This is a genomic window from Methanoregula sp. (assembly GCF_049518935.1).
In the GTDB taxonomy this organism is placed as follows: Archaea; Halobacteriota; Methanomicrobia; order Methanomicrobiales; family Methanospirillaceae; genus Methanoregula.
In genome coordinates this window covers 114638-172308 of the sequence record NZ_JBEKRH010000003.1, presented here as the reverse complement: position 1 = coordinate 172308, position 57671 = coordinate 114638, and the positions used below count along the sequence as shown (strand labels likewise).

Here is a 57671-nt window from a genome sequence, read left to right as displayed (position 1 = left end):
CTCCCAGCATGCCGGTACAGGGTCCCCGCCGGGTTGAAGCGATATCAAACGCGATGCCGGCATTCTGCAGTGCAGCAACAGGCGCGGCAAGTTCCTCATCCCGGAATTTCTCCGGGGCGATTGCAATCAGTACTTTCATAATCTCAGGACTACCCGTTTGTCTGTACAGGATTATGGATATTGCGAAAAGTCCACAGGGCAAAAAAGCGGCTGATATGTTCTTTTCACGAAGATGACAGGGATGGCGGAGTCTTAATCAGTTCCTCCAGCCGGGCCTCGACTTTCTGGAGGGTTGCAACCTCAAGGAAGATAAGAATATTTCCAGCTATGTTATGCTCTTCCGACGTGAGCTTCACCCGGAACAGGATTACGTCATCCACTTCCACGGTCATCTGGGCAATAAGGGAAGTGATAGCGGCATGTGCCATGTCCACCACGAGAACGGGAGGGGACGGCAGCATCATGAAACCGAGAAGGTCAGAGGTGGCACTCAGGAAAGACGAGATCATAATATTCCCGACTTCGAGGATAGTGCTCTGGTCCATCTCGCTCAGCGGGTGGTCCGCATCCCGTGAGCCCTGCATGATGGTTGCGGTCCGGATCGCAGAATCACGGGGGAAATGGAGTACTAAAAAACCCCCGTGCGGGATATCCCCCTGGAGCTCAAAAAAGACCATCGTTGTCATTTCATCGGTCAGGAAGTCCCCGACCCGGGAGATATCCACGACATTGATCTCCGGAACGTTCATCCCTACCTGGGTATCCAGCATCTGGGAAAGCGTTGTGGCCGAATGGGCAGCCCCGATATTTGCCAGTTCCTTGAGCGCGTCCATCTGCTCCGGAGTAAATTCCATGTACGACAATCCCCTGCCACCGGGACGGGATGCACAGGATAGCTTTGCTGCTCCCACGTTCACGTGGCAGTTGCGTTACCCGAAGCGATGACTCAGATGGTGAGATGATAGGTATCGTATCATTTATATTTTTGTATCGTGCCCCGGGGAATCACCGGCGGGAGAATCTGGAGAGAGAATAGCCGCCACCCTGCCGACACGACCATCGGATAACCGGACCTTGATCCCGTGAGGATGGAATGCAGAACCGGTGAGGATTTCCTGTACGGTTCCCCGCGTCAGCTTCCCGCTCCGCTGGTCACTCTTCTGGATGATATCCACGGTGAGGCCTTGTCGTATGTTTGCCCGCTGCCGGGAAGATTTGTCCGGAGTCATGATCACTAATCGCTACGGGAAATGATACCTGTTCTCCGGTTATTCCGGAGAATGGTTTTTGATGATGTGCCGGATCGCGTATCCGGCTACAGGGCAGGATCATCAGATCCGATGCCCTTCTCAAGATATCCCTTGGCAGGTGCCCACCCGTGGTTTTCCCCCAGCATCAGGAGATAGATGTCCGTGTGGTATTCATTCTCCTGAGGACCCAGCAGATCCCAGGTATTTGTTCCACGGAGAGTCGAAGTAATACTCACTGCTGCGTTCGGATCTGACCGGTAATCCGCATACACGGATGTCAGGTACGCATAACATTGCGGATGACCTGAGGGGGAAGTGGTATCTCTGCAATCCGTCTGGGTGAGATCCGTTACCGGGCGGAACATTGGGCTGTTCCCGACGGGGTTCCGGGTGTCGATCATCTTTTGCGAGCTGATGTTTGTGGACAAAGTAACTGCATACGGGTGGTCGTGGCTGGTCCCGGCCGGGGGGATAAGCGAGGGAATCGTGATCTTGACCAGGGTCGACTTACCGGTATCATACAGGGTGGCCGTCCAAGCACCCGGCACACCGGTGATTTCCTGTGCGCTGAACTGAGCGATGATGGGGGAATTGTCATTCATGTCCCCGGGAACCGGGATGAAGAGCGTTACGTTGCTGAGCGGCGAATCCGTGGCAATGGTGCAGGTATAGGAATAGGAACTTGCAAGGGAAGTCCGGTATGCATTCCCTGTATATGCGGAATACCCGACCAGTGCAATAAACGTTACGAGAACTATGATGAATATTGAAAGGGCAATTTTAATGATCCTGTCCATGACCAATCACAACCCCCGGCACCGGCACGACCGCCCTGTTACAGGGCTCTGCCGGAGTTCCGGTTTGATAATCATGAATACAGCTGAACCGGATTGAATACCTGTCGATATACACACGGATGGGCGGAATCCGCATAAAAGGGATCCGACACCCCCGGGGGCGCAGCTGCGCTGTCGGCAGCAGATTCACCCATCACCATGCATTTATGGTTGCGAGGAGGAAACGTTGTACTATGGAGGCTTCCCCGAGTCTTGTCCTGCGGAATGTGACCGTCCCGGGCGGACGCTGTGCGGACATCACCATCAGTGAGGGGAAGGTAATACATGCAGGCGCTGCCACACCGGCAGACCATGAAGTAGACTGCACCGGCCTGTTCGCGCTCCCGGCAGCAGTGGACATGCACGTGCATATGCGGGGCGGTTCCCAGTCAGCAAAGGAGGACTGGGCAAGCGGGAGCCGAAGCGCCCTTGCCGGGGGAGTGACCATAATCGTTGATCAGCCCAACACCATTCCGCCGATCACGACCCCCGACGCGCTCAGGGCCCGGGTGCTTGAGGCAAGGGCGCACTCGCTCTGCAGCTTCGCCATCAACAGCGGCGTGACATTCGATACTCCGGTGAAATCAATGTGGAGCTCGGGTGCAATGGCCTTTGGCGAGACGTTCTTTGCCCCCTCAAGTTACGGGGATGCGATCACGAAGGATGAGCTTGCGGCTGCACTGCGGGAGATCCATGCCTGCGGGGCACTGGCAACTATTCATGCCGAGGAGATCGGCAGCGGTACCGATGAGGACCTGCCTGCCCATGAACAGGTGCGGTCCGTGGCAGGTGAACTGCGGGCGGTGCGGGCGGTGCAGCAGTGCAACAAGACCGGGTGCCGGCTCCACTTCTGCCACCTGAGTTCCCGGGACTCCATTGCAGAGGCCACGGGATCGGTGGAAGTGACACCCCATCACCTTTTCCTCTCCGTTGAGAAATTCAGGCCGGAGGATACCCTTGGGAAGGTGAACCCCCCGTTGCGGAACGAGCGGGAGCGCAAAGGACTTTGGACCGCATGGCACCAGATCGATGTAGTCGCATCGGATCATGCCCCGCACACCCTGTCAGAGAAACAGACGCCATTCCCGGAGGCACCCTCCGGGATTCCCGGGGTGGAGACAATGGTGCCGCTCCTGCTTGCTGAAGTACTTGAGAAACGGATCAGCCTGCAGGACGTCATTGCAAAAACATCAGTAACTCCCGCGGTCCTGCTCGGGATCCCACAGGCCGGATTTTCACCCGGTGACCGGGCGGATTTTGCCCTGTACCCGAAAAAAGCGGTCCCCGTGGACCCTGACCTGCTGCACAGCCGGTGCGGATTCTCCCCCTTCGCCGGGCTCCCTGCAGTTTTCCCATCCCGGGTCATCCAGGGTGGCACGGTCGTCTATGAAAACGACGAGTTCACCTGCGGCCAGCCGCTCTGGTTCGCAGGGAAGGGGTACTATCCTCAGTGAACCGGGGCCGTCGATCCGTGCCGAGCATCCGGTGTACCCTTCCGAAATCCTCAATATCCCGGACGCCGAATATGATGGTGCCGATAACTGCGTACCCATAGGTCCCCGGGTGATCGATTGACAAGTGTCTGGAAGTGATCCATGGGACAACCCGGGTGCGCGACAGGCATTTGCCCGGCATGGGTTAAAACACAGGTGAAGGACGGCAGCAGCCACTGGTGATCCATGTGCGTTAATGCCGGGCTACATTTCCTTAATTACGGAATGGTAACGGATGCCGGATATCACGGACGCTCTTTTCGAGGACCGGCATGGGGTTGTTATTGCTATTGAGGTAACTGCGGGTGCAAAGACCAGCGCATTTCCCGCGGGATACAACGAGTGGCGGAAGATGATCGGCTGCCGGGTCGCAGCGCCGGCAGTAGAGGGAAAGGCAAACAGGGCCGTGATCGCACTGGTAGCACAGCGGCTTGACGTACCTGCCGCTTCCGTGAGTATTCTTTCGGGGTCAACCGCATCCCAGAAACGGATTCTCATTACCGGCATAACGAGGAGCGAACTGCTCGGACGGCTCTCTGTCCCTGGTGAATGACACCCGCTGATAACAGAGGGACGAACTGGTTACAGGTTAACGTATTCTGAATTGTTCTTCATCATATCGCACGGTTTACGGTACGGGAAAAACAGGGATGCGATGTTTGGAAATGATCCTGTACTTTAAGTAATTCCAGACAATATATATATTTTATACCTATGATCAGGCCTTACAACCATTGCATGATACATGGGGGTGCGTTTACTTGTATTCACCGGATACTACCAAGTACCTTATTCACATCAGCGTCACCGCAGAGGGGGTGGTCGAGAAACCTGACGTAGTCGGTGCCATATTCGGGCAGACTGAAGGGTTACTCGGCGAAGATCTTGACCTGCGGGACCTCCAGAGAACGGGACGTGTCGGACGGATAGACGTCCAGATCACGAGCAAAAAAGGCGAGACAAGGGGCGAGATCCTGATCTCGTCCTCCCTTGACCGGGCCGAGACGGCGATCCTTGCCGCCTCGCTCGAGACGATCGACCGCGTAGGTCCCTGCGTTGCGCATGTGACCGTGGAATCGATCGAGGATATCCGGGTCAGCAAGCGGAAGAAGATCGTTGAACGGGCAAAAGAGATCCTGATCGAACGGTTCGAGGACGGGACGATCGACAGTGACGAACTGCTGGACGATGTCCGCCAGACCCTCCGTATTGAGAAGATCGGGTCCATTGGCGAGGAACGGTCACCGGCAGGGCCGAACGTGCTGGAATCGGACGCGATCATCATCGTCGAGGGACGGGCCGACGTCCTAAACCTGTTGCGGTACGGCATCAAGAACGCCGTAGCCGTGGAAGGGACAAATATCCCCAAGAGCGTGGTGGAGTTGTGCGAGAAGAAGACCACCACCGCTTTCTTCGACGGGGACCGGGGCGGTGAACTGATCCTCCGCGAACTCCTGCAGGTAGCAGACATCGATTTCGTTGCCTTCTCCCCCAAGGGAAAGAGCGTCGAGGACATGACGAGGAAAGAGGTGATCAAGACCCTCCGGAACAAGGTACCCGTGGAATATGTGCGGGACCAGTACTTCGAGACCTCGGCAGAACTCCCGGCCGACCTGCGGTTCAACCGTGCTTCACCTGAAACAGAAGAAGCACCTGAACGGAAAGGCAGGCACCACGCTCCGGCAAAACGCCCGCGGGATACGACAGGCGGACCCTTAAGCCTCCGGGAGCATATCGAGGATGTCAAGGGGCAGAACCTTGCCCGTTTCCTGGACGAGGACCTGACCGTTGTCAAGGAGCTGCGATCGGATGAGGTCGAGAAGGCCATCGAGACGATCGATACCACCGCGACCGGGCTCGTCCTGGACCGCCCCGTGGACCAGAAACTCCTTGACCGGCTCGTCCAGAAAGGCATGTCCTATGTTGCGGCCCGGGATTTCAAGGGAATCATCAAGCGGCCCCTGACGATACGGCTGCTGAAAATGGGATCATAATCCCCTCACACAAATTTATTTATCCTGTATGAATCCATGTTACTGTCTGGAGTGGTGACATGCACAAAGACGAACTTATCAATCTTCACAAGATGCTCGCGGAGGTCAAGGATTATTTTGAAGAGATCAATCCCGAGTTGAAGTTCTCCCAGTATCATTCCCTGAAGATCACCCCCTCCCAGCAGCACAAGAGCAAGATGGAGCACAAATACGCGATCTTTGTACTCGGCACCGAGATTGCGAATGCCATGAAGGAAGTGGACTACAGTTCATCCAGCAGGATCTCGGCCAGAATGAAAGAACTGGCTGACAAGACCTTCAAAGAGATGGAATACGCGTAACTGCTCATATCCAGCAATCTTTTTTTAATCCGGCCCGGCGCGGAATTCCTGCAATGTGCGCATCTGCCTCGACAACAATATTGAAATCCCAATACTGACGATTCCCGGTCATGCAGTACTTCACCGACACGGACATGGGACTGGACATAGGTCTCGTAAATGCAGCCGTTGAATCGGCTTTCGCCGATCACGGGAGAGGGCTCGTCCAGATGCCGCCCAAAATATACGTAACACTTCCGGCCGGTGATTTCCGGACCATGCCCGCGTACCTCCCGTCACTTGACATTGCGGGGGTGAAAATCGTGAACGTACATCCCGATAACCCGGCAAAGGGCCTCCCGACTGTGATGGCCCTGACCGTGATCCTCGATACCGGGACAGGAAAACCCGTTGCCATCCTTAATGCCACGCGTCTGACGGATATGCGGACCGGGGCGGCGGGAGCAGTGGCCTGCAAGTACCTGTCGCCAAAGAAGGAGATCGTCCTTGGTGTCATCGGGACCGGGAAGCAGGCGGAGGCGCAGGTCCTGGCTATCTCCCGGGAACTGAAGATACAGCACATAAAGGTCTGGAGCCGGGATATATCGCATGTCAGGAGATTCGCAGACCGGTTCATGGAGTTTCCCTGTAGTGCAGGCCCGCTGGAGCAGGTGTGCGACTGCGATGTGCTGGTTACGACAACCCCGTCGAGAAGCCCGATCGTCCGGGACGAATGGATCCACGAGGGCACGCATATCAACGCGATCGGGGCCGACGCCCCGGGCAAGGAGGAGCTCGATCCTGCTATCCTCCAGCGGGCACAGGTCTTCGTGGACGACCCGGCCCAGGCCGTGCATTCCGGGGAGATCAACGTGCCGATCAGCACGGGGCTCTTCCGCGAGGTGGATATCGCCGGCACCATTGGCGAGGTGGTGATCGGGAAGAAGCAGCGAAGGGATCCGGATGCGATCACGGTCTTCGACTCAACCGGGCTTGCCATCCAGGATCTTGCGATCGCGAAGATTGCTATGCAGCACGGGAAGACGTTTGAGCTGCCGTTTCCGTGAGATAGTGAGAGTCTGAACCGGGGCAGGGGGGGTTACCGGGCAACCCTCCCTTCAATTTATTTTTGATTCGTGCCAACCCCCCCCACCTGTATGGGAGGGGGGTTGGCCGGGAACCCCTCCCCCCCTTTGGCCCGGGCGGACCCCCCTGATCAATTTTGAGTAGGCTTCCGGATTGCGTGCTTCGTCTGAAGGCTCATGCGATGAACGGATCCGGGAGGCATGCAATAGTGCACGATTCTCAAAAATGAGGGGAGGGTTGGCGGTGAACCCCCCTCCTCATTTATTTTTGGGAGGGGGGATCCCCCCTGCCTTGCCGGAATGTGGTGGGGGGGTACCCACCCCAGGTGCTGAGGGAGGGGGAGCTACCCCCCTGTCTGACATGGACCGTAAATCCGGGCCTTCCAACGTGGCTCCATGAGAAGCAGAGGCCGGTTTGATGGAAGCAAGGGAGGGGTGGGTACCCCTCTTGTACCCGGAGGGGTACCCACCCCCTCCCCCCAGGTCCGGAGGAGGGGGGGCCCCCTACCCACCCCTCACTCAGTGGGTGGGTACCCCTGCTTGGTGAAAGGAACACTCTCCAATGAAAATTGCGATGAATGGCCGCTGCTCCGAAGGGCGCCCCGCGGCGGATCAATGACGGTATTGGGGAACCTTAACATCGGTGACCGCCAGCTACCCTGCGAACCCATCCCTGACAGCGGTCCTGTCAGATATTCATTATTTTTTTGATATAGACGAGAGCCAGGCACGGGGTCCTTCGGCCCGGGTGCGGCTTTCGAAGACCGCCGGCCTGATGTAATTGATGGACCACCCGTCCCGGAAGGAATCCTCTATCTCTCTCTTTGTTATCCTCCTCGGACCGTATCCGCCGGGCTCCAGTTCGCTGAAGCAGAGCATGAAGTATTTCCCGGCGGGAGGCAGGATGGTTGCAAGGTTATCCACGAAGACCGGACGGTCTTCATTGGACAAGGTATGGAAGAGCCCTGAATCGGTGGCAGTATCGAACTTCCTGTTGAGCCTGGAGAGTTCCAGCGCGTTCAGGACAAGAAAATGCACCTGGAGTCCTCTTCCGGCAGCCTTTTCCCCCGCCTTCTGGATCGCCATGGGGGCGGAATCGATCCCCCACACTTCATACCCTTCCCCTGCAAAGAAAAGGGCATGCTCGCCTGTCCCGCACCCTATGTCGAGGACAGATCCTGTTATCTCTCCCCTCCGGACCAGCTCAACGAATTCCTTCTGGGGCCGGCCGATGTCCCAGGGAGGTGTGCCCCTGTATGCCGAGTCAAAGAAATCCATATCTCACCATAGATTCTGATATGCTTATCATTATTCCTTCATGATATTGCAGCACACCGGGGCAGTGCTATCCGAACATTTTATGAGATATACGATGGACGCCGCCGCCCCAGACGGGGCACCCCCGCGGCGGATCAATTACTTTCATTTCCGGGTACAGGTAATGAGTGGCGCAAAACCCGACGAGGCGTTTTGCGCGTAGGGCATCGCAACAATATTCACAAAATACTACTTCAAAAAATTGGTGAGGGGGACCGGCCCCTCCTCTACTCTTCCTTCTTCTTCGCAAACTTCTTCCACACCTGCTCCCGGTACACCGGCCCGCTGTTGTAAGTGCAGAACGGGATCAGTTTCCCGTCAGGGGTCGCGTAATGGATGCAGCACCGCTGAACCCGCTCGATATCGTAGTTGTACTTGTCCATGAAGTGCATGGTGCCGATGAAAAGGGCGTTCCAGTGGAATTCACGCAAGGCATCGAAGTTCTGGCCGATCAGGGTCTTCCCTATCATCTTCCAGAACTCCGCGGTATTGCCCTGCTCGCCTTTCTTCACGGAGCCGTGCATCTCCTTGACCCCTTCAAGGAGTGCCTTGTACTTGTTGATGGTGCCGCCTTTCCGGATCGTCTCGGCCATGTGCTCGATCGATTCGAAGAAACTCTCCACGTCGACCATGCGGTTGACGGGAACGACGCCCTCGGGCTGGACGAAGACATAGGTTGCAGCCCCGCAGTGCTGGTGGGCGGTGAACCGGACCTGGGGCCTGCCGGTGTAGGCTTCCACGAGATCCGAGAAGGGGAGGACGCACGGCACCGGGTAGAAGTCGTCCTTCTTGAGGATTCCGCCCATCTGTTCCTCGATCCGGTCGAGAACATCGGGGATGGTGATCCGGGCTTTCTGGAGGTCTTCCTCGCTCGCAGCACCGGTAAATGCAACCGGCTGGAAGTTCACGCCCCGCACGACCGCGATATTTTCGATGGCGAACCGGATGATGCCCCCGAGCTCCTTGTCGTTCCGGCCCCGGATGACGGTGGGGACGAGTACCGTACCAAGCCCGACTTTCTTGAGGTTCTCAAGCGCCTTTTTATGGATCGCGAGGAAAGGGTTTGTCTCCGGGCTCACACCGTCGAAGTGGAGGTAGACCGTGTTGAGGCCGGCGTCTTTTAGTTCCTGGGCAAGATTAGGCTCTTTTGCGAGCTTGACACCGTTTGTTGCGATCTGTACCTGGGGGAACCCCATCGCCTTGGCCTTCCGGATGATGTCTACCAGGTCATCCCTCATCGTGGGTTCGCCACCGGAGAACTGTACCGCAGGGGCCGGGATCGGTTTCTCATCCCGAAGCACCTGCAACATCCCCACAACCTGGTCAAAGGAGGGTTCGTAGACGAAACCGCAGGCCCGGGCATTGGCAAAGCAGAAGTCGCAATCGAGGTTGCAACGGTTGGTCAGGTCGATATTTGCAAGGAGCGTCTGGGAATGATGGTTGTTGCACAGCCCGCAGGCTGTCGGGCAGCTGTTGGCGGGAGCACCGGGGTTCTGGGGGTTGGCGATTCCGTTCCCGACGGCATCATACTCCTCGAACCGGTGATAGGTGCGGGCGTCCGACCAGTACAGGTACCGGAAATCCCCGTGTGCCGGACATGTCCGCTTCAGCCAGATCTGCTCGTCTTCCTCGACAATTTCCGCGTCCACAACGGAGTTGCAGGTAGGGCAAAGACTGCGTGTCTTTTTTATCAGCATGTATGTCCACTCGGTTCAGATTATTCCTACAGGCTGTAGAAGGATACCCGTTATGGCAACCTTAATGTTTCTATCTGTTCTTTACTACAGGTATTGGAGTGCTACATTATTAGTACTGATTTCTTCATAATACCATTGTTTTCTGCAGTCTGGATCATGCTGCCGGCATACCTCCCGAACCCGGTAGCCGCATTGTCCGGTGGCGGAACTCCCGTGGACTTTGGCAGGAATTATGCCGATGGCCGCAGGATCTTTGGCGATGGTAAGACCTGGCGGGGGCTTATCTTCGGTATCCTTGCCGGCGTCGGGATCGGTATTATCCAGATCCAGGCTGCAGGTGCCTTCGGGCTGGGGTTCATTCCCGGCCTGACGCTCCTGTCAGTCATCCTGCTTGCAACAGGCGCACTCCTTGGCGATCTCATCAAGAGTTTTTTCAAGCGCAGGTTCGGGAAGGAGCGGGGTGCGAAGTGGCCGATTGCCGACCAGTATGATCTGGTGGCCGGCGCATTTCTTCTCCTCCTCGTCTTCGACACCGGCTGGCTCTTCGGGGAGGTTACACTTCCCGCATTCATCATCATCCTCATCCTTACGCCTATCCTTCACCGGGCAGTGAATATCATCGGATATGTGATCAAAGTCAAGGAGGTACCATGGTAAGGAACGCACTTGCAGAGATGCTCATAAGGTACAGGGCAATCGAATTCGGGGACTTCACGCTCGCATCAGGAGCAAAGAGCCCATATTATATCGATGTGAAATCCGCGGTGACTCATCCGGATCTTCTTATGGTAATTGCTGATGCCGTCGTTGCCGCGCATGAATTCGACGTGATTGCCGGCGTAGCAGTCGGAGGAGTCCCGCTTGCTGTTGCTGTCGCGCTCGCAGCAAAGAAGCCCTACGCCATTATCCGGGCATCGGAAAAGAGCCATGGCAAGAAAGATGTGATCATCGGCAACGTAAAGGACAAGGATGTCCTGCTGATCGAAGACGTAACAACATCCGGTGGTTCGGCCCTGTATGGTATCAACGCACTCCGGGCAGCGGGTGCCCGGGCCGACCGGGTCGTAACGGTTGTGGACCGCGAACAGGGAGCGGAAGCAGCGCTGAAGAGCGAAGGTGTCCGGATCATCCCCCTGGTACGCTTACGGGAACTCTTAAAAGAGTAAGGACTTTTTATTCCCAGCGTACACTAGGATGGTATGAAGATTCTCGTTGTGGGCGGGGGAGGAAGGGAACATGCGATAGCCTCTGCCCTTTCCCGCAACACACACACTACCGTACTCTCCGTGATGGCAAAACGCAATCCTGGCATTGACGGGATCGCCGGCAGGGTTCTCCTTGCAAAAGAGACCGACGTACCCCGTATCGTCTCGTTCGCCCGGGAGAACGGTGTGGATTATGCATTCATCGGCCCCGAAGCCCCGCTCGAGGCAGGCATCGTTGATGCACTCGGGGCTGCGGGGATTCCATCGATAGGTCCGGTCAAAGCCGCTGCACGGATCGAGACCGACAAGGCATTCTGCCGGGACATGATGGAGCAGCACGCGATTGAAGGACGCCCGAAATACCGGGTCTTCCATTCCCTCCCTGAAGCCGAAGAATTTATCGCGAACCATGACGGGGACCTCGTAGTCAAGCCGATCGGGCTGACCGGGGGCAAAGGCGTCCGGATCATGGGCGAACAGGTGGACCGGGCAGGGGCGATCGCATACGTCAGGACCCTGCATGGTGAAGCAGTCCTTGAGGAGCGCCTTCTCGGGGAGGAGTTCACCCTTCAGGCATTTGTCGACGGCACTCATCTCGTGCCCATGCCGCTCGTCCAGGACCACAAGCGGGCATTTGACGGGGACGTAGGCCCAAATACCGGCGGCATGGGTTCGTACTCGATGCCGGACCACATGCTCCCCTTCGTGACAAAACCGGATTACAAGAAAGCGATAGAGATCATGAAGTCGGTAGTGGCTGCCCTGGAGCGGACCGGCCAGCCGTACAAAGGGATCCTCTACGGCCAGTTCATGAATACTGCGGACGGCCCCAAAGTGATCGAGTTCAATGCCCGGTTCGGTGACCCGGAAGCAATGAACGTCCTCTCGCTGCTGACATCAGACCTGTCGGAGATCGTACACCATATTGCCGAAGGATCGCTCCTGCCCTCCCACGTCTCCTTCGATACACAGGCAACGGTCTGCAAATATCTTGTTCCTGACGGCTACCCGGATTCACCCCATACCGGCGATCCGGTCCTCATCGGGCCCCACGATGACACGCTCCTCTACTATGCCAATATTGAGAGGTTAAACGGGGGGCTGGTCACCCAGACCTCCCGGACCCTGGCGTTTGTCGGCATAGGAGAAACACTGGAGCAGGCAGAACAGGCTGCCGAATCTGCGGCATCTGCGGTGAAAGGGAAGGTCCGCCACCGCAGGGATATCGGGACACAGGAACTGCTCAACCGGCGTATCGCCCATATGAAGGAGCTGCGATGAAAAAAGATTTTATTTCGATACTGGATATCGATGAACAGGAACTGGAGCAGCTGCTCAATGAAGCACACGAGCTCAAGCGCCAGAAGAAGGCCGGGACAAAGCACCTGCTGCTTGCCGGTCAGACGCTCGCGATGATCTTCGAGAAGTCCTCGACCAGGACCCACATCTCCTTCGAGGTAGGGATGAACCAGCTCGGCGGCCATGCCCTCTTCTTAAACGCCGGCGACATGCAGATCCGGCGTGGGGAAGAGATACGGGACACTGCCCGGGCCGCGTCGCGGTACGTCTCTGGTTTGATGATCCGCGCCTACAAGCACAGCACCATCGAAGAGTACGCCAAATATGCCACGATCCCGGTCATCAACGGTCTCTCTGATCTGGAACACCCCTGCCAGCTCCTCGCCGACATCATGACCATCCAGGAGCATTTCGGGTCCACAAAGGACATACGGGTCGCTTGGGTGGGTGACGGTAACAATGTCTGCAACTCCCTCATCCTTGCAACGGTCCTGACCGGGCTCAGGGTAACGGTCGCCACACCGGAAGGTTATGAACCTGCCGGGGATGTTGTCAGGAAAGCCCGATCCCTTGGCGGCGATGTAACGCTGGTCCGGGAACCTGAGCAGGCAGTCAAGGATGCCGAGGTGATCGTCACCGATACCTGGATCTCAATGGGCGACGAAGGAGAGAAGGAAGAGCGTATGCGGGTTTTCAGGAAATATACTGTCGATACACAGCTCATGAAACACGCGTCGCCCGATGCCCGGGTCCTCCATTGCCTGCCGGCTCACCGGGGCGAGGAGATCACGGACGAAGTGATGGAAGGCGGTCAGAGCCTGGTATGGGACGAAGCGGAGAACCGGCTGCATGCCCAGAAAGCGCTGCTTGTCCGGCTGCTCAAAAAATAATACTTTAAAAAAATCTGAAAAAAATTACTTTTCTTCAACGAACGCTTTCAGCTGTTCGATCATGTATTTCTCGACTTTCTGGGCGGTCTCCATTGTGCCCCGGAACGCCAGCAGCTCCCGCTCGTCGCCTTCCATATTGGCAAACTTGATCTTTTCCATGCGCTCGACCACCTTGACATCGAATTTTTTCGTCACGTCAAAGATGATCTTCTGCGGGACTCCGGGGGGGATGAGGACATCATAGAGCGGTTCGTCGTCAGTCATGGTTATACACCTGTATCATTTACCTATCTTGATCCGCCGGCTCATAATACATGGGCCCCCGCGGACACCGCCGATCGGGTTCCTGGGTTTTCCGAGGGAGTTCATGCACCTGCCCATGAGCGCCGCGCCCCGGGCCAGCCCGTCATCCACAAAGACGAGGTGATCGTTTGGGGACTCAAAGAGATTGCGTTCGGTTATACCTTCGAGGATATACTCGGGTTTCCGCCCGGAGATCGCCGCCCGGCCGGTGAAGCCGATGGATGCATTCTTCGGTACCAGATCTTTTTCCACTGCTACGTCAATCAGGCGCAGGGCCATCCTCGCGCAGACCCGGTCGATCACTTCATTGAGGGTGGACATCCCATTGTTCTTGTGGATCTCCGCACCAATTGCGAGAAGCTTGTCCATGTCGCTGCTGTTGGTCCCGCAGTCGCATCCTATCATGGCGATCCCGGACTCGAGGGCAAGGCGGGCATTGACCGGCACCCGGCCGAACCGGTCCCGGTCGGCAGGCACGATCCGGATATCGATGTGCTCGTGGCAGCGGTCTACATAATCAGCAACCACTTTCCTGTTACCGCCGCCAAACAATCCCCCGGCCACGCTGTGTTCGCCGAAAATATCCAGTGCTGTGCCGGTACGGGCCTGGACGAGACCGGTCCCCCGCACGATGGCATCCGGAATCGCGCCGGCCAGACCACAGAAGTTCCCTACGGTCCGTGCAAACGGGTTGGGACTGTCCGGGCTGACATCTGTAGTGATGCGGCCATCGAGGGTTGTGCCGAAATCCACGGATATGCAGGGGTTCCGGAAATCTACGCTGGTCCATTTTGCACCTTCCTTGATACCTGCCATGGCAAGCTCGCCTTCCATCTCGTTTGCAACCATCTCGACACCGGTTGATCCCACGGGAGGGACAACGCCGGCAACTGCCCCGACAAAGACCACCTTATCAGCAAAACTGAAAGGCTGGAGTTTCTCCGGCTGGTTCTCTTTTGACATGGGCGGGGTCATCTTCCGGGGGGGCACACCGGCAACAAGGCAGCCATTGGCAAGAGCGATAACAAAATCCCCGATCTGGTCAGGAGATTCCATCTCCGCAACCACACCGGTACTGCGGACTACGAAGTCGAGATCCTTCTGGATATCGAGATGCACTTCCTTATGGCACTGTATCAGGGTGTCCCGCACCAGTTCGGTCACGGCTTCGCGGGTGAGGGGCGTACCGTCAAGAGTGGCCCCGAAAACTGTTTCGTTTGGTTTCGGTGGCCGGATATCCCGGCTCATACTGACAGTCTTGTTGATCACGTACGACATGCCGGTCTCGAGGCTGACACCCGTGAGAATGCACTTGGTGGTAGTGTTCCCCATCTCGACCGAGGCAACGATAAAATAGGGCTTGTTCTTGTATTCCGGCATCTGCATCCCTGCGCCGTGGGTTATGGAAGGGGGAGGCGGGCTCTCCACGATATTGGGTTTGGGCCTGGTGAAGCGGGAAAAAAAACTGGCGCACATGTGATCCGAATCTTGTCTGGCAACCCATATACATTTCTGTTTTGAGTCATGACGGGCTTTTAGAAGAGAAAAACTTCATGACGGATAACATAAGAAATGCTCCTTATGGAAGAAGCGCTGGAACCCTACCTGTCGGGCATATCGTTTTCAGCGCAGGGAAAATACGAAGAAGCCCTCCTCTCATTCGAGCGTTCGCTCGCGCTAGACCCTGATAACACCGGTGCATGGATCGGAAAGGGCCTTGCCCTTGCGTATCTCGGGCAATATAATGCATGCATCCAGGCATTTGACCGGGCAATTGCCCGGGACGAGAACGATGAAATCACCTGGTATAACCGGGGACTTGCACTGCACATCCTCAGGCATGACAACGAGGCACTCCAGTCATTCGATCGAATCCTTGTAAAAATTCCCGAACATGCACTCGCGTGGGGGGGTAAAGCCCGGTCATATGCCGCACTTGAACGGTATGACAAGGCGATTAATGCCTATGATCGTGCTCTCCGGTACGGACCGGATGATGCTAATGAGTGGACTGGCAAGGCCAATGCATTATTTGAGCTTGACCGTCACAATGACGCCCTGCAGGCTTTTGAAAAAGCCCTTGCCCTTGATCCCGCGAATGCCCACGCTCTGAATGGCAAGGGTGCTGTCCTTATGAAACTTGGCCGGGTAGATGAATCGGTACTCATCTTCGACAAGGTCATTGTACAGGACCCCGCCAACATTACCGCCCTGGCAGGAAGGGCAGAAGGACAGATCAGCAAAAACCGGTTCGATGAGGCGCTCGGGGACCTCACGCAGGCGATCCGTATGGACGATCATGATGCGAAATTCTGGTACCTGAAAGGAGTGGCCCTTGGTAAATCCAATCGTACTGATGAAGCGCTGCAGGCATTTGAAGAGGCCATTCGATGCAACGCGAATATCGCACTTGTATGGTACAAAGAGGAGGATATAATCCGGTTTCTGGTACGGGATCATGATGAGATCAAAGCCTTTGAACGTGCCCTTCCGATTGATCCCGGCCTCCATGAGGCCTGGTCAAGTCGCGCCTTCGGGCTTACCCGGTCCGGTAAATTCGAGGAAGCCATCCAGGAATATGAAAAGGAACTGGGGCTGTCGCCCGGATCAACCATTCTCTGGTATAACAAGGGAGTCGCGCTCGATACTCTTGGCAGGTATGAAGAGGCACTGACTGCTTATGATACGGCAGTGGCAAAAAATCCCGGTCTTGCAGCCGGGTGGTACAATAAAGCGCTGGTGCACACGTACCTCGGCGAATACAGCCCGGCGCTTGAATCGTATGAACGGTCTCTTGTGATCGACAAGGACTCTGCGGTAATCTGGTTTAATAAAGGGCTCATCTTTGGTGTCCAGGGCCGGTACGAACAGGCCCTCGCTGCATTCAACCACACGATATCCATTGCCCCGAAGATGGCTGCGGCCTGGTATAACCGCGGGATCTCCCTCCGCAGGCTCCACCGCCATGCTGAAGCAGCTGAATCCTATGACCATGCAATCCTGCTGGACCCGGGGAACATGCCGGCTTGGTTCAATAAATCTGCAGAACTTCTCCGGACCGGTTCATGGGATGCCGCACTCCAGGCGATTGATATTGCCCTGACCATACGGGAGAACCACGCCATCAGCCGGTATGTGAAAGGCCTCCTGCTTGCAAACCTTGGCAGGAAGCACGAGGCAAAAGCCAGCCTAACCAGAGCGAGGACTCTTGACGAAAAATTGTATTCCGTTCAGTACCCTTTCGGGGGGATCCTGTATTTTTCCCGGACCTACCATCCCGTCAGTACCGATGATGCACAGAGCCGGTCATCAGATTATACTGATGCACAGAACTGGTACGAAAAAGGCGTTTCGCTGTACCGCGACTTTCGTTATGAGGACACCGTTGCTGCAGTTGATCGTGCACTCAGTTTTGATGCAGCGGTTCCCCGTGCATGGGTGCTGAAGGGATTTGCGTTGCATAAACTGGGAAAAGAACAGGACTCACTGGAGGCGTTTGACCATGCCCTTGCATCTGATGATGGCAACTACCGCATCTGGAACATCAAGGGGCTGATCCATAAAAAACTTCATGAACTGCCCGGTGCACTTGCAGCATTTGATCATGCGGTATCCAAAAACCCCTCCTTTTTTACCGGGTGGCACAACCGGGGGCTCGTCCTTCTCCAGATGAACCGGTTCGATGAAGCACTGAAATCCTTTGACCATGCCCTTTCCTTAAACCCGGATGATCGGAAAACTATGAATGCAAAGTCATATGCAAAAAAGAAGCTCGCTGCACGTGTAACGCAGGGAAACCTGGAAAAAATCTGGCCGGGCCCGCTGGCGGGTACCAGTAAATAACGCCAATACCAGAAAAATGATTATTTCCGTTTCTTCTGCAACTGCATTACCATCCGTGCCTGGATGCCAAAGTAGTGAGAAACGCCGATGGCATGACACTGGTCGATGGCTGCGCTGTCGAAGGATACCAGATCGCTTGAGTAAATTGCATCAGGTGAACTCCTGCCAAGCACCCTGACCGAGCCCTTGAAAAGTTCGAGATCCACGGTGCCGTTCACACGCTCCTGTGTGGTATCGATAAAGGCATTCAGTGCTGCATAAAGCGGCTCGTACACGAGGCCCTTATAGGCCAGTTCAGACCACTTGTCATCAACCGTCCGCTTGAAGACCAGTTCCTGCCTGGTAAGGGTGAGACTCTCGAGGTCATGGTGGGCCATGAGGATGACAGTCGCTGCCGGGTGCTCATAGTTCTCCCGTGCCTTGAGCCCGAGAATGCGGTCCTCAATCATATCGTTGCGCCCGATCCCGTGTTTCCCGGCAAGGACGTTCAGTTTCTGGATCAGTTCATATCCCGGGTATTTCTTCCCGTTCATGGCGACAGGCAGGCCACGCTCGAATGCAAGAGTGATCTTCTCCGGTTTGTCCGGGGCCTTCTGGGGGGAGACGGTCCAGAGATAGATCTCTTCAGGAGGATGGTATTCCGGTTCCTCGAGACGTCCTCCTTCGATGCTCCTGCTCCAGCAGTTCTCGTCCATGCTCCAGGGCCTGCTCTTCTTGACCGGGACCGGGATTCCATGCTGCTTTGCGTAATCGATCTCCCAGTCCCTGGTGAGGTTGAGTTCCCGGATGGGGGCAACAACCTCGAGACCGGCACTGCGGATAATGAAGTCAAACCGGAGCTGGTCGTTTCCCTTGCCGGTACACCCGTGGCCGATCGCTGTGGCACCTTCCTTACGGGCGATCTTGACAACTTCTTCGGCAATGAGAGGGCGGGCAAGGGACGTGCCCATCGGATACCCTTCATACGAGCCGTTGGCCCTGATTGCCGGGTAAATGTGCTCCCGGACAAATTTTTCACGGGCATCAATGGTGTAATGGCGGTCGGCAAGTTTTTTGCCTTTTTTTGTCGCAATATCTATCTCTTCATCCCGCTGGCCGACATTCACAGCCACGGTGACAACGCGATCATATTCATACCGTTCCTTCAAAAGGGGGATGCAGATGGAGGTGTCGAGCCCTCCGGAATATGCAAGAACAATTGTGCCTTTTCCCATGAGTGATACTCCTTGCAGATGGTAACGCTGTACCTGTTGGCAGTATCAGCATATATGTTCAGGGGCACACAGGACGGAGACCACGGAAATATAACAGCACTCGATACATGGATCTTATTAAGAACTGAAAAAAAGGTGTTCAGGCTGGTTTTCCTGAACGGTATTGAGGTGATTTACTTGGTTACAATGATTTTTCCAGTGGTCTGGGGCTGGAATACCGTTGTATAATCGTAGGCACCGGCAACAGGGAAGGTTACTTCCAGGGACTTGCCGGAGGGGATCGTAATCGTGGACATACCACCGAAGTATTGCCCGGTCTGGACGTTGATAGCCTGAATGCCGTGGGGTTTGAACATATCGTTGTTCTGCCAGACAACCTTGCCACCCACGGGGATGTAAACCGTGGTTCCCGGCATAATCGTCATATCGGAATTGAATGTAATAGTAACAGATGGCTGGGGAGTCGGGGTCGGCATCGGCGTTGCATTCGGGGTCATATTGACGATAACAACGGGAACTGCGGTGGTCGGAATAACGGTTGGTGCTGCTGTTGTAACAACTGCGGTCGGAACCGCTGTCGGGACCGGCGTAGCCACAGGTGCTGCCTGCTGGGATGTGCATCCCGCGAGCAGGATCCCGATAAACAGGATTGCAAGAACAACAAGTAATTTCTTCATGCATGTTTTTTGGTTATTTCGGTATATAAGCATATTCAATTTTTTTGGAGAATAACCCGGAAATCCAGCCAGCAGGAGAGAATCACGGTTTTGTAAAAAAAAGCCCGGGAAAAAGAAATTCTGGCAATATTGCCCTTATTCCTTCAGATAATGGCTTATTGGCTCAAGCGTCACTTTCTCGCGCTTGATCGCGTCAATGGCAAGAGCGGCTGCCCGCGCTGCCTGAAGGGTCGTGATATAGGGGATCTGGAAGTCCACTGCCGCACGCATGATCTGGTAATGATCCTGCCGGGACTGCTTGTCCTGCGGAGTATTGATGATCAACCGTATTTCCCCGTGACGCATCATATCCAGCACATTGGGCGACCCTTCCTGGACTTTCCGGACCAGATGGGCTTCCACACCTGCATCGTGCAGATAATCCACGGTTCCCTCCGTGCCGTACAGGACCAGGCCGAGATCCCGCAACTGGCGTGCGATCGGAATCGCCTCATCTTTCTGCTCCATATTCACGGAGATGAAGATGTTTCCCTTAAGCGGCAGTTCGTTGTCTGCGGAGAGGCAGGCCTTGTAAAACGCGAGGCCGAAGTCGTAATCGATACCCATGACCTCGCCCGTACTCTTCATTTCAGGGCCGAGGACCGTGTCCACGCCGGCCAGCTTATTAAAGGGCAGCAGCACCTCCTTGACTGCAATATGGCGGATCTCCCGCTCCCTGTACCCGAGATCCCGCAGCTTCCTGCCGATCATAACCTTGGCGGCAATTTTCGCGACGGGGGTCCCGGTCGCCTTCGAGACAAACGGGACAGTCCTGCTGGCACGGGGATTTGCTTCAAGCACGTAGACTATGGAATCCTTGACCGCGAGCTGAAGGTTGACAAGTCCCACAACACCAAGGCCCATGGCGATCTTGCGGGTATAGTCCCGCACGGTATCCACAACAGACGGGGGGAGCGACTGGGTGGGGATCACGCAGGCCGAATCTCCCGAATGAATCCCGGCCTGTTCGATATGTTCCATGATCCCGCCGATAAGGACCTCATCGCCATCGCAGACTGCATCAACATCCAGCTCAACCGCATTCTGGAGATAGGAATCTATGAGCACCGGGTGGTTCTGGCTCACCCGAACCGCCTCTTTCATGTAGGTTTCCAGTTCATGCTCGTCATGAACGATCTCCATGGCCCGTCCGCCAAGGACATAGGATGGCCTGACAAGGACCGGGTATCCGATCGTTTCTGCTTTCGCGCGGGCTTCTCCCTCGGAATAGGCAGAACTGTTGGCCGGACTGGGGATATTGAGTTTTGTGAGGAGCATGCTGAACCGGTCGCGGTCCTCGGCAATATCCATCGCATCCGGGCTCGTCCCAAGGATGCGGGTGGACAGGCCAAGCCGCCGGATCTCCTTCTCGATAGGGACTGCGAGGTTGACCGCGTTCTGTCCCCCGAACTGGACCATCACGCCATAATACGTATCCTTCCGGAGGATATTGGACACATCCTCGAGTTGCATCGGTTCAAAAAAGAGCCGGTCGGATGTGTCGAAATCCGTGGATACGGTCTCAGGATTGTTGTTGACAATGTGGACCTCGACCCCTTCCTCCCGCAGAGCCTGGACCGCGTGGACCGTGCAGTAATCGAACTCGATGCCCTGGCCGATGCGGATCGGACCGGACCCGAGGATGAGGACCTTCTGCCGGTCACTGGGCACGATCTCGCAGCCCGGTTCCTGTGTAGAGTAGAAGTACGGGGTCTGTGCGGGGAATTCCGCTGCGCAGGTATCCACCATTTTGTATGACGGCAGCCCGGCGATGGCCTCAATTTCTTCAAGGGATTTGCCGGTGATCTTTCCTATCTCGGTATGAGAGAAACCGTATTTTTTTGCCGCGAGGATATCGCTCGCATCGCTCTGCCGGGCGAGGTGCTTCTCCATATCGACAATGTTCCTGATCTTCTCAAGGAAGAACGGGGTGATGGAGGTGAGATGGGCAATCTCGTCAAGGGTGAAACCCATCCGATATGCGTCGAATAGGCAGTGAAACCGTTCGTCGGTCGGGCGGGAGAGGATCATGCGGATCTCGCTCGGGCTCGTATGAGTCCGCACATCCGTATCGAGGGAGCGCTTTGCCTTCATGAAGGCCTCCTCCAGTGTCCGGCCGATCGACATAACCTCACCGGTACTCTTCATGGAGGTGGTGAGGGTCCGGTCTGCACCCTTGAACTTGTCGAACGGCCAGCGGGGGACCTTGACGACAATGTAATCGATCGTGGGTTCGAACGAGGCGAACGTGCACCCGGTGACCGTGTTGGTGATCTCGTCGAGGTGCAGCCCGATCGCGATCTTGGCCGCGACCCGGGCAATCGGGTAGCCGGTTGCTTTCGAGGCGAGCGCGGAGGACCGGGAAACCCGAGGGTTGACCTCGATGACCCGGTAATCACCTTCCTTGAAGGCGAACTGGACATTGCAGCCACCCTGTACGTCAAGAGCGCGGATGATGTGGATCGCTGCACTGCGCATCATCTGGAATTCATCATCACGCAGCGTGAGAATAGGGGCAACGACCACGCTCTCCCCGGTGTGGATGCCCATCGGGTCCACGTTCTCCATACCGCAGACAATGATGCAGGTGTCAGTTGCATCCCGCATCACTTCGAACTCAATCTCTTTCCAGCCCATCACGCTCTCTTCGATGAGCACCTGGTGGATGCGGGAGCGGGAGAGGCCAAGTTCAATGATCCGGGTCAGTTCCTCGCGGGTCTTGCCAATGCCGCCACCGGCTCCCCCCAGGGTATATGCCGGGCGGACAACCGCCGGGAGGCCGATCTCACGGATTGCCTCGTCGATCTGGGTCATCGAGTTGAGGACTATGCTTTTTGGTACCGGCTCGCCTATCTCCCGCATCAGGTCCCGGAACTTCTGCCGGTCCTCGCCTTTGTAGATCGCTTCGAGCGGAGTACCGAGGATCTCGACCCCCTTGAGTGCCCCCATCTCGGCAAGTTCGGCCGTGAGGTTCAGGCCGGTCTGCCCGCCCATGCCGGAGAGGATCCCGTCCGGTTTCTCCTTCTCGATGATCTTGGCAATAATGTCTGCCCGGAGGGGTTCGATGTAGACCTCGTCGGCCATCTCCGGGTCCGTCATGATGGTTGCCGGGTTGGAATTGACAAGGACGACCTTTACGCCTTCCTCGCGGAGGGCACGGCAGGCCTGCGATCCGGAGAAATCAAATTCTGCGCCCTGACCGATCTGGATCGGGCCGGATCCAATCAGCAGGACTTTCCTGATATCTGGCCGTTTGGGCATGATCAGGCAATCCTCCTGAAGAGCGAATCGAAGAAATGCGCTTCCGTGTCCCTCGGACCCCCGTGGGCTTCAGGATGGAACTGGACAGTCGTGAGGCAGAGATCCTCGTTCTCAAATCCTTCGACCGTGCCATCGTTGACGTTGGTATAGGTGACTTTTGACCCTTCAGGCAGCGATTCTGCATCCACGGCAAAACCGTGATTCTGGGTAGTGATGAATATACGGCCATCCTTAAACCGCACTGGCTGGTTTGCACCACGGTGACCGAATTTCAGCTTGTACGTATCGCCACCGAGCGCGAGTGCAGAGACCTGGTTGCCCATGCAGATCCCGAAGATGGGCAGCTGGCCAAGCAGTTCCCGTATGCATTTTATTGCATCGGTCGCCTGCTTGGGATCGCCCGGCCCGTTGCTCACAAACAGCGCATCGGGTTTGCAGGCCATAACCTGATCTGCGGTGGCATTGTACGGGAAGACATGAAGATCGCCGCCCCGCTTCGAGAGACTGGTGATCATGTTCTTCTTGATACCGAGATCCATGACGGCAATCCGTTTCCCGCTTCCCTTGATATGGTAAGGCTGTTTGCAGGAAACTTCAGGGATGGGGATGATATCGCAGATAGTGGGCGTCCTGCGGGCGAGCTGTACTGCATAATCGCCATCATCACAACCGACAACAAGGGCTGCCCGCATGGTGCCGTGGACCCGGGTCTTGATGGTCAGGGCACGGGTGTCGACCCCCGTCATACCAAGCAGGTTGTTCTCTTCAAAAAAAGATCTGATGGAAGGCTGGGTGGACGGTTTCTCGCAGATCTCCTTTGTTATACATCCCAGGGCGCAGACCTTCTCATTCTGGAAATTCTGCCGGTCAACACCATAATTGCCGATCAGCGGGAACGTGAACATCAGGATCTGGCCAAAATAACTCGGGTCGGTGAGGGATTCCATATAGCCGGTCATCTGGGTGTTGAATACCAGTTCACCGGCACATTCCCCCTCGGCACCAAAACCCTCTCCCACGACGAATTGTCCGTCCTCAAGACCCAGAACAGCCTTCATGATTTCCATATGTTATGTGCCGGAATAGTTATTAACGATAGTGCAGGTACCACAGCCTCACCTCCCTGCCAACCGGGATTGTCACCGTTCCGGAGGAGATCCGGGGGCATATCACGACCACCTGTCACTACGGATATACATATATCGGGGGAGATCCGATATTCAGGTGTCAGTCATTTCATTGACGGTGAATATCATGGGAACACAAGGAAGAAAAATTGTGGGAACCGATGTTGATGATCTTGTCAAGCTCCTCAACAAGGCATTTTCCGATGAATGGCTCGCATACTACCAGTACTGGATTGGTTCCAAGGTTGTCCGTGGCCCTAACAAGGAGGCGGTTATTGCAGAGCTGACCCTTCATGCAACGGAGGAACTGGCACACGCGACCCTCCTCACCACGAGGATCATCCAGCTGGGCGGAGTGCCGGTCACAAAACCCCAGGACTGGTATAAGCTGACAAACTGCGGGTACGATGCGCCCGATGACCCGTTCATCGTCAAGGTGCTGGAGCAGAATATCAAGGGTGAGCAGTGTGCAATCAAGAGCTACAATTCCCTCTTAAAAAAGACCAGGGATACAGATCCAGTCACCTACAACATGATCCTCACCATTCTCTCGCAGGAGGTGGAGCACGAAGAAGATCTCCAGGCCCTGCTCGAAGACGTTAACATCATCATGAAGAATAAGTAACTCAATTCATCAATTTTTTCATGCAAAATTCATCTTTATACGGATTGTGGAGCTGACCGGATCAGAGGTCCGTGAGATTTTTTCATGGACTCCCGATGTGCCATTCATCCGGGCAATCCCATTGGTGCATATCCACTATCCCCACTCTTAAATAGTATCTTCCTCAATCTCCATCCATACTACTTTGGTTGGTTTTTCATGGCAGTGGAACATGTGAACGGAAAAAACAAGGGATCGGTAATGTTGTATGCACTCTCAACCTGCGGATGGTGTGCGAAGACAAAAGATCTCCTGAGGCAGATGGGGGTTGCATTCGATTTTGTTTACGTTGACCTGCTGGAAGGACAGGATCAGGATGACACCATACAGACCGTGGAAAAGTGGAATCCCAGTGGATCGTTTCCTATACTGGTCATAAACAACAGCAAATGCATCATCGGATTCCGCGAGCAGGAAATCCGGGAGGCCCTTAGCGCATGAACTTTGCCGGTATTAACGAGAGGGATGTGGACCGCCTGCATGAGATGATGAAATCGGAGGCTGAGGAAGGTGGATACCGGTTCAACCCGGACCTGGAATTTACCAGGAACCTCATAAAAGGCCTGCTCCGGAACGAGCAGCGGTACGGGTACAGGTCCTGCCCGTGCCGGCTTGCTAGCGGTAAAAAGGAGGAAGATATTGATATCATCTGCCCCTGCGATTACCGGGACGCAGATGTAGCCGGGTATGGAGCTTGTTATTGTGCTCTTTACGTCAGTGATGCCGTCGCACACGGGACGGAAAAACTGGCTGCACCGGTTCCCGAACGGCGACCGCCCCGATCGAAACGCCTGCCGGGAGCCGCTGTAAAAACCGTTTCCGCTGGTCCGCTTTCAGGTCAGGCCCTGTCCCTTCCCGTATGGCGATGTAAAGTATGTGGGTATCTCTGTGCACGCGAAAATCCTCCTGATCTCTGCCCCATCTGCAAGGCGAAGAAGGACCGGTTCGAACGGTTCATCTGATCTCCCTTTTTTCACCCTGCCTGAGGTTTAACAGGGCAGATGACAAATAACGAATCCTCATATAGTGACCGGGCAAACTGTTATGGCATGGCAGGAACTGTCCATGTCGAGATCGTCGGGCTGAAAACTTCAGAATGTTCCCCGTTTCCCTGCGATGAGAACCGTACCTGCGGTCTCTCAGGTTGTTACCTCTCGGGGAAACTCAACGATGCCTATGCGGAACTGAAAAAAGTGCTAACAGAAACCTACGGGAACCGGGTCGATCTCAAGCTTACTCTCGTCGATGAGGGTACACCGGAATATATCCGCACGATCATCGAGAGGGAATATCCCCCGATCCCGATGGTACTGGTCAACGGGCGGGTCACGAAGATCGGGCGGATCACGCTGGACAGGATCAGGACCGAGATCGAGAAAGAATTATAATCCACCGGGCTCCTTTCAGGCGCGCATTCCGGGAAAACCCGGAATCCGACCCGATAATCCTCTTCAGGACATTTTTTACAGGTTTTTTCCGGATACCGGAACTCTTCCGGCCGGAATGATACAATTTCATAAAAAAAATGCAGGTATTTTACCGTGTCCGCCACAATATTATATAAGGCTTGGAAAATAACCGTGATGAATTACTATCCGCTGATGATCTGAATGCACAATTCCCCTATATTTTTTGTACAGGCATCCCGGTTCCGGAGGTGAGGCGTGCCGACACTCACCGTGAATTCTGAAGAAGACGCTTTCAATGAGGACCAGACGCTTCTTGCTCTCTACAATCTGGCCGGTGAGGAGAGCGGGGGATTTATCACATTCCGGCCGCATCTCCTTCACACGCTCAACAGGATACTCATTGCCCATCACATTCTGCCCTCGCCTCCAAGGGGCCCGGATACCGTGGAAGTCCGGGAACTCAGGGCTTCGGAGATCGGGCGGATCAGGCAGGAACTCAGTCTCCGGTTCCGTGCAATGGACACAGATCCATCAACGACCTGCATGTTCGCTGCATTTAATGGCACCCGGCTCGTCGGCGTGGCCCGGTGCGTACGCCACCCGGACGGGCTCGAACTGGACGGGATCTATATCCTCGAAGAAGTCCGCCGGAAAGGGTTCGTTAGGGGGATCACTGCACTTCTTATCGAAGCGTTGGGTAAACAGGATGTCCTGTATGTCCGGGCCGCTGCCGGCGTGGCCGAATTGTATCATACGCTTGGTTTCCACCCGGTGCAGGAAGCCGATCTCCCGGTTACTCTCAGGGGGCCGTTATCCGGAGACAAAGCCGGCAAAAAGAGCGGGGCCAGCTGTGCCATGCGACGGGAACGCACACAGGACCCGGCGGGACAGAACACGGTGAAACCGGAGGAGCCATGAACGGCAATAACGCGGGTCTGAGCCACGATACTGGTGCCGGCGGGCCGGTACGTTTCCAGGTATCAGGCCGCATCCCGAGGGTGTACCGGGCTCATGTCGTCATGAAGGGAAGAGAAGCATGATAAAAGAACTCCTGTTCCTCGGCCTTGCACTCCTCCTTGCGGGGGTTGCCATCCCGCTCGTCACCGCAGGAGCTGACCGGAAGCTGGCGAGAACAATCTCCCTGATCTGTACCGTTGCGGCATCTGCCGTTCTGGCAATCCTGTCCCTCGTGGTTCTCCTTTCCGGCGAAGTCATCGCATGGTCGGCATACCAGCCCGTAGCCGGGTTTTTACTCACACTTACGATCGACCGGCTCGCGGCTTTCTTCATCCTGATCATTGCTGCCGTGTCAGGCTGCGTTGCGATTTACGCTACCAGTTACGTAGAACAGCTGCATGGCGGCTCCCGCAGGAATCTCCTCTGTGCCTGTGCAAACCTCTTCATCCTCGCGATGGTGCTGGTGGTCGCATCCGGCACAACTCTTGCATTCTTCCTTTTCTGGGAACTGATGGCCGCGAGTTCTTTTTTCCTCGTGATGTACGAATATGACGACCCCGAGACAAAAAAGGCCGGTATCTTTTACTTCGTGATGACACAGCTCTCGACCCTCTTTGTCATGCTGGGCATCATCATCCTGTACGGGCAGACCGGGACATTTGCCTTTGCCCATATACTTGCACCTCCATCCCCGCTCCTCACCTCCGCGTTCCTCTGCCTGTTCTTAGGTTTCTCGATAAAGGCGGGGATAATCCCGTTCCACAAGTGGCTCCCGTATGCCCATCCTGCAAGTCCGTCCCCTATCTCTGCCCTTATGTCCGGAGTGATGCTCAAAATTGCTGTTTACGGACTGGTTCGTTTCCTCCTCTATGTGTTCGCACCCGAACTGTGGTGGGGGGTCCTGATCCTGGCCGCAGGAACGGCCTCTGCGGTCCTTGGGATCATCTATGCCCTTAAAGAGCACGACCTCAAGGCAATGCTCGCGTACAGCAGTATCGAGAACGTGGGCATCATCTTTGTCGGGATCGGCCTATCGGTCATCTTCACCTCCTACAATCTCCCGGCCCTTGCCATGCTCAGCCTGCTCGGGGCCCTCTTCCATTCCCTTAACCACGCGCTCTTCAAGAGCCTCCTCTTCCTTACAGCAGGATCCGTGGTCCACGCAACCCATACCCGCGACATCGAGCACATGGGAGGGCTCGTGCACCGGATGCCGTACACGTCGGCCCTCTTCTTTATCGGGGCCGTTGCAATCGCAGCCCTCCCGCCCCTGAACGGGTTTGCAAGCGAGATCCTGATCTTCATCTCGTTCTTCTCTTCTGTCGCAGTGGCGAACCCGCTCTTCAAAGTCCTGCTCTTCATCTGTCTTGCCCTGTTCGCGCTGACAAGCGCCCTCTCCGCTGCCTGCTTTGTGAAGGCATTCGGATCGGTCTTCCTTGCCCTGCCACGTTCAAAAGAGAGCGGGGATGCCCATGAAGTCCCCCTCCCGATGCTTGCCGGGCCCGCTCTCCTTGCCGGAGCATGCATTATCATCGGACTTCTCGCCCTTCAGCTGTTTACGCTGGCCGGCTATTCTGTGCCGATCCCGGACATGCTGCTTGTTGGTGTCCTCCTCCTCGTGATGACCGCGATTGCCTATGGAGTGCTGTACGTTACCGCTTCGCGAACCGTCCGGGTCTCCGAAACCTGGGGGTGCGGGATGCCCTCGCAGCAGCCGCTGACCGAATATAGCGGTCACGGATTTTCGGAGCCTATCGACATCATCTTCTCGACCATCTACCGGACAAAGATCCGGAATGAGCGATCATTTTTCGATGCTGCCGGCTGCATTTTCCGGGAGGGGAACGCAGAGATCCGGCTCCTGAAAGTATTCGAGGAGTATCTCTACCTTCCTGTTGCCCGGGTCTCCTGCCGGGCAGCGAAGGCCGTTTCACAGATCCATAACGGGTGCCTTGATACGTATCTCCTCTATGTCTTTATCACGGTGCTCGCTATGGTCGCATGGCTGGGGTGGTTTGCATGAGCCCGGAGTTTATCCTGTACCTGGTGATCAATACGGCGGTTGTCCTCGCCATTGCCCCGCTCTTTATCAGCCTGATTAAAAAAGTGAAGGCGTGGACTCAAGGGCGGAGAGGCCCGCCACTCTTCCAGACGTATTACATGCTCGCAAAACTGGTGAAAAAAGAGGTGATCTACTCGCCCCATTCCTCATGGATCATGCGGGTCACCCCGATCATCAACATAGCAGCGATTCTCGTAGCAGCCCTCTTCGTACCGCTGGTCTTCGTTCCGGAGCCGGTCGGCGGGATCGGCAATATCATCCTCCTGCTCTACCTGCTCGCGCTGGCAAAGTTTTTCATGGCCCTTGCAGGTCTGGACGCGGGCAGCTCGTTTGGCGGAATGGGTAGTTCACGGGAGATGAGCATCTCGGCGATCATCGAACCGACAACCATCATCGTCTTTGCAGCGCTCGTCTTTGTCTTCAAGACGCTCAATGTATTCGAGATGTTCACCCTGTCGGCCGCTTCCGGCACCCTCTCTACCCCGACGCTCATCCTGATCGGGATCTCCCTGTTTATCATCCTGATCGTCGAAACCTCTCGTATCCCGGTCGATAACCCGGAGACACACCTCGAACTCACCATGATCCACGAGGGTATGATCCTTGAACAGTCAGGTTCCAATCTCGCCCTCATGGAGTTGTCCGCCGCAGTCAAGCTCACGCTCCTGATGGCGCTTCTCATCAACCTGATCGTCCCGTTCGGCCTTGCGACCACGCTCTCCGCAGCCGGTCTCCTCCTTGCCCTAGTCCTCTTCCTTGTGAAGGGGAGCGTCCTCGCCGGTGTCATCGGGCTCTTTGAATCATCGATGGCAAAGATGCGGTTCTTCCGGCTCCCGAGCCTCTTTGCGATGGCGTTCTTCTTCTCGACGCTGATCATTATCATCGAGGTGTTCTCATGATCGATCCGGCACTCGTCCCGGGAATTATCCGGGTCCTGTTCGTCATGGTCATCATCACCGCGGCCTACATCATCTCCACCCGGAACATCCTCTCGCTTGTCTCGGTCTACGCCATCCAGTCACTGACACTCGTGCTGATCGCCCTCTCACTCTACACGCTCGAAGGCAGCAGCGTCCTCCTTGCCATTGCCGTTATCACGTTTATCAGTAAGGTGCTGGTTATCCCCTACTTCATCGCAACAATTCAGGAAAGAGTCCGGATCAGGAGGGATATCGAATTCCATTTCCTGAATCCCACGACATCACTCCTCCTCTCCATGGCCCTGATGCTCGTCATCTACATCGCCCTCTCGAAGATCATGGAAGGGACACCTGCCAGGGAGAGCCTCTTCTTCTTTGGTGCAGTTCTGGGAATCTCCCTGATGCTGATGGGTATGATGGTGACATTCTCGCGCAAGCGTGCAATCTCCAAGGTGCTCGGGTACCTCACTATGGAGAACGGCGTCCTGCTCTTCGGGATGTTCGTCACCGAGCTGCCGTTTATCATTGAATTCCTGATCATCATCGATCTTGTCATACTCGTACTGCTGACCACGATCCTGACGGTCGGCATCGACTCGACCCTGGAAGACTACCATGACCGGCTCAACCGGTTCCACCTGCTGGACGATACGGAGGAGGCCCCATGATCCTGATCGCCTTTGTCCTTGTTGCTGCCTGTGCTATCGGACTCATCGCCATCAGCCATTCCCACCGGCAGATGAACCTTGCCTGTATTGCCGAGGCGCTCATCTTCCTCGGGCTCGCCATATATCTTATCCTCTCCGGCCAGATCCCGGTTTCGACGTTTTTGATCGGCAGCCAGTACTTCTTCATCGACCATCTCGGCATCTATGAAGTGTTGATCGCGACCGTCATCTTCCTGCTTTCAGCCATCTATGCCCGGGGGTATGTCGAGGGCCTTTTAGAAAGCGGCGAACTCGGGAAAAACAGCCTGAGGCTGTTCTATGCGGCATGGGCACTTCTTCTCCTTATCATCGTCCTGGCATTCTGCTCGGACAACCTCGCCCTCTTCTGGATTTTTGCCGAGCTGACCACGATCATCTCGGCCATGCTCATCGCCATCCTCGCTGCCCGGGAGAATATCGATGCCGCAATTAAGTACATCTTCATTGCCTCGATCTCCATGCTCTTCTCGTTTGTGGGCCTCATATTCCTCTTCGAGATTTCCCGGTCTGCCCTTGGCACCGGCACCCTGAACTGGACCGGCCTGATGCAGCACGCAACTGCCTTCCCGCCGGGCATGCTGATCGCTGCCTTTGCTCTTGTCTTCATCGGATTTGCCGCAAAATCCGGCATCTTCCCGTTCCACACATGGCTGCCGGAAGCCCATGCAAAGGCACCATCTGCGGTGAGCGCAATACTTTCAGGAGTTCTTCTGAATGTGGGTATCTATGGCATCATCCGCGTCTATGCCATCGTGCACCAGACACAGGCCATCGCAGCAGCCTCTCCCCTCCTTGCCCTTTTCGGGCTCCTGACCGTCGGCATTGCCGCCATCTCCATGCTTTCCCAGAAGAACCTCAAGAAACTGGTCGCCTTCTCCAGCATCGAGAACATGGGGATACTGCTCGTCGGTCTTGCCATCTCGACCCCCCTTGCACTGTTCTGGGTGCTCTTCCATATTATGGCGCACTCATTCACGAAAGCTTCCCTCTTCTTCTCGGCAGGGATCCTCCACCGCCAGTACCGGAGTACCCTTTCGGCCGATGCCACAGACGAGATCCGGGATGTTTTCCGGCTCCAGCCACTGGCCGCGTGGGGGATCATCATCGGCGGACTCGCAATCATCGGTATGCCCCCTTCGCCAATCTTCTTCTCAAAATTGTTCATCCTGCTCCAGCTTGGCACCGTCTCACTTCCCGCACTTGTCGTTCTGCTCGTCCTGCTCTTCATCGCATCGGTTGCGCTGGGGTATTACGTGATCAGCACTTTCACGCAGGTTTCTTCAGCCGGGAACCCCCTGGAAACGCGGCAGTACCATACCCCGGCCAGCATGAAGGTCCCGATCGTGGTCCTGCTCATTATGATAGTCCTGCTCGGGATCGTCTTTACTACCGGTGAAACATCCTTCTTCAATCAGATCGTAACGGAGCTGAGATTCTGATGACGACTGATACCGGATTATCCGATGCGCAGGAAGATGCCGGGATGAAATATGTCCGGCGGCTCGTTGGGTCAGGAGAGCTCGCCCTGCGGATCACACCGGGACACAACGGAGAATTCTATCTCGAGGTACGGGACGATGAGTTTGTGCCGCTCGTCGACACCCTGGCCACCCGTAAATGTGTCCTGATTGGATTGTTCTGTGCCGAAGGGTTCTCAGAAAACGCCCGCTTCTCCCTCTTCTCGGTCTTCGAGAAGAAGAGTGTGGTCCTGATCGTTATCAGGCACACCAGTGGGCGTGCCATATCCATCGCAGGGACGTTCCCGGCCGCATCATGGTTTGAGCGCGAGTGCCGGGACGGGTTTGGATTAGAGTTTCCGGACGCATTCGATACCCGGCGGCTCTTCCTGCACGAGAACTACCCGGCCGGGTTCCATCCTCTTGAAAAATCCTTCCGGAACGGGACGATTCAGACGTCACAGCCCGTGGATGCCGCGGACGAGTACCCGTTCCGGCCGGTCCACGGAGAAGGTGTCTACCAGGTACCTGTAGGGCCGGTGCATGCGGGAATCATCGAACCGGGGCATTTCCGGTTCAGCGTGATCGGCGAGACGATCTTCAACCTGGAGATAAGGATGTTCTACAAGCACCGGGGGATCGAGAAACTGGCGGAGGGCCGGACTCCGCAGGAGTGCGTGGCAGTGTCAGAAGCTGTGAGCGGCGACGAATCTGTGGCAAACGCGACCGGGTTCTGCCTCGCGGTTGAGAAGATCGCGCAGGTCACGGCACCCGACCGTGCCTGGTACCTGCGCACGATCCTGCTGGAGATGGAGCGGATCTGTTCGCATCTCGGCGACCAGGCAGGAATGCTCATTGACGTTGCCTTCCCGCTGGGGGCCGGCCAGTTTTCCGTCCTGCGGGAGGATATATTCCGTATGAATGCATTCCTGACCGGATCCCGGTTCATGCGGGGAATGGTTGAGGTCGGAGGGATCACAAAGGATCTCCGGAAAGAGCAGCTGACAGAACTTGGCTGGTTCATTGCCCGGTTCCGGAAACGCTATCGTGTCGGCCTGAAGATCGTCCTCTCGACCACATCCGTTCTCGACCGGTTCGCTACCACCGGTTCGATCCGGAGGGGACTGCTGCGCCCGCTCAACATCACCGGTCCGGCAGCCCGTGCGTCCGGCGGGAAGGTGGATGTACGGACAGATCACCCGTACGGTATCTACCATTCATTTCCCCCGGAAAATACCACTCTGCATGACGGGGACGTGCTCTCCCGGTTCACGGTAAAAGCTTCCGAGATCATGGACTCGCTGGAGCTGATCGAGCAGATGCTTGAGGCAATACCCGACGGGCCGGTGAAAACAGAGGTGCCCTCCCGGGACGGCTATACCCTCTCCCTTGTAGAATCCGCCAGGGGACAGAACATCTGCTGGGTCTGGATCCGTAATGGAAGGATTGAGCGCTACAAGGTCAGGACTGCATCATTCTGCAACTGGCAGGCGATCGAGCACGCAGTACAGGGCAATATCGTACCTGACTTCCCGGTGATCAACAAGAGCCTGAACCTGTCTTATGCGGGGACCGACCTGTGAGGTGAGAAGCAATGGTGAATGCATTATCCTGCCTGCTGAAAAAGAAAGTGACGGAAGACCTGATTGTACGGGACGAGGATATCGAGCGGATAGGCCGTGAGATTCACCGCGAGATCGATGCGGTGTTCGGCCGCAGTCTCGCTATCCGCGAGCTCGATACCGGCAGCGACAACGCGACCGAGATCGAGATCAACAATCTCAACAACCCCTATTATGATGTCGAACGGTTCGGCATCAGTTTCGTAGCCTCGCCCCGGCATGCCGATGTGCTGATGGTGACCGGCGCTGTCACGCATAACATGGCGATCGCCGCAACGAAGACCTATGACGCGATGCCATTGCCTAAGTTCGTGGTGGCAGTGGGCGATGATGCCTGTAACGGCGGCATCTTTGCAGGGACCTATGCCGTGCTGGGCGGTGCGGACAAACTGTTCCCTGTCGATTTGAAGATCACGGGCAACCCGCCAGCGCCAAAAGAGATCCTTGCCGGGCTTCTCGCGCTGATGAAGCAGGCACATACAAAACCGTAGTAACCACACCATCGCAGGTGCAGGGCACGAATGCGGTATATCCGCGAGTTTTTTTCATACCTGACCAAGGACAATTTATACTCATGAGAGAAAACCGGTAATCACGATGGGACCGGTACGGAAGTGGGGACATGGGCCGTATGCAGTAGCAGTGATCCACGGTGGGCCCGGGGCGCCCGGCGAAGTGGCACCGGTAGCCCGCGAGCTCTCTGCAGTAACGGGTATTCTCGAACCATTCCAGACCGAGACCACGCTCGACGGCCAGGTGCAGGAGCTCCGCTCGGTACTTCTGGAGCACGGAAAAGTGCCGGTGACACTCGTTGGTTTCTCGTGGGGGGCATACTTGTCCTTCATGCTCGCCGCCCGCTACCCGGCGCTTGTCAAAAAGCTGGTGCTGGTCAGCAGCCCTCCGTTCGAGGAGCAGTATGCCGCTTCGGTGACACAGACCCGGATGACCCGGCTCAACAAAAAGGACCAGGCCGGGGCGCAGGCACTGCTTGCACAGCTTGCCGACCCGGAAACTCCCAATAAGAACGCCCTTCTCGCAAAACTCGGCACCATGCTGGCCCATGCCGACACCTATGACCCGGCACATGCAATGGAAGAGGGGTTCCACAGCCAGTACGATGTCTTCAAAGGTGTCTGGGATGAGGCAACCGAGCTCCGTAAGAAACAGATCCTCATCCAGATGGCAAAGGCAATCACCTGCCCGGTGGTGGCGATTCACGGCGACTGGGACCCCCACCCGGCTGAAGGGGTGAATGACCCCCTCGCGAGAGTCCTCGCGGACTTCCGGTTTGTTCTTCTCGAGAAGTGCGGCCACCGCCCGTGGATCGAGCGTTATGCTGCGGAGAATTTCTACAAGGTCCTCGTGGCGGAGATCTGAAACGGATTTTTTTCCACGGTATCTATCCAATTCTTAATAAGCCGTGATGCCCATCACCACCCATGGACAAACGCATCATTCCTGCAACTGTGCTGGCCATACTCATAGTAGTTATCATCGCCGTCCTGATCTTCCGGTTCCCGGCCAGCCTGGCCGGTACGGGCACGGGAGGGGGGCCCACTCAGCTTGCGCCGGTCGAAGTACGGGCGTACCAGGGAAAAGATCTCTCCTCGGTCAATGATTTCCATGAAAATTCCATTGCCGGCCCCCAGCACATCAACATCACGGATTACCGGCTTACCGTGACAGGCCTGACAAACCGGACCGTCGTATACACGTATGACGAGGTGCTCGCACAGCACACCCATTACTCAAAAGTAGTCACGCTCCACTGCGTAGAGGGTTGGGATGCAACTATCCTCTGGGAGGGGGTGCTTGTCCGGGACCTCATTGCTGATGCCGGGGCCGATCCCCGGGCGAACACGGTGGTATTCACAGCGTATGACGGGTACACAACCTCGTTCCCGATCAGTTATTTCACGCAGAACGATATCATCATGGCTTACCGCATGAACAATATCACGATGCCTGCTGAGAGAGGTTACCCGTTCGAGCTGGTGGCTGAAGACAAATGGGGATACAAGTGGATCAAGTGGATTGAGAAGATCGAGCTCACTGATGATCCGTCATACCGGGGATACTGGGAACAGCGGGGCTATTCCAATTCCGGCGATCTGAACGAGAGTTTCTCGGGAAATTAATTTTTCAGGAAATGGACGGGCACAGAACGATTAATCTTTTTGCCGGGTTCCGCCCAGCACTTTTTTTGTCATACCGATAATCCAGGTGCGGTTCAGGTACAGGTGCACGAGCACCAGCAGACCGAGCAGGATACCTGACCAGTCATGCAGATCTGATATCAGTGCAGATGGCAGGATCAGGTTGTTGAGACCGGTCATTTGCAGGAGCAGGGAGAATTTTAACAGTCCGGTCACAAAACATATCGCGAACGTGACGCCCAGCGCGAGATCCACAGACCATTTCAGCATTTTTGTATCCATCTGATTGCAACCTCTTGTACCCTCACTTGGGAGCAAAAGGTTATGGAAGTTTGGGAGATGCTGGCCAATCAGGGTGCAAAGAGGTTGATTCAGTACACAGGGAGCAAGCAATACTTTTTCGCTCGTTCATTTTCACATCCCCTTCCGTTGCCCATAAAACCCGGCAGCACCAATGATACTCCGGCAATGGACAGCATCGACTCCTTTTTCCCTTACAGCGAATACCGGCCCGGCCAACGTCACATGCTTGAGGTCTCGGCGCAGGTAGCACGCGAAGGCGGGATCGCGATGATCGATGCCCCGACCGGCTCCGGGAAGTCGAGCGTAGTCGCCGCACTTCTCGCCGAACGTAAGGGCCGGAAGATCGTGATCGCGGTCCGGACGGTCAGCCAGCTCACCACGTTCATCCGCGAGCTTGAACTCGTGAAGCGGAAGCAGCCTCAGGTCAAAACCGTGTACCTTGTGGGCAAGGGGAGCATGTGCCCGCTGGCCGGCGAGGGCGACGTATACCGGCGGTGTGAAGGAGTCAAGGCGTTCTCGAATTCGCTGATGAGGGACCGGGCCGAGAAAGGGGCGATGATCCCGGCTAAGGACCCGTTCATCATCCAGCAGATCCGGCGCATGGACAAGGAGCACCCGCTTCTCTGTCCGTATTACATTGGCAGCAAGATGTTCGTGCAGGCCGAAGGCGTTGGCGTCCGGATGGTACCCTCCACCGAGCTCCGGAACAAGGCCGACCGCGTGATCGCAAACCCCGTTCCCCCGCGGGAGCTCGCGGAGTACAGCGCAGGAATATGCCCGTACGAGCTGATGATGCACGCCGCGAAGAATACCGATGTTGTGATCCTCAACTATCACCACCTCTTCGACCGGGATATCCGTGAGCAGCTCTATGCGAACCTGAACGTTGAGCCGCAGGATGTGCTCCTTCTCATCGACGAGGCGCACAACTGCGGCGACGTGATCACCGGCATCGAGAGCGTCACGCTGGAAGAGCGTGACCTCGAACAGGCATCGAGGGAATTATCCGGCATGCAAAAACGCCACAAGGGGGCGGAGGCAGTCCGGCACGTGCTCCCCCGGCTCACGGAGTTCATCCGGGGCCTTGCCAACTCAACCGAGGCGGAAGACTGGTTCGATCCCGCGATCTTCGACCGGATGATCATCAGGGAGTCGCTCTACAAGCATATGGACGAGATCGTGGACGATCTCATGGGCCTTGCCGAGACGATCCGGGAAAAGAACCAGAAATCCGGGGAGTTCCGCGAGACCGCGATCGAGCGTCTCACCGAGTTCCTTGTCCGGCTCTCCAATTCTGCCACTGACCCGGCATTCCTGACCGTATACCGCAAGGAGGAGTCCGGGATCACCCTCGAAGTCAGGAACATCGACCCGGCTGCCTCACTTACGGAAGTCTGCGGATCGCACGCGTGCTGTATCCTGATCTCGGGCACGCTCTCACCGGTCGAGAGCTTCAAAAATTACTATTTTGGGAAGACAAAGGTCACGACCATCGCTCTGCCCAACGCATTCCCGAAAGAGAACAGGGTCGTAGCCTGTGCAAACGACATCACCACCGCGTACTCGATGCGCCAGAACAAGGATAATACCAATAAAATTGTTGATTATATCCGGTCATTCTCAGCGCTGAAAGGCAACCGGGCGATTTACTTCCCGAGCTACCAGATCCTCGAATCCTACGCAGATCTCGCGGTCCCGCATATCCGGGGGAAGAAGATCTTCATCGAGCCGCGGGATGCAGCCAATGCCAGCGCCGCGCTTACTGAGTTCCTCTCCCTGCCGTCACGGCGGGAATCGGGCGTGATGTTTGCGGTCTGCGGCGGGAAATGGAGCGAGGGGCTCGATTACCGGGGCGAAATGCTCTCCGGGGCGATGGTGATCGGTCTGCCGCTCGCCCCGTTCAACCGCGTACGCAGGATGATGATCGAGTATTTCCGGCACAAATTCGGCGGCGAAGGCGAGTTCCTCTGCTACACCCTGCCTGCCGTCAACCGGTCGCTCCAGGCGCTCGGCCGGGTTCTCCGGACACCGGAGGATCGCGGCGTGCTCGTGCTGGGCGAAAAAAGATTCCTGGAAAAACGGGTGCGGGATGCCCTGCCGGGATGGATGCAGGAAGAGATGATCGTATGCGACCACGAACGGTTCCGTGAGGTACTGGCAGAATGGAAATCCTGAGCGGCTCCTGCCGGCTGGGACTCTGGTATGTCCAGGTATACTGGAGCGGAAATACAATCCACCGCATCCGCTTTGCCACGACCGCTGCTCCGGGCGATGTCCCGCTACTGATCCGGCAGTTCTGTGCCGGCCGGGCAGTAGATCTCCGGCCGCTCGAGAGTATCGCAATCCATGATGACACCGTATACAGCCGGATCTACCGGGAAGTCCGGGAGATACCCTGCGGAAAGACGGCAACGTACGGGGAGATCGCACAACGGATCGGCACCTCCCCCCGCGTAGTGGGGCAGGCAATGGCCCGCAACCCCACACCGCTCGTGATACCCTGCCACCGTGTCGTGGCAGCGGATGGCATCGGGGGGTTCTCTCCTTCGGTAGAGATCAAGGAGGCCCTTCTTGCTATGGAGAAAAAGATGCTCCGTAAAGACCGGGCCGTACCTGCGTAAACTACTACATACAGGAAATCCAATAATTCCGGGACAATGCGGGCAGAAGCAGGCGCACGCCGGCAATTTCTCCCGATCCACGATCATCATCAGTCTTCAGAGATCAACAAGGGCCCCGGGCAGAGGCCATAAGGAACGATGCATCATATGAAAATTCTCGTCCTCGGTGCGGGTGCAGTAGGGTTATCCGTAGCAGCAAAACTTTCCGCGGTATGCGATGTACATGCGGTCTGCCGTAAAAGCAGCGCTGATGCGATCACCGAAAACGGTTTCACCTTGACCGGGATATGGGGCGAAGGAATATTCCGGTTCAGTGCATCTGAATCGGCTCCACAGAACAACAGGTTCGATTATGTCATTATCTCCTCAAAATCCCAGGATACCGAACATATATGCAGGCAGTTCGCGTCCCTGATCCGGAACACCGAGACGGTCAGCCTCCAGAACGGGATCGGCAACGAGGAGATTATCAGCGGGTTCACGGACCGGGTGATCGGGGGCATGATCATCACCGGTTTTGAATGGCGTGGCGATGCCGCGGTCCATGTCTCCGTTGAGGCAGGGCCCATGATGATCGGGAGGTTCCCTGAGGGTCTCGATAAGCCTGTTGAACAGCTCGCGGGTATCCTGCGGAGTGCCGGCATCCGTGTCGGAACCAGCAGGTCCATCCGGTCTGAACTCTGGGGAAAGACCCTGTACAATTGTGCCCTCAACCCGCTTGGGGCAGTAATGGGAGTCACGTATGGAAAACTCGCTCACCCGGCATCCTGGCGGATTATCGAAAACATCGCGCACGAAACATTCCAGGTCGTGGCAGCTGAAGGTGTGCAGCTGCCATGGGCAACCGCAGAGGAATACCTGGGATATCTCAAAGACGTGCAGATCCCGGCAACAGCGCTCCACCACTCTTCCATGCTGCAGGATATTTCGCGGGGGAGAAAAACCGAGATCGATTTCCTGAACGGAGCGGTGGTAACAAAGGCCTGCCAGCATGGGATTCCGGCCCCGTACAACTCTGCAATCGTCGACCTGATCAGGTTCCGCGAATCCCTTGCAGCAGAGGGGGACTAAATGATGCGATCCGCGGTGATCCTTGTCGGCGGGGAGGCCCGGCGGGCCAACGGGCAGGAGAAATATTTCTTCATCTACCAGGGCAGGACCTTCATCGAACGGCTTATCGATACGCTCCGGAAGGTCACGGATGAGATCATCCTCGTGGCCCGTGACCCCTCGCAGTGTGAACGGTTCCGCGATCTCGAACCGGTAACCTGTATCACCGATATCCGGCAGGGAATTGGCCCCATTGGCGGTCTTCATGCAGGCACTCTAGCCGCACACGGGGATTTCCTGTTCGTCACGGCCTGCGATATGCCCTGCATCGAAGCTGATGTGGTATCGCACCTTTTTGAGACGATCGGCGACCACGATGCAGCAATCCCCTGCTGGTGCGAGGAGATGATCGAACCCCTCCATGCGGTGTACCGGAGGAGTGCGCTGCTGGACTACCTCAGGAGCCACGATTCGCTCTCGCTCCGTCCTATGATCCGGTCGATTAATACCCGCTATGTCCCCGTGGACGAACTCAGACCCTATGATCCGGCTCTCCGGACATTCACCAACATCAACAAACTCGAAGATCTCGAACGGATCAACAGGCCGTGAACCCCGGGTATTTCTCACGTGCCCCTGCCGGGTTTACCCGGATTTGCAATTCCAGCTCGCAGACTTCGGAGAATCCGCGATCAGATGCCTTAAAGATATATGTGATGAGATCATCGGTTAGTACTATAGCGTACCAAAATACACTACAGAAATCACATAGTTCAAACCGGGGAATTGCGTTTGATAAGACATCTGTCCACTGAGAATGAAGAAGTCCTGCGCCTGTTCATCATTGCAGCGGCATGCATCGGGGCAATTCTCACTACCATATTCTCCCTGACCCACGGTATATTTGAAGTCTTTCCCTTTCTCTACATTCTTCCTATTATCCTCGCTGTCTATTTTTACCCGAAACGGGCTGTGCTCTTTTCTCTTGGTATCAGCCTGATGTACATCAGCCTCATCTACCTCTTCGGGTTCACCAATCCAGGCCTCATCGCCATTGCCACTGCATGGTTTGCCATCTTCATGACGATCGGAGTAGTTGCTTCATCCTACGCAAACCAGCTGATCGAGGAGCGGAGCAGGATAAGGACCATTCTCGAAAATTCCCAGGATGGTATTTTCTGCTTTGATCTGGAGTCCGAAGAGATCCTCGAGATCAATCCGAAATGTGCCCTGTGGTTAAAATATGACCGGGCGGACCTGATCGGCCGGAACCTTGGATCGGTCTGGTCCGAGCCTGCAGAGCGGGAACAGTTCGTTGCACGGGTAAGATCCGGGCAGCCGGAACAGGAAACCGAGGGGGTATTCAGGTCGAAGGATGGCACTCTCCTCAGGCTGGTAATCTCGGCGGTACTGGTGACCCGGAACCGTGTCCTCTGTTCTGCTATTGATATCACCGGCAGCAAGATCGTGGACGAGGAGATCCGGAGAACTCTTGAAGATCTCGAGGAGCAGGTCAGGGCCCGGACTGCGCACCTGGAAAAGATCAACGAGGAACTCCAAGCCGAGATCCTTGAAAGGCGGCGTTTCGAGAAGACGATCCTGGCCAGGCAGGAAAAAGACCGGAGAGATGCGGAGGATGATGAATGACTCCTGCTGAAATAGTGAAAGGACCGCGTTCATTCATCGGCAGTATAGCCGGCATCGCAGGGATCATCATCACGTCCCTGTTTGCCATATATTCCACCATCTATTCCCTGACGCACGGGATTTACGAAGTGTTCCCCTTCCTGTATTTCCTGCCGATCATCATCTTTGTCTACCTGTACCCGAACAGGGGTGTAATCTTCTCGCTCATCCTCAGCACGATCTTCCTCCTGCTTGTGTACGATTTCAGCAGCTTCAACCCGACGCTGATTGCAGTCTCGACCGCATGGTTTGTGATCTTTGTCACCATCGGCGTTGTCACATCGTCATTTGCAGAAGGGCTCAGGACGGAAGAACGGAAATACCGGGGTATTTTCGAGAACTCCCAGGCAGGTATTTTCACGTTTGATCTTTCTACCCTCAGGATCCGTGAAATCAACATGAAATGCGCCCGCATGCTCATGTATGAGAGAGACGATCTCCGGGAAGTTGATCTTTCCCGGATTCTTGCCGGGCCCGGGGAGAGGGAGCGATTTATACAGGAGATCCGGACCCGGATCCAGACGGGTGACATGGAACTCCATTTCACCACACGTGACGATGCAACCCGGCAGTTCCTTGTCTCTGCATCGCTTGGAGCAAACAATCTCGTGATCTGCTCGGTGATCGACATAACTGAGCGGAAACTCGCAGAGAAAGTGATCCAGAAGGCACGGGACGATCTGGAACTGCGGGTACGGGAGAGAACCGACGAACTCACCCGGGCGAATGAGATTCTCAAGGCAGAGATCCAGGAGCGCAAACGGTTCGAGGCGGCAATCCAGCTTGCAAACCGTAAGCTCAATACCCTGTCATCCATTACCCGGCACGATATCCTCAACCAAATCACCGCGATTGTCATGTACCTCTCGCTTGCAGAAGAGGTTGAGACCAACCCGACCGTACTTGAGCATCTCCACAAGATCGATCAGATCACCCAGCTGATCCAGAAACAGATCCGGTTTACCCGGGATTACCAGAATATCGGTGCAAGCTCTCCCCAGTGGCAGAACGTGGCTGACACGGTTGAGAGTGCGATCAAGAACCTTGATACGGGAACCGTCAGGGTGGAAACGGAACTTGGCAGTCTTGAAATCTACGCGGATTACCTGCTTGAGAAAGTATTCTACAACCTTGTCGAAAACTCCCAGCGGCACGGGGAAAAAATCACGGTATGCAGGGTCTCATATAAGATGCAGGAAGACGGAGTCACCATTATCTACGAAGACGATGGTGTCGGAGTTCCAGCTGCAGTCAAGGAGAAAATTTTCCGACGCGAATATTACCGGAACACGGGCTATGGGTTGTTTTTATCCCTGGAGATCCTCAGCATTACGGGTCTTTCCATAAAAGAGACCGGTGAACAGGGTAAGGGAGCCCGGTTCGAGATCCATGTGCCAAAGGAAGCCTTCCGGTTCGATACACACGAAACAACAACATAAGAAAAAGATCGGCCGGGGTCCGGGGCATCTGTATTTTTCCGTTGATTGCCGGGGGAGGTTCCGGCAAACATTACCGGTGGATCAAAGATTCTTTTTCCTGCCGCTTGCATCCCGCAGGTAGTGGCCGAACTCACTTTTCTGTAAAAGATCCCCGGAGAAGACCGGGCCGTCCCGGCAGACCCTGAGGCCGGACGGGTCAATACAGCAGGACCCGCAGACACCAACCCCGCATTTCATGTACCTGTGGAGCGAGAACTCAGTCTTGTGCGCAAGGCCTTTCTCTGCGACCTTGGCAAGTACGGCCCACATCATGATCTCCGGCCCGCAGACCGCCAGACGGTCATAGGACGCGAGATTGAGATCATCCATCAGGGCCGTGACAAAACCATGGTGGCCCATTGTACCGTCATCCGTTGCAATCAGGACATCCGTGCATTCATCGAGCTGGTCAAGGAAGAGGAGTTCGTTCTCGGTCCGCGCACCGAGCAGCAGGGTCATGACGCAGTCAGCCTTTGCAAGGGGGAGGAGCGGGGCCGCACCGACACCTCCGGCAATCGCAAGTACTTTCTCGCCCTTGGTAAACCCGTTGCCAAACGGACCGCGGATCCCAAGCAGTTCGCCCGGGGCCATACCGGACAACGCAGCCGTCGCATCCCCGACAACCTGCACCGTGATACTGTTTGCAGACGAGAGGGCCATGGGGATCTCGTCCACTCCTGGCACCCAGACCATGACAAACTGGCCCGGGTTGAAGACAAACGGGGGTTCGAAGAAGAATGTCAGTATATTCGGGGTCTCATTTTTTATCCGTTTAATAGTGACCGTCATCGGAATCCCGTCAGCCATGGGCGCACCCCACGATATCCTCAGAACGGATCCCGTCCTTTGCATACAGATCTTTCCGGATAGTCTCAAACACGTTCACATTCCCGAAGACCGCGCTGCCAACCTCAACCGCTGATGCTCCTGCCATCATCATCTCTATAACATTATCAGCGGTCGCGATCCCGCCGCAGCCGATGATGGGGATATCAACAGATTCAAAGAGTTCATAGACGCACCTGACCGCGATCGGGAAGATCGCGCTTCCCGAAAGCCCTCCGAACCGGTTCCCGAGTACCGGGCGGCGGAGACCGGTAGAGATCCGCATCGCCTTGACCGTATTGATCGCCACGATCGCACTTGCCCCGCCTGCTTCCGCCGCCTTCCCGATCGCGGTGATGTCCGTAACGTTCGGTGTGAGTTTCACCCAGGTCGGGACGCCGGTGCTGCTCACTGCTTTTGTGCAGGCTTTTACAAGCGCCGGGTCGCTTCCAATCGCCGCCCCGTAGCCTTCGGCATGGGGGCAGGAAAGGTTCAGCTCGATACCGGCAACTTTCCCGGCAAACCATCCGGCAACCGTTGCAAATTCTTCGGGATTACCGCCGAAAATACTGGCAACCACGGGCCTTTTGGCAAGCGTTGTGATCTCGTCGACAAATTCCATTGACGGGTTTGGAAGGCCCATCGCATTCAGGAGCCCGTCCTCAAGGACGACAAGGCACGGCCCGCTGTGCCCGTCCTTGGGATGAGGACCAATCGATTTGGTCACTACGCCGCCTGCCCCGAGATTCAGCATGCGCTGGAGCGATGCCCCCGTAGTACCCAGGACCCCGGCTGCCAGCAGGATGTGATTTGACAGCGGCACGCCACCCACAGTTACCGGTTCCGGCCTGATCGATACCATCCATCAGGAAATGGTCGTTATTTATTATTAGCATACCCATATTGTAACCTGATGACGCGCCTTGCGGTAGTGGGAGTGGGAAGGATCGGCGGGGAGGTCGCGTACCTTGCTTCGATTCTCGGTATAGCCGACGAGCTGATCCTGTACGACAGCGCTCCCGGACTGCTGAAGGCGCAGGTGCTCGATCTGCTGCATACGGGTATCGAAATTCACGTGAGCACCGACAAAAGCGATGTGAAAGGGGCGGATATCTGCGTATTTTCCGCAGGAATTCCCCGCAATCCTTCCGTAAAAACCCGGGCAGACCTGCTCGCCGCAAACCTTCCTGTCACCCAGGAGATCGCAGGAATGCTGGAGGATTTTGCCGGCATCCTGATCACCGTGACCAACCCGATGGATGTGAATAACTACTTCCTGCACCAGATCACCGGGATCCCGCGGGAACGCTGTATCGGATTCGGCGGCCAGCTTGACAGCGCCAGGTTCAGGCTTGCACTGAAGAACCGTGGAATTGCCGGCACCCCGTTCGTGATAGGTGAACATGGTGAGCACCAGGTGCCGGTCTTCTCACGGCTTGCCGGAGCCGTAGATGATTCAAAGCGGGACGAGATCCTCACTGGACTCCGGGGATCCAGCATGGAAGTGATCCGGGGCAAAGGTGGTACCGTATTCGGCCCTGCCTTCCATATAAGCCAGCTGATCCGGATGATCGCGGAGGACCGCCGGGATCTGATCGCCTGCTCATCAGTGCTTGACGGGGAGTACGGGTTATCCGGTTGCTCTCTTGGGGTTCCGGCACGGATCGGGCAGGGCGGGATCCACGCGGTTGAAGAGTGGACACTGGATGCATGGGAGCAGGAGAAAATGGCAGAAGCGGGACGCTTCGCTTCAGGGCTCTGTAAAGGCATGGTGTAGGGACATGGCCTCACAATCGCAATTGACAATGGAAAATTGTATGAATGCACCTAGTACACTCGATCATCCTGCCGACAGTATCTCTATTGCCATCAACCAGGTGGAGTACAGCAAGGTACCAGGCGGCCCGGTTATCCACGTCTTCGGCCGCGATGCTAAGGGGAAGGCTATCCGGATCGACGTAACCGGGTTCCGGCCCTATTTCTATATCCCAGCCGAAGAGGCGGAATCAAAACAAATTCCCTCTAATGCCAATCTCGAGCCCGATATTTTATACCGCTCAATCCGGGGCGAGCCGCTCCGCAGGCTTTACACGGACCAGCCGACTGATGTCCGTGAAGTTCGAAACCAGTTCCGGCACTTCGAAGCCGACATCCCGTTTGCCACCCGGTTTATGATCGACTGCGGACTGACTGGCGGGATGTCCATACCGATAGCAACAACGGACAACAAGGATCTCAGCCCGGAGGTAGTTGACTATCCTGCCAAACACTCCAACATTGACTACGGGCTGACTGGAGGAGCGTCTGCTCCCGATATTACTGTAGATTATAAAGATCTCATACCAGCCGAAGTGGACGCTCCCGCCAGATCCTGCATCATCGATATCGAATGTGAAGACGAGCGGGGTTTTCCGGACCCCCAGCGGGATGCTATCATCTGCATTACCGCATTCGATTCATTCAAGAAGGATTACATGACGTTTTTGCTGTTCAAAGGAGGAACGCCAACTTCTATCATTGAACAGCAGGCAGCCGGCGGACTTGTGAACGAGTGTTTCCGGAAAGAAAGGCACACCATATGTACCTACGAAACCGAGGTGGACATGCTCAGGGCGTTGGTCACGTATATTGCCGAGCGCGACCCGGACGTCCTCTCAGGTTGGAACTTCACTGATTTCGACATGCGCTACATTACTGATCGGATGGAGGTTCTCAAACTCCAGCCGTCTCAGTTCGCACGACTCTCTGGATGGTCGGACCGGAGTGCGTTGCGGGGCCGGGCGCTTTTCGATCTCCTTAATGCATACAAAAAGATGCACCTGAGCCAGAAGGAGTCGTACCGGCTCGATGCGGTCGCCCTTGAAGAAGTCGGCGAGCAGAAAGTGCGGTACACCGGAACGATCTCTGATCTATGGAGGAACCAGCCGGCTCTGCTCGTTGAGTATAACTTCAAGGATGTCGAGCTCTGTGTCAAGATTAACAATAAAGACAACATTATAGAATTTTACCGGGAGATTGCCCGTTACGTAGGCTGCCCTCTGGACAAGACCCTTAACTCATCGAGCGTGGTCGATGTTTTTGTCCTTCGGAAAGCATTCAACAAATACGTTCTGCCCTCGAAAGGGTTTGTTAATGCTGAGGAGTTTGAAGGAGCGACCGTCTTCGAACCGAGCAGGGGCGTCCGAGAGAACGTCGTGGTACTCGACCTTAAGTCCCTGTACCCGATGGCGATGATGACGATCAACGCGTCAATGGAGACCAAGGATCCGAATGGCGAACTCCATGCTCCAAACGGCATCCGGTTCCGTAAACAGCCGGACGGGTTGACCCGGAGTATCATCTCAGACTTGCTCAAGGAACGGGATGAAAAAAAGGCCCTCCGTAACACGTTCCCGTTCGGTTCGCCGCAGTATATCCTCTACGATATGCAGCAGAACGTGCTCAAGGTCATCATGAATACGTATTATGGAGTAAGCGGGTACCCACGGTTCCGGCTCTTCGACCGGGAGATAGGTTCTGCAGCAACTTCTGTCGGACGTGCGATCATCGAACACACCCGGCGCGTGATCGAGCAGCAGGGCTACAAAGTTATTTACGGAGATACAGACTCCTGCATGGTCCAACTCGCAAAAGATCTCGACAAGGAGCAGACCATCGTGCTCGCCAGACAGATCGAGAAACGCCTAAATGAAAGTTATGCAGAATTTGCAAAGAATGAACTGAACGCGGACTATCACTTCTTCTCCATCAAATTCGAGAAGATCTATGCCAGATTCTTCCAGGCTGGGAAAAAGAAAAGATACGCTGGCTCGCTCGTCTGGAAAGAGGGGAAGGACGTACATGAGACTGACATTGTTGGCTTTGAGATCCGGCGCAGCGACACCCCCCAAATCACAAAGGATGTTCAGCAGCACGTGATGGTAATGATTCTTGATGGAAAAGGGAGAGAAGAGATTCGAAAATATCTGATAGACGAAGTAAAAAAATATAGATCAGGTGATTATCCCCTAGATAAGATTGGTATTCCAGGTGGAATCGGAAAGGATCTCAATGATTATGACATAGATGATGCACATATTCGTGGTGCGAAATATTCGAATGACCACCTCGGGACTACATTTGGTAAAGGTAGTAAGCCAAAACGCGTATACATCAAAAATATTGACCCGGATTCTAAATATCCCCCGACCAATGTAATTTGTTTTGAATATGGTGATCAGGTTCCAAAAGAATTTCATGTCGATTTAGATTTGATGTTAGAAAAAACATTACAACAACCAATTTCCCGTATTATCGAAGCTCTTGGATGGGATTGGAATGAACTTTTAAATCCAAATAAAAAAATCACAACGGGAACGACATTCGATCAATGGGGGTCATGAATGAGAAATGATCGAGGCGCTCGGCTGGGACTGGAATGATGTCGACCCGTCGCGGACAACGCTCGCCCAGTGGGGACTCGGCTAAGGGGGGATGACCTGCCTGTGGCGTTCTGGTCCCCGTACCTGGTGGGTGCCGGTATCGGCATCCTTGCCTGCCTCTCGTTTGTCTTTGCCCGCCACCCGCTCGGCTGCACTACTGCGTTTGTCAAGGTACGGGGCCTGATCGATCGGGTGCTGGACCGGACGGTTGTCGAGCGGCTGGAATATTACCGTCTCTTTGTGCCTGCCATTGACGGCCAGGTGATGGTGATCGCGGGGATCGTGATTGGCGCCGGGATTGCCGCACTGCTGCTGCCTCAGGCTGGCACCGGACCGGTCCCCTCGCTCTGGGCAGCCACGTTCGGCCCATCCCTCCTTGTCAGGCTGGCCATTGCATTCATCGGGGGAATGCTCCTGATCATCGGTGCCCGCTGGGCAGGGGGCTGCATGTGCGGCCACGGGATCAGCGGCACCGCCCAGCTCTCGGTAGCAAGTTACCTCACTCTTTTCGCTACATTTTTTTCCGGAATCGCCGTAGCTCTTGTGCTGTTCCGGCTGGCGGGGGTGTGATCGCGATGGCTGAACAGACCCCGGCCACCGCATCGGGCCAGAGGATTACCGGGCTTCTGATCGGGCTCGCATTCGGGATCCTGCTTTATGAAGGGGGCCTTGCCAGTTATGATGTCATCGAAGGGCAGCTCCTGATGCGGGATTTTACCTTTCTGAAAGTACTCCTGTCGGCTATGATCGTGGCAACAGCCGGGTTCTCCATACTCTGCCGGGCCGGGCTCGCAGAGCGCAAAACAATGCACCCGTCGCTTGGCACGCACCTTGCCGGAGGCCTGATCATGGGAGCAGGATTTGCTCTCCTCGGCTATGGCCCGGCATCAGTTCTTGCAGCCGCAGGTGCCGGGTACCCGGATGCACTGGCAGGACTCATCGGTATCCTGTTCGGCGCCGGCCTGTTTGCACGCAGCATCTACCCGGTGATCAGCAGGAGATTCCTTGGGTACCGGAAACTGGACCGGATGACCCTGCCGGATCTCTTCAGGCTGGGAGAGTGCAGTGTCGTCATTCTGGTCATCATAGTACTGCTCTTTGTGCTCTGGCTCATCACTACGAGGATTGTATAAAAAGTGACGTGAAACCGAATTGGCGCAATCACGGATACGGGATCGTTATATAAATGTTAATGATATTTTTGGTGCAGGGAAATAACCCGGGTATTTCCCCCAGATTCCGGAACAAAAACCGCTTTTTGACTCTACGATAACGATCCAAATCAAAACCATTTAATAGCGATTCGGGCAATTGAGTTTCATATATTCCGGTAGCGGGAATTTTTAACGCGGCAAAACGGATACATGACGGGAAAGGCTGGGTGAGGGGTTGACCAACGGGAATATGTTTGTTGAAAGGGAAGAGAGCCTTTCGAATCTCTGGCTCTTCATAGTACTGAATACCACGGTCCTCGCACTGCTGATCAACATCCTCTCCCTTCATTACGGGAACAACGATGTTGCCCCCAACCTCTTCTACATCCCGGTCGTGATTGCGGCATACTGGTACCCGAACCGGGGCCCGCTCTTTGCAGTAATCATATCCCTTGCTTACATGGGCATGGTCTGGTATTTCCTCGGACCAATCGTATCCGTTCTCGTGGCGTCCTCCGTGACATGTTATGTCCTGATCGGGGTCTCGGTCGTAGTCTCAAGCCTTGCCACCCATATGCGCAGGAATGAAGTCAAATACCGGGGACTCTTCAACCATTCCCAGGCAGGCGTCGGTCTCATCGATCTTGGTACCCTCAAAATCCAGGAGGTCAATCACCGGTTTTCCACCATGCTCGGGCATTCGGAAGAAGAGGCCATTCTTATCCCGTTCGGCGATCTCTTCATGGATGCGGAGAAGCGCGACATCTTCTTCCGGAACCTCAAAACCCATGGCAGTGTTGAGAACTACGAAGTGAGATTACGATCCAAAAACGAGGGCAGCAGGTGGATGCTGATCTCTGCGGGGACGCTCCCGGAGAGCCAGTTTGTAGCCAATATCATTGATATCACCGACCGCAAGCATGCGGAGCTGGCCCTGCTGATCAAGGATCATGCCATCAGCTCATCGATAAATGCCATAACGATCCTTGACCTTGATTTCAGGATCACCTACACGAACCAGTCCATGCTCAAACTCATGGAATACCATCACGAGAACGAGTTCATAGGCAGAAGTGCAGGCGATTTCTTCAACTCCTCCCAACAATTCGATGAAGTCAGGGATGCAGTGACCGGGAACAGCAGCTGGTTCGGGGAGCGGGTTCTGTTAAAATACAACAAATCGCCATTCTATGTGCTCCTCTGGGTGAACATGGTCCGGGATGATACGGGAACACCCATCTGTATCATGGCCTCATTCATCGATATCACCGATCGCAAGCAGATGGAGGCTGTGAAAAGAGAGTCGCTCGAGCAGATCGAGAAGAATATCGAGCAGTTCGCTATCCTTGGGGACCATATCCGCAACCCGCTGGCAGTCATCGTGGGCCTCTCGAGCATGGCACCCGGGGATATCACAGACAAGATCATCCTGCAGGCACGGGAGATCGACCGGATCGTCACCCAGCTGGACAAGGGATGGATCGAGTCCGAGAATGTCAGGGGCTTTATCAAAAAGTATTACATGGTCGGGACGAACGGCTCGGACGAGACAGATACCGGCACCGGCGGGATTGCGAAACCCTGATGCCGGGGCCCGGCGCCCGGACACAACCCGATTCTCTTCTGCCGGCCCGGCATCGTTTCCGGGCACTGCGTGTTATGATGATGCAGTAGATTTCCCGCTCAGCCGCTCGTTGAGTTTTTTGATCTGGTCCCGTAGGGCAATCGCCTTTTCGAACTCCAGCATTTCCGCTGCGTCACTCATCTGTTTCTCGAGCTCGATCACTACGTTCGGAATCTCATTCTTCGGCACATGTTTCGTATCGCTGATCTCGACTTCTTTCTCCTTGACCGGCTTGATGATGGTTTTCGGGGTGATATGGTGTTTTTTGTTGAACGCAACCTGCAGCTCGCGGCGTCGCTTTGTCTCGGCGATTGCCCGCTTCATGGAATCGGTCATGTTGTCAGCGTAGAGTATGACCTTTGCATGCACGTTCCGTGCAGCCCGCCCGATGATCTGGATCAGGCTGCGTGCATCGCGGAGGAAGCCTTCCTTGTCTGCGTCGAGGATCCCGATGAACCCGACCTCCGGAATGTCGAGCCCTTCCCGGAGGAGATTGATCCCGACAAGGACATCGAATTTGCCAAGGCGCAGCTGACGGATGATCTCGCTGCGCTCAAGGGTCTGGATCTCCGAGTGGAGGTACCGGGTCCGGATGCCCTGGTCGGACAGGAACTCGGAAAGCTCCTCGGCCAGCTTCTTTGTCAGGGTCGTGATGAGGACCCGGTCCCCGCGGGCGATCGTATCCCGCACTTCGCGGATGATATCGTCAGTCTGGCCCTCGATGGGGCGCACTTCCACATTCGGGTCGACGAGGCCGGTCGGGCGGATGATCTGTTCGACCGGCTTTCCTGACTTCTTCAGCTCATAGTCGCCCGGGGTGGCAGAGACAAAGACCACGTTTCCCATGTACTGCTCGAACTCGTGGAATTTCAGGGGACGGTTGTCGTACGCGCTCGGCAGCCGGAAACCATAATCGATCAGGGATTTCTTCCGGGACCGGTCGCCATTGTACATCCCGTGGAGCTGGGGGATCATCTGGTGGCTCTCATCGATGATCAGCAGGAAGTCGTCCGGGAAATAGTCGAGAAGACAGTACGGTTTCTCCCCGGCGCTTCTGCCGTCGAAGTGGCGGGAATAGTTCTCGATGCCCTTGCAGGACCCGGTCTCCTCGATCATCTCGATGTCGTACCGGGTTCTCTGCTCGAGCCGGTGGGCCTCGATCATGCCGAGCGTAGGTAATACTTCGTCAAGCTCGCTCTGGATAGACGCGATCGCGCTCTTCCGGGCACTGTCCGGCGTCACAAAGTGGCGGGCCGGGTATACGAAGAAATAGGTCATCTCCTCTTTTTTTGCGCCCGTGATCCGGTCCACCTCGCGGATGCGCTCGATCTCGTCCCCGAAGAGCTCGATCCGGATGATGTTGTTGAAGTACCCGGGCACGAGATCGATCGTATCCCCCTTGACCCGGAACCGGCCGGGCAGGAGCTCGAGGTCGTTGCGCTGGAACTGGATGTCGAGGAGCCGGCTCATGATCTCGTTTCTTGAGATCTTCTGGCCGACCGAGAGATCGAACCCCATGTTCCGGAAATTTTCCGGGTTGCCAAGACCATAGATGCAGGAAACCGAGGCGACTACGATCACATCTTTCCGGAACGAGAGCGAAGCGGTGGCAGACAGCCGGAGCATCTCGATCTTGGGGTTGATCGCGGAGTCCTTCTCGATGTACTGGTCCTTTGACGGGATGTAGGACTCCGGCTGGTAGTAGTCGTAGTAGGAGACGAAGTACTCGACCCGGTTATGGGGGAAGAAATCGCAGAATTCCTGGTAGAGCTGGGCGGCAAGCGTCTTGTTGTGGGCAAGGACGAGCGTGGGCTTGCCTGTTGCCGCGATCACATTGGCCATCGTGAAGGTCTTGCCGGAGCCGGTAACACCAAGCAGGGTCTGGTACTGCTCGCCCTGCACGAGACCTTCGGTCAGCGTTTTGATCGCTTCCGGCTGCGAACCGGCCGGGGCAAAGGTTGAGACGAGCTGAAATTCTGTCACGGTGCTTAGGATCTCGGATTGTGATATTAAAAGGGATCGGGATGCGGCAGGAAGGTGAACAGGATGAGCCGGCCAGAATAGGAAAACGGGTTCTGTTAACTTGTTATGAGATCATCAAATTTTACATCCCTGAAAAAATATACGATCCCTCAACAAGTTAACAGAACCGGGGCTGAAATAGTACAATTACCCAAAATAAATTATTTCTTCACGATAAGCGTGTGTTTGTCCTTATCGACCTTGTAGGATTTCGGGCGTTCGAGCAGGTCGAGCGCGTTGATCTTCATGTCAACGAGTTCGATATAATTGAAGGACTCGGACTTCTTCGCGCCCGATTCATCCCAGAAGACAACGATCCCGTTCTCCATCTTTTTGCTGCTGACAATATCATGCATACAGTCCAATCAGGAACAGGAGATAATGAATTTTTCTGCAGTTTCTGCAATTTGTAACATGGAAAAAGAAGGTGATTTTCCGGTTATACCGGTTTATAGTGGCCCCACTTCTCAAGGGCCTCTTTGAGCTCCTTTGCCTTCCTGGCCTTCTCTTCAAGGGGAATGTGTTCCTGCCAGGCCTCGATCGCCTGCATGGTCGCCTTCGCACCGGCCCGGGTGCCCTTCGGGTGGCCGTGGATACCACCGGAAACGAGCAGGATCATCTCCGTACCATAGATGTCGAGGACATCGGGTACCAGGCCCGGGTGCAGACCTCCCGATGAAACGGGGAAGGCACTCTTGATCTTCCCCCAGTCCTGCTCAAGGAGCATCCCTTCAACGGCTTTCGTCTTCTTCTCCCGCAACAGGTCGGCGAGAGCTATGGATTCCCGCCGGGAGCCGGTCAGTTTACCGACTGCGGTCCCGGTATGGATCTGGGAGACACCGACAAGACGCATGATCTTGGCAAGGAACTGCATGGTGAGGCCGTGTTTCTTGTTCCGGTCGAATGTCGAGTGCATAGCCCGGTGGGCATGGATTGCAAGACCGAGATCGGAGCAATAGTCCCGCAAGGTCATGACGCTTGAGGTTCCCGCAACAACCACATCGATCATCGCGTAGTTCCAGCCGTTTGCCGCGAGCAGATCGGCCCGCTTTTTCATGGTCTCGACATCCGCGGTAATGTTGAGGAACGCAGACTTCTTCTCCCCGGTCTCCTTCTCGGCCTTGTCCCGGAGTTTCGTCATGAATTTCACCCGGTCATCGAACCGGTTGAACGAGGTCGAGGTCAGGTTCTCATCGTCCTTGACGAAGTCAAAGCCTCCCATCCAGGTCTCGTACCCGATCTCAGCGTGCTCCTTTGCCGTAAACCCGATCTTGGGCTTGGGCACGGCGCCCGTCAGCGGCCGGCCGTTCACCTTCATCATCTTCCGGATCCCGGCATTGCCGAAGTGCGGCCCCTTAAAGTGTTTTATGTAGGCCAGCGGGAGAGCGACATCGATCAGTCGCAGGTTCTTCACCGCTTTCATGCCGAAAATATTCCCGGCGATACCGCTCATCAGCTGGACTACGTTCCCTTCTTCCCAGAGCTCGAGGGGATACGCGATCTTCACCACGTTGCCCTCTATGTCAAACGCCGTAGCCTGGAGCGCCTTCATCCGGGGCGGCATGGTGAAGAGCGTTGTCCAGGTACCTGTTGAACTTTCGGACGCGATCCGCCCTGCTGCCTCCTTGCCGCTGATGCCTGCGGCCGGTTCAAAATAATAGAGACAGACGAGATCGTCCTTTGCCGGCTCGTATTCCAGATCGACAAATTCCTTGTACCAGTCAATTGCCATAATTTATCCTGTACCAAAGAATGAGATGCTAGGTAAAAAAATATGCGGGAAGTGGTGACATAAAGGTGGTCGATTACCGGGGGGATTTACAGAGCAGGGAAAAAGTCTCCCTTGCCAGGAGATTTCCAAAAAAAATATATCATCCATGCATATGATGTGATGTAATACATTATGATGGGGAAGCCGGATTATCATGATCAAGACGACCCTCCATGTACGTATACAAGGATAAAACCTGTACGGTAACCGGATTGCAGAGAACTCTTGCATGACAACAAAGAAACCAGGACAAACGGGAAAAAAGACACCCCCCCGTAAAAAAAAGGCCGGTGATTCGCAGAACGTGCGGCCGTCACCGGAACCCGATTTCCGGGAAATTTTCGATACCGCGGGTATCGCGTCAGTTGTCATTGGAGAAGACATGGGGATCATCCATGCCAACAGCAAATTTGTGGAGCTCAGTGGCTACACTCTCCAGGACCTCGAAGGAAAGAAGAGATGGACGGATTTTGTTGCTAAAGAAGATATTGAAAAACTGGAGATATACCACACCGGCCTGACAAAACCCGGCGGCTGGGCACCATTACAGTATTCACTTACCTTTACCGGCAGGGACGGAAACAAACGCGAGATGTCGGTGGTAACCGGCCTTATCCCCCGCACGCAGAATGTTGTTGTATCTCTTGTGGATGTTACCGCCAGGAAAAAATTTGAGGCCATGATCAGGATCAATGAGGAGAGGTACCGCACACTGACGAAAAATATCAGTTCGGGAGTGTTCAGGACCACATGCGATCACCCGGGCAGGTTTGTCTGGGCAAATCCCGCATTTCTTGACATGTTCGGGATAGGATCTCTGGGTGAACTGCTGAAGTACCATATGGTAGAGATCTATGCAGACCCGGCGGACCGCGATCTCATCATCGCCGATCTCAGGAAAGACGGATGTGCGAAAAATCCCCTGCTCAGGGCCAGAAAGATCGATGGCACACCGCTCTTTGTCTCTCTTACGTCACACGTAAAACGAAATACAGGGGGGGCCATCGAATGGATCGATGGTACGGTAGAAAATATTACGGATCTCGTGCATGCAAAAGCACAGTCCTGGGAGCTGATGGCTGCGGCATCTTCCTATGGCATCATCACTACAGACAGGGAGGGGGTGATCACCGCGTTTAATGTCGGGGCGGAAAGGATGCTGGGGTACCGGCCGGTCGAGGTTACCGGGAGAGCTACCCCCCTCGTAATCCTTACCGGGACGGAGATCGCTGCCCGTTCCCGCAAACTTTCCGATGAACTGGGCAAACCGGTGATCGGCTTTGATGTATTCTCAGTACCGGCACGCATCTCCGGTTCCGATGAACGGGAGTGGACCTGCATCAGAAAAGACGGGACGCATATTTCAGTCAGCCTGAGTGTCGCGCCGCTGAAAGATACAGGGAGCAGTATCACCGGTTACCTCTTTGTGGCACAGGAGATCACCGCAAAAAAACGGGTGGAGGAATCATTCCGGGTCGCCAGTCTCCAGATGTCAGGGGTGATCTACAACCTGCCGGACCCGACCTTTGCCATCGACCGTGAAGGAAAGGTGATCGCATGGAACCGCGCCATTGAAGAACTGACCGGCGTCCGGGCCGTGGAAATTCTCGGGCAGGGAAATTATGCATATGCAATCCCGTTCTATGGCAACCGGAGGCCCATGCTTGTCGACCTCGTCTTCACCGAAGATCGCAAAATTGAGGGGTGGGATTATACCGGGATCGAACGAAGCAGGAATTCCCTTTCCGCAGAAACATCCTCCATGAAACCCCGGGGCAGGACACTCATTATGCGGGGAGTTGCAGCACCGATATACGATGAGTCCGGCGAGATTGCCGGCGTGATCGAATCTCTCTCGGATGTCACCGATTTGAGGAGACGCGAGCATGCTATCCGGGATACCCTGTCACGGTACCAGGCCATTCTCGATTATACGGGATCGGCAACAGCTATCATCGAACAGGACTCCACCATCTCCTACATCAACCCGGAATTCGAGAAGATCACCGGGTATGTCAAGGAAGAGGTGGAAGGGAAGAAGAAATGGATGGATTTTGTCATACCTGAGGATGTTGACCGGATGCGCCTGTACCAGAGCAGGGTCGGACAGATTACTGCTCCAAGCACAGGGGAATTCCGGTTTATCCGGTGGGATGGCCAGGTCCGGAGCGGCTATATAACCCTCGCTCTTATCCCGGATATGAAAAAATTTGTCTTCTCGATCCTGGATATCACCGACAAAATCCAGGCAGAGGATGCATGCCAGAGGGCAAACAAGAAGCTGAATTTCTTCAACGCCATCACCCGTCATGAAATACTCAACCATCTGACTGTCCTTAAAGGGAATCTTGAATTAGCCCTCGCACAGGTATCTGAAGAGGCTGCACGAGCGACCCTGGAAAAAAATCTGGCAGCCACCAATGCCATCCAGGCCCAGATCATGTTCACCCGGGATTACCAGGACATCGGGCTCCAGCCACCGGAATGGCAGGATGTCGGGGGGGCCATCCGGAGGGCGTGTGCCGGGCTCCGGCTTGGGGAGGTTGGGCTGGAGGCGGACATCCAGAGTGTCGAGGTCTATGCTGACAAGCTCCTCGAACGGGTATTCTTCCACCTTGCCGACAATGCGGTACGGTATGGTGAGAAGATCACACGGATCCACTTTTCCTGCGACGAGTCCTTTGAGGAACTTCTCATAACCTGCGAAGATGACGGGATCGGCATCCCGCCGGGTGCAAAAGAGAAGATCTTCAATCATCTTTTTTTCCGGAATGTCGGGCTGGACATGTACCTGTCGCGCGAGATCCTCTCCCTCACCGGGATCACCATCAGGGAGACGGGAACCTTTGGGAAAGGCGCCCGTTTTGAAATCCGGGTACCTAAAGGAGCATACCGGTTTACCGGGTCGCACT

Annotated in this window: 54 protein-coding genes (2 of these 54 running past the window's edge); 36 read left to right on the top strand and 18 right to left on the bottom strand. The window is 55.5% G+C overall.

All coding sequences use genetic code 11. The annotated features are described in order from the left end of the window. From ABSE13_RS04010 to ABSE13_RS03995, 4 genes are all read right to left on the bottom strand, one after another. Window positions 1-139: the beginning of a DJ-1/PfpI family protein gene (locus ABSE13_RS04010; RefSeq protein WP_424027205.1), read on the bottom strand. The gene continues 386 nt to the left of window position 1, outside the view; only the first 139 of its 525 coding nucleotides appear in the window; it begins with the start codon at window positions 137-139; its stop codon lies off the left edge, out of view. Between the two features lie 85 nt (window positions 140-224). Next, entirely contained in the window at window positions 225-854 is a 630-nt protein-coding gene (locus ABSE13_RS04005) for a chemotaxis protein CheC (RefSeq protein WP_424027204.1), read from the bottom strand. 123 nt (window positions 855-977) lie between these two features. After that, window positions 978-1229 (bottom strand): YwbE family protein, encoded by a 252-nt coding sequence (locus ABSE13_RS04000; RefSeq protein WP_424027203.1) that lies wholly within the window; start codon window positions 1227-1229, stop codon window positions 978-980. Between the two features lie 86 nt (window positions 1230-1315). Continuing rightward, complete coding sequence (locus tag ABSE13_RS03995; RefSeq protein WP_424027202.1) at window positions 1316-2047, bottom strand: hypothetical protein; 732 nt, start codon at window positions 2045-2047, stop codon at window positions 1316-1318. Window positions 2048-2280: 233 nt separating this feature from the next. On the opposite strand from ABSE13_RS03995, the gene pyrC reads away from it, so the two are divergent. The 5 genes from pyrC (at window position 2281) to ABSE13_RS03970 (ending at window position 6960) form a co-directional block, all read left to right on the top strand. Next, window positions 2281-3540 (top strand): dihydroorotase, encoded by a 1260-nt coding sequence (gene pyrC / locus ABSE13_RS03990; protein WP_424027200.1) that lies wholly within the window; start codon window positions 2281-2283, stop codon window positions 3538-3540. Between the two features lie 274 nt (window positions 3541-3814). After that, window positions 3815-4132, top strand: coding sequence for a DUF167 domain-containing protein (locus ABSE13_RS03985; protein ID WP_424027199.1), 318 nt, complete (start codon window positions 3815-3817; stop codon window positions 4130-4132). 208 nt (window positions 4133-4340) lie between these two features. After that, window positions 4341-5573 carry a DNA primase DnaG gene (dnaG, locus tag ABSE13_RS03980; protein WP_424027198.1) on the top strand — a complete coding sequence of 411 codons (1233 nt, stop codon included), beginning with the start codon at window positions 4341-4343 and terminating at the stop codon, window positions 5571-5573. A gap of 59 nt (window positions 5574-5632) precedes the next feature. Then, a complete protein-coding gene (locus tag ABSE13_RS03975; RefSeq protein ID WP_424027197.1) occupies window positions 5633-5914 on the top strand; it encodes a UPF0058 family protein in 282 nt (93 codons plus the stop codon). 110 nt (window positions 5915-6024) lie between these two features. Then, window positions 6025-6960 (top strand): ornithine cyclodeaminase family protein, encoded by a 936-nt coding sequence (locus ABSE13_RS03970; RefSeq protein ID WP_424027196.1) that lies wholly within the window; start codon window positions 6025-6027, stop codon window positions 6958-6960. Between the two features lie 717 nt (window positions 6961-7677). Here the strand turns inward: ABSE13_RS03970 and ABSE13_RS03965 are convergent. Next, window positions 7678-8256: a class I SAM-dependent methyltransferase gene (locus ABSE13_RS03965; protein WP_424027195.1), complete on the bottom strand. Its 579-nt coding sequence runs from the start codon at window positions 8254-8256 to the stop codon at window positions 7678-7680. A gap of 266 nt (window positions 8257-8522) precedes the next feature. Continuing rightward, window positions 8523-9992, bottom strand: a complete 1470-nt coding sequence (gene tes, locus ABSE13_RS03960; protein ID WP_424027194.1) for a tetraether lipid synthase Tes — start codon at window positions 9990-9992, stop codon at window positions 8523-8525. 156 nt (window positions 9993-10148) lie between these two features. Between tes and ABSE13_RS03955 the strand changes: the two genes are divergently transcribed. Genes ABSE13_RS03955 through argF form a run of 4 tightly spaced genes read left to right on the top strand, consistent with a single transcriptional unit; the run spans window position 10149 to window position 13386 of the window. Beyond that, complete coding sequence (locus ABSE13_RS03955) at window positions 10149-10649, top strand: CDP-2,3-bis-(O-geranylgeranyl)-sn-glycerol synthase (protein ID WP_424027193.1); 501 nt, start codon at window positions 10149-10151, stop codon at window positions 10647-10649. Continuing rightward, window positions 10643-11158 (top strand): orotate phosphoribosyltransferase, encoded by a 516-nt coding sequence (gene pyrE / locus ABSE13_RS03950; protein WP_424027192.1) that lies wholly within the window; start codon window positions 10643-10645, stop codon window positions 11156-11158. Before ABSE13_RS03955 ends, pyrE begins: the two co-directional genes overlap by 7 nt. 33 nt (window positions 11159-11191) lie before the next feature. After that, window positions 11192-12478 carry a phosphoribosylamine--glycine ligase gene (gene purD / locus ABSE13_RS03945; protein ID WP_424027191.1) on the top strand — a complete coding sequence of 429 codons (1287 nt, stop codon included), beginning with the start codon at window positions 11192-11194 and terminating at the stop codon, window positions 12476-12478. Further along, window positions 12475-13386 carry an ornithine carbamoyltransferase gene (gene argF, locus ABSE13_RS03940; protein WP_424027190.1) on the top strand — a complete coding sequence of 304 codons (912 nt, stop codon included), beginning with the start codon at window positions 12475-12477 and terminating at the stop codon, window positions 13384-13386. Before purD ends, argF begins: the two co-directional genes overlap by 4 nt. A gap of 24 nt (window positions 13387-13410) precedes the next feature. Here the strand turns inward: argF and ABSE13_RS03935 are convergent, their stop codons facing one another. After that, window positions 13411-13650 (bottom strand): hypothetical protein, encoded by a 240-nt coding sequence (locus ABSE13_RS03935; RefSeq protein WP_424027189.1) that lies wholly within the window; start codon window positions 13648-13650, stop codon window positions 13411-13413. Between the two features lie 15 nt (window positions 13651-13665). After that, window positions 13666-15165 (bottom strand): methanogenesis marker 14 protein, encoded by a 1500-nt coding sequence (locus ABSE13_RS03930; protein ID WP_424027188.1) that lies wholly within the window; start codon window positions 15163-15165, stop codon window positions 13666-13668. A 105-nt stretch (window positions 15166-15270) separates the two neighbouring features. On the opposite strand from ABSE13_RS03930, the gene ABSE13_RS03925 reads away from it, so the two are divergent. Further along, window positions 15271-17532 carry a tetratricopeptide repeat protein gene (locus tag ABSE13_RS03925; protein WP_424027187.1) on the top strand — a complete coding sequence of 754 codons (2262 nt, stop codon included), beginning with the start codon at window positions 15271-15273 and terminating at the stop codon, window positions 17530-17532. A gap of 20 nt (window positions 17533-17552) precedes the next feature. Here ABSE13_RS03925 and ABSE13_RS03920 read toward each other — a convergent pair whose 3' ends face one another. The 4 genes from ABSE13_RS03920 to carA form a co-directional block, all read right to left on the bottom strand. Next, complete coding sequence (locus ABSE13_RS03920; protein WP_424027186.1) at window positions 17553-18746, bottom strand: argininosuccinate synthase; 1194 nt, start codon at window positions 18744-18746, stop codon at window positions 17553-17555. Window positions 18747-18919: 173 nt separating this feature from the next. Next, complete coding sequence (locus ABSE13_RS03915; protein WP_424027185.1) at window positions 18920-19423, bottom strand: hypothetical protein; 504 nt, start codon at window positions 19421-19423, stop codon at window positions 18920-18922. A gap of 135 nt (window positions 19424-19558) precedes the next feature. Further along, complete coding sequence (carB, locus tag ABSE13_RS03910) at window positions 19559-22723, bottom strand: carbamoyl-phosphate synthase large subunit (protein ID WP_424027184.1); 3165 nt, start codon at window positions 22721-22723, stop codon at window positions 19559-19561. Between the two features lie 2 nt (window positions 22724-22725). After that, window positions 22726-23781 carry a glutamine-hydrolyzing carbamoyl-phosphate synthase small subunit gene (carA, locus tag ABSE13_RS03905; protein WP_424027183.1) on the bottom strand — a complete coding sequence of 352 codons (1056 nt, stop codon included), beginning with the start codon at window positions 23779-23781 and terminating at the stop codon, window positions 22726-22728. Window positions 23782-23977: 196 nt separating this feature from the next. Between carA and ABSE13_RS03900 the strand changes: the two genes are divergently transcribed. The 14 genes from ABSE13_RS03900 (at window position 23978) to ABSE13_RS03835 (ending at window position 35786) form a co-directional block, all read left to right on the top strand. Further along, window positions 23978-24475 (top strand): ferritin-like domain-containing protein, encoded by a 498-nt coding sequence (locus ABSE13_RS03900; RefSeq protein ID WP_424027182.1) that lies wholly within the window; start codon window positions 23978-23980, stop codon window positions 24473-24475. Window positions 24476-24673: 198 nt separating this feature from the next. After that, window positions 24674-24955, top strand: coding sequence for a glutaredoxin family protein (locus tag ABSE13_RS03895; protein WP_424027181.1), 282 nt, complete (start codon window positions 24674-24676; stop codon window positions 24953-24955). Further along, window positions 24952-25476: a ferredoxin-thioredoxin reductase catalytic domain-containing protein gene (locus tag ABSE13_RS03890; protein WP_424027180.1), complete on the top strand. Its 525-nt coding sequence runs from the start codon at window positions 24952-24954 to the stop codon at window positions 25474-25476. Before ABSE13_RS03895 ends, ABSE13_RS03890 begins: the two co-directional genes overlap by 4 nt. A 39-nt stretch (window positions 25477-25515) precedes the next feature. After that, on the top strand, window positions 25516-25902 hold the full coding sequence (locus ABSE13_RS03885) for a hypothetical protein (RefSeq protein WP_424027179.1): 387 nt from the start codon (window positions 25516-25518) through the stop codon (window positions 25900-25902). Between the two features lie 276 nt (window positions 25903-26178). Next, window positions 26179-26841 carry a GNAT family N-acetyltransferase gene (locus ABSE13_RS03880; RefSeq protein ID WP_424027178.1) on the top strand — a complete coding sequence of 221 codons (663 nt, stop codon included), beginning with the start codon at window positions 26179-26181 and terminating at the stop codon, window positions 26839-26841. After that, a complete protein-coding gene (locus ABSE13_RS03875) occupies window positions 26838-26963 on the top strand; it encodes a hypothetical protein (protein WP_424027177.1) in 126 nt (41 codons plus the stop codon). Before ABSE13_RS03880 ends, ABSE13_RS03875 begins: the two co-directional genes overlap by 4 nt. After that, a complete protein-coding gene (locus ABSE13_RS03870) occupies window positions 26960-28903 on the top strand; it encodes a proton-conducting transporter transmembrane domain-containing protein (protein ID WP_424027176.1) in 1944 nt (647 codons plus the stop codon). The genes ABSE13_RS03875 and ABSE13_RS03870 overlap by 4 nt, the downstream gene beginning before the upstream one ends. Beyond that, entirely contained in the window at window positions 28900-29841 is a 942-nt protein-coding gene (locus tag ABSE13_RS03865) for a respiratory chain complex I subunit 1 family protein (RefSeq protein ID WP_424027175.1), read from the top strand. The genes ABSE13_RS03870 and ABSE13_RS03865 overlap by 4 nt, the downstream gene beginning before the upstream one ends. After that, a complete protein-coding gene (locus ABSE13_RS03860; protein WP_424027174.1) occupies window positions 29838-30530 on the top strand; it encodes a hydrogenase subunit in 693 nt (230 codons plus the stop codon). The genes ABSE13_RS03865 and ABSE13_RS03860 overlap by 4 nt, the downstream gene beginning before the upstream one ends. Then, window positions 30527-32008 (top strand): proton-conducting transporter transmembrane domain-containing protein, encoded by a 1482-nt coding sequence (locus ABSE13_RS03855; RefSeq protein ID WP_424027173.1) that lies wholly within the window; start codon window positions 30527-30529, stop codon window positions 32006-32008. Before ABSE13_RS03860 ends, ABSE13_RS03855 begins: the two co-directional genes overlap by 4 nt. Then, window positions 32008-33609: a hydrogenase large subunit gene (locus ABSE13_RS03850; RefSeq protein ID WP_424027172.1), complete on the top strand. Its 1602-nt coding sequence runs from the start codon at window positions 32008-32010 to the stop codon at window positions 33607-33609. Before ABSE13_RS03855 ends, ABSE13_RS03850 begins: the two co-directional genes overlap by 1 nt. Before the next feature lie 11 nt (window positions 33610-33620). Continuing rightward, window positions 33621-34139: an NADH-quinone oxidoreductase subunit B family protein gene (locus ABSE13_RS03845; protein ID WP_424027171.1), complete on the top strand. Its 519-nt coding sequence runs from the start codon at window positions 33621-33623 to the stop codon at window positions 34137-34139. A gap of 106 nt (window positions 34140-34245) precedes the next feature. Then, on the top strand, window positions 34246-35025 hold the full coding sequence (locus tag ABSE13_RS03840) for an alpha/beta fold hydrolase (protein WP_424027170.1): 780 nt from the start codon (window positions 34246-34248) through the stop codon (window positions 35023-35025). A gap of 62 nt (window positions 35026-35087) precedes the next feature. Then, window positions 35088-35786, top strand: coding sequence for a molybdopterin-dependent oxidoreductase (locus ABSE13_RS03835; protein WP_424027169.1), 699 nt, complete (start codon window positions 35088-35090; stop codon window positions 35784-35786). Window positions 35787-35816: 30 nt separating this feature from the next. On the opposite strand, the gene ABSE13_RS03830 is transcribed toward ABSE13_RS03835, so the two are convergent. Then, window positions 35817-36086: a DUF4405 domain-containing protein gene (locus tag ABSE13_RS03830; RefSeq protein WP_424027168.1), complete on the bottom strand. Its 270-nt coding sequence runs from the start codon at window positions 36084-36086 to the stop codon at window positions 35817-35819. Between the two features lie 186 nt (window positions 36087-36272). Between ABSE13_RS03830 and ABSE13_RS03825 the strand changes: the two genes are divergently transcribed. The 6 genes from ABSE13_RS03825 (at window position 36273) to ABSE13_RS03800 (ending at window position 42903) form a co-directional block, all read left to right on the top strand. After that, complete coding sequence (locus ABSE13_RS03825; protein ID WP_424027248.1) at window positions 36273-38282, top strand: ATP-dependent DNA helicase; 2010 nt, start codon at window positions 36273-36275, stop codon at window positions 38280-38282. Continuing rightward, the gene (locus ABSE13_RS03820; protein WP_424027167.1) at window positions 38270-38728 is read left to right on the top strand and encodes a methylated-DNA--[protein]-cysteine S-methyltransferase; all 459 of its coding nucleotides are present in this window, start codon (window positions 38270-38272) and stop codon (window positions 38726-38728) included. Before ABSE13_RS03825 ends, ABSE13_RS03820 begins: the two co-directional genes overlap by 13 nt. Before the next feature lie 147 nt (window positions 38729-38875). Next, window positions 38876-39799: a ketopantoate reductase family protein gene (locus ABSE13_RS03815; RefSeq protein ID WP_424027166.1), complete on the top strand. Its 924-nt coding sequence runs from the start codon at window positions 38876-38878 to the stop codon at window positions 39797-39799. A 3-nt stretch (window positions 39800-39802) separates the two neighbouring features. After that, complete coding sequence (mobA, locus tag ABSE13_RS03810) at window positions 39803-40390, top strand: molybdenum cofactor guanylyltransferase (protein ID WP_424027247.1); 588 nt, start codon at window positions 39803-39805, stop codon at window positions 40388-40390. 180 nt (window positions 40391-40570) lie between these two features. Next, a complete protein-coding gene (locus tag ABSE13_RS03805) occupies window positions 40571-41425 on the top strand; it encodes a PAS domain-containing protein (protein WP_424027165.1) in 855 nt (284 codons plus the stop codon). Then, window positions 41422-42903 (top strand): sensor histidine kinase, encoded by a 1482-nt coding sequence (locus ABSE13_RS03800; protein WP_424027164.1) that lies wholly within the window; start codon window positions 41422-41424, stop codon window positions 42901-42903. Before ABSE13_RS03805 ends, ABSE13_RS03800 begins: the two co-directional genes overlap by 4 nt. An 81-nt stretch (window positions 42904-42984) precedes the next feature. Here the strand turns inward: ABSE13_RS03800 and ABSE13_RS03795 are convergent, their stop codons facing one another. After that, window positions 42985-43749, bottom strand: a complete 765-nt coding sequence (locus ABSE13_RS03795; RefSeq protein WP_424027163.1) for a dihydroorotate dehydrogenase electron transfer subunit — start codon at window positions 43747-43749, stop codon at window positions 42985-42987. Further along, complete coding sequence (locus tag ABSE13_RS03790; RefSeq protein ID WP_424027162.1) at window positions 43742-44629, bottom strand: dihydroorotate dehydrogenase; 888 nt, start codon at window positions 44627-44629, stop codon at window positions 43742-43744. The genes ABSE13_RS03795 and ABSE13_RS03790 overlap by 8 nt, the downstream gene beginning before the upstream one ends. Before the next feature lie 51 nt (window positions 44630-44680). Here ABSE13_RS03790 and ABSE13_RS03785 point away from each other — a divergent pair, with 51 nt between their 5' ends. The 5 genes from ABSE13_RS03785 to ABSE13_RS03765 all read left to right on the top strand — a co-directional run bounded on the left by ABSE13_RS03785 (window position 44681) and on the right by ABSE13_RS03765 (window position 50927). Then, window positions 44681-45544: a malate dehydrogenase gene (locus tag ABSE13_RS03785; RefSeq protein WP_424027161.1), complete on the top strand. Its 864-nt coding sequence runs from the start codon at window positions 44681-44683 to the stop codon at window positions 45542-45544. 40 nt (window positions 45545-45584) lie between these two features. Then, the gene (locus ABSE13_RS03780; protein ID WP_424027160.1) at window positions 45585-48149 is read left to right on the top strand and encodes a DNA-directed DNA polymerase; all 2565 of its coding nucleotides are present in this window, start codon (window positions 45585-45587) and stop codon (window positions 48147-48149) included. Window positions 48150-48251: 102 nt separating this feature from the next. Next, entirely contained in the window at window positions 48252-48758 is a 507-nt protein-coding gene (locus ABSE13_RS03775) for a YeeE/YedE thiosulfate transporter family protein (RefSeq protein WP_424027159.1), read from the top strand. Between the two features lie 5 nt (window positions 48759-48763). Further along, the gene (locus tag ABSE13_RS03770; RefSeq protein ID WP_424027158.1) at window positions 48764-49321 is read left to right on the top strand and encodes a YeeE/YedE thiosulfate transporter family protein; all 558 of its coding nucleotides are present in this window, start codon (window positions 48764-48766) and stop codon (window positions 49319-49321) included. Window positions 49322-49592: 271 nt separating this feature from the next. Next, the gene (locus ABSE13_RS03765) at window positions 49593-50927 is read left to right on the top strand and encodes a PAS domain S-box protein (RefSeq protein WP_424027157.1); all 1335 of its coding nucleotides are present in this window, start codon (window positions 49593-49595) and stop codon (window positions 50925-50927) included. Between the two features lie 72 nt (window positions 50928-50999). Here ABSE13_RS03765 and uvrB read toward each other — a convergent pair whose 3' ends face one another. From uvrB to rbcL, 3 genes are all read right to left on the bottom strand, one after another. Next, window positions 51000-52949, bottom strand: coding sequence for an excinuclease ABC subunit UvrB (gene uvrB / locus ABSE13_RS03760; RefSeq protein ID WP_424027156.1), 1950 nt, complete (start codon window positions 52947-52949; stop codon window positions 51000-51002). A 200-nt stretch (window positions 52950-53149) separates the two neighbouring features. Next, the gene (locus tag ABSE13_RS03755) at window positions 53150-53344 is read right to left on the bottom strand and encodes a hypothetical protein (RefSeq protein ID WP_424027155.1); all 195 of its coding nucleotides are present in this window, start codon (window positions 53342-53344) and stop codon (window positions 53150-53152) included. A gap of 83 nt (window positions 53345-53427) precedes the next feature. Beyond that, a complete protein-coding gene (gene rbcL, locus ABSE13_RS03750; protein WP_424027154.1) occupies window positions 53428-54720 on the bottom strand; it encodes a type III ribulose-bisphosphate carboxylase in 1293 nt (430 codons plus the stop codon). Window positions 54721-54988: 268 nt separating this feature from the next. Between rbcL and ABSE13_RS03745 the strand changes: the two genes are divergently transcribed. Then, window positions 54989-57671 carry the 5' portion of a PAS domain-containing sensor histidine kinase gene (locus tag ABSE13_RS03745; RefSeq protein WP_424027153.1) on the top strand. Its footprint extends 2 nt past the window's final position, so 2683 of the gene's 2685 nt are visible here — the first part of the coding sequence; it begins with the start codon at window positions 54989-54991; only part of the stop codon is in view: it crosses the right edge, with 1 base visible at window position 57671.

What these genes read in the sequence shown, in the direction of transcription:
- ABSE13_RS04005 (WP_424027204.1), bottom strand. Translation starts at nt 854, where the DNA reads ATGGAATTTACTCCGGAGCAGATGGACGCGCTCAAGGAACTGGCAAAT.
- ABSE13_RS04000 (WP_424027203.1), bottom strand. Translation starts at nt 1,229, where the DNA reads ATGACTCCGGACAAATCTTCCCGGCAGCGGGCAAACATACGACAAGGC.
- ABSE13_RS03995 (WP_424027202.1), bottom strand. Translation starts at nt 2,047, where the DNA reads ATGGACAGGATCATTAAAATTGCCCTTTCAATATTCATCATAGTTCTC.
- pyrC (WP_424027200.1), top strand. Translation starts at nt 2,281, where the DNA reads ATGGAGGCTTCCCCGAGTCTTGTCCTGCGGAATGTGACCGTCCCGGGC.
- ABSE13_RS03985 (WP_424027199.1), top strand. Translation starts at nt 3,815, where the DNA reads ATGCCGGATATCACGGACGCTCTTTTCGAGGACCGGCATGGGGTTGTT.
- ABSE13_RS03975 (WP_424027197.1), top strand. Translation starts at nt 5,633, where the DNA reads ATGCACAAAGACGAACTTATCAATCTTCACAAGATGCTCGCGGAGGTC.
- ABSE13_RS03970 (WP_424027196.1), top strand. Translation starts at nt 6,025, where the DNA reads ATGCAGTACTTCACCGACACGGACATGGGACTGGACATAGGTCTCGTA.
- ABSE13_RS03965 (WP_424027195.1), bottom strand. Translation starts at nt 8,256, where the DNA reads ATGGATTTCTTTGACTCGGCATACAGGGGCACACCTCCCTGGGACATC.
- tes (WP_424027194.1), bottom strand. Translation starts at nt 9,992, where the DNA reads ATGCTGATAAAAAAGACACGCAGTCTTTGCCCTACCTGCAACTCCGTT.
- ABSE13_RS03955 (WP_424027193.1), top strand. Translation starts at nt 10,149, where the DNA reads ATGCTGCCGGCATACCTCCCGAACCCGGTAGCCGCATTGTCCGGTGGC.
- pyrE (WP_424027192.1), top strand. Translation starts at nt 10,643, where the DNA reads ATGGTAAGGAACGCACTTGCAGAGATGCTCATAAGGTACAGGGCAATC.
- purD (WP_424027191.1), top strand. Translation starts at nt 11,192, where the DNA reads ATGAAGATTCTCGTTGTGGGCGGGGGAGGAAGGGAACATGCGATAGCC.
- argF (WP_424027190.1), top strand. Translation starts at nt 12,475, where the DNA reads ATGAAAAAAGATTTTATTTCGATACTGGATATCGATGAACAGGAACTG.
- ABSE13_RS03935 (WP_424027189.1), bottom strand. Translation starts at nt 13,650, where the DNA reads ATGACTGACGACGAACCGCTCTATGATGTCCTCATCCCCCCCGGAGTC.
- ABSE13_RS03930 (WP_424027188.1), bottom strand. Translation starts at nt 15,165, where the DNA reads ATGTGCGCCAGTTTTTTTTCCCGCTTCACCAGGCCCAAACCCAATATC.
- ABSE13_RS03925 (WP_424027187.1), top strand. Translation starts at nt 15,271, where the DNA reads ATGGAAGAAGCGCTGGAACCCTACCTGTCGGGCATATCGTTTTCAGCG.
- ABSE13_RS03920 (WP_424027186.1), bottom strand. Translation starts at nt 18,746, where the DNA reads ATGGGAAAAGGCACAATTGTTCTTGCATATTCCGGAGGGCTCGACACC.
- ABSE13_RS03915 (WP_424027185.1), bottom strand. Translation starts at nt 19,423, where the DNA reads ATGAAGAAATTACTTGTTGTTCTTGCAATCCTGTTTATCGGGATCCTG.
- carB (WP_424027184.1), bottom strand. Translation starts at nt 22,723, where the DNA reads ATGCCCAAACGGCCAGATATCAGGAAAGTCCTGCTGATTGGATCCGGC.
- carA (WP_424027183.1), bottom strand. Translation starts at nt 23,781, where the DNA reads ATGAAGGCTGTTCTGGGTCTTGAGGACGGACAATTCGTCGTGGGAGAG.
- ABSE13_RS03900 (WP_424027182.1), top strand. Translation starts at nt 23,978, where the DNA reads ATGGGAACACAAGGAAGAAAAATTGTGGGAACCGATGTTGATGATCTT.
- ABSE13_RS03895 (WP_424027181.1), top strand. Translation starts at nt 24,674, where the DNA reads ATGGCAGTGGAACATGTGAACGGAAAAAACAAGGGATCGGTAATGTTG.
- ABSE13_RS03890 (WP_424027180.1), top strand. Translation starts at nt 24,952, where the DNA reads ATGAACTTTGCCGGTATTAACGAGAGGGATGTGGACCGCCTGCATGAG.
- ABSE13_RS03885 (WP_424027179.1), top strand. Translation starts at nt 25,516, where the DNA reads ATGACAAATAACGAATCCTCATATAGTGACCGGGCAAACTGTTATGGC.
- ABSE13_RS03875 (WP_424027177.1), top strand. Translation starts at nt 26,838, where the DNA reads ATGAACGGCAATAACGCGGGTCTGAGCCACGATACTGGTGCCGGCGGG.
- ABSE13_RS03870 (WP_424027176.1), top strand. Translation starts at nt 26,960, where the DNA reads ATGATAAAAGAACTCCTGTTCCTCGGCCTTGCACTCCTCCTTGCGGGG.
- ABSE13_RS03865 (WP_424027175.1), top strand. Translation starts at nt 28,900, where the DNA reads ATGAGCCCGGAGTTTATCCTGTACCTGGTGATCAATACGGCGGTTGTC.
- ABSE13_RS03860 (WP_424027174.1), top strand. Translation starts at nt 29,838, where the DNA reads ATGATCGATCCGGCACTCGTCCCGGGAATTATCCGGGTCCTGTTCGTC.
- ABSE13_RS03855 (WP_424027173.1), top strand. Translation starts at nt 30,527, where the DNA reads ATGATCCTGATCGCCTTTGTCCTTGTTGCTGCCTGTGCTATCGGACTC.
- ABSE13_RS03850 (WP_424027172.1), top strand. Translation starts at nt 32,008, where the DNA reads ATGACGACTGATACCGGATTATCCGATGCGCAGGAAGATGCCGGGATG.
- ABSE13_RS03845 (WP_424027171.1), top strand. Translation starts at nt 33,621, where the DNA reads ATGGTGAATGCATTATCCTGCCTGCTGAAAAAGAAAGTGACGGAAGAC.
- ABSE13_RS03840 (WP_424027170.1), top strand. Translation starts at nt 34,246, where the DNA reads ATGGGACCGGTACGGAAGTGGGGACATGGGCCGTATGCAGTAGCAGTG.
- ABSE13_RS03835 (WP_424027169.1), top strand. Translation starts at nt 35,088, where the DNA reads ATGGACAAACGCATCATTCCTGCAACTGTGCTGGCCATACTCATAGTA.
- ABSE13_RS03830 (WP_424027168.1), bottom strand. Translation starts at nt 36,086, where the DNA reads ATGGATACAAAAATGCTGAAATGGTCTGTGGATCTCGCGCTGGGCGTC.
- ABSE13_RS03825 (WP_424027248.1), top strand. Translation starts at nt 36,273, where the DNA reads ATGGACAGCATCGACTCCTTTTTCCCTTACAGCGAATACCGGCCCGGC.
- ABSE13_RS03820 (WP_424027167.1), top strand. Translation starts at nt 38,270, where the DNA reads ATGGAAATCCTGAGCGGCTCCTGCCGGCTGGGACTCTGGTATGTCCAG.
- ABSE13_RS03815 (WP_424027166.1), top strand. Translation starts at nt 38,876, where the DNA reads ATGAAAATTCTCGTCCTCGGTGCGGGTGCAGTAGGGTTATCCGTAGCA.
- mobA (WP_424027247.1), top strand. Translation starts at nt 39,803, where the DNA reads ATGCGATCCGCGGTGATCCTTGTCGGCGGGGAGGCCCGGCGGGCCAAC.
- ABSE13_RS03800 (WP_424027164.1), top strand. Translation starts at nt 41,422, where the DNA reads ATGACTCCTGCTGAAATAGTGAAAGGACCGCGTTCATTCATCGGCAGT.
- ABSE13_RS03795 (WP_424027163.1), bottom strand. Translation starts at nt 43,749, where the DNA reads ATGGCTGACGGGATTCCGATGACGGTCACTATTAAACGGATAAAAAAT.
- ABSE13_RS03790 (WP_424027162.1), bottom strand. Translation starts at nt 44,629, where the DNA reads ATGGTATCGATCAGGCCGGAACCGGTAACTGTGGGTGGCGTGCCGCTG.
- ABSE13_RS03785 (WP_424027161.1), top strand. Translation starts at nt 44,681, where the DNA reads ATGACGCGCCTTGCGGTAGTGGGAGTGGGAAGGATCGGCGGGGAGGTC.
- ABSE13_RS03780 (WP_424027160.1), top strand. Translation starts at nt 45,585, where the DNA reads ATGAATGCACCTAGTACACTCGATCATCCTGCCGACAGTATCTCTATT.
- ABSE13_RS03770 (WP_424027158.1), top strand. Translation starts at nt 48,764, where the DNA reads ATGGCTGAACAGACCCCGGCCACCGCATCGGGCCAGAGGATTACCGGG.
- ABSE13_RS03765 (WP_424027157.1), top strand. Translation starts at nt 49,593, where the DNA reads ATGTTTGTTGAAAGGGAAGAGAGCCTTTCGAATCTCTGGCTCTTCATA.
- ABSE13_RS03755 (WP_424027155.1), bottom strand. Translation starts at nt 53,344, where the DNA reads ATGCATGATATTGTCAGCAGCAAAAAGATGGAGAACGGGATCGTTGTC.
- rbcL (WP_424027154.1), bottom strand. Translation starts at nt 54,720, where the DNA reads ATGGCAATTGACTGGTACAAGGAATTTGTCGATCTGGAATACGAGCCG.